General features: G+C 43.5%; 52 protein-coding genes (1 of these 52 running past the window's edge). 33 read left to right on the top strand and 19 right to left on the bottom strand.

The annotated features are described in order from the left end of the window. The 4 genes from F0228_RS00260 to F0228_RS00245 form a co-directional block, all read left to right on the top strand. Positions 1-266 carry the 3' portion of a hypothetical protein gene (locus tag F0228_RS00260; RefSeq protein WP_008217326.1) on the top strand. It extends 211 nt beyond the left edge of the window, so the window shows 266 of its 477 coding nt (coding positions 212-477); its start codon lies beyond the left edge, outside the window; its stop codon occupies positions 264-266. A 285-nt stretch (positions 267-551) separates the two neighbouring features. Next, positions 552-821: a PTS sugar transporter subunit IIB gene (locus tag F0228_RS00255; RefSeq protein ID WP_004740070.1), complete on the top strand. Its 270-nt coding sequence runs from the start codon at positions 552-554 to the stop codon at positions 819-821. Positions 822-831: 10 nt separating this feature from the next. Further along, positions 832-2,088: a PTS ascorbate transporter subunit IIC gene (locus F0228_RS00250; protein WP_004740069.1), complete on the top strand. Its 1,257-nt coding sequence runs from the start codon at positions 832-834 to the stop codon at positions 2,086-2,088. Beyond that, entirely contained in the window at positions 2,085-2,534 is a 450-nt protein-coding gene (locus tag F0228_RS00245) for a PTS sugar transporter subunit IIA (RefSeq protein WP_008217330.1), read from the top strand. Before F0228_RS00250 ends, F0228_RS00245 begins: the two co-directional genes overlap by 4 nt. A 125-nt stretch (positions 2,535-2,659) precedes the next feature. On the opposite strand, the gene F0228_RS00240 is transcribed toward F0228_RS00245, so the two are convergent. Together F0228_RS00240 and F0228_RS00235 are read right to left on the bottom strand one after the other, a co-directional pair. Then, on the bottom strand, positions 2,660-2,962 hold the full coding sequence (locus F0228_RS00240; RefSeq protein WP_253820264.1) for a hypothetical protein: 303 nt from the start codon (positions 2,960-2,962) through the stop codon (positions 2,660-2,662). Positions 2,963-3,075: 113 nt separating this feature from the next. Then, positions 3,076-4,350, bottom strand: coding sequence for an HD domain-containing phosphohydrolase (locus F0228_RS00235; RefSeq protein WP_061031280.1), 1,275 nt, complete (start codon positions 4,348-4,350; stop codon positions 3,076-3,078). A 223-nt stretch (positions 4,351-4,573) separates the two neighbouring features. Here F0228_RS00235 and F0228_RS00230 point away from each other — a divergent pair, with 223 nt between their 5' ends. Further along, positions 4,574-5,110 (top strand): GNAT family protein, encoded by a 537-nt coding sequence (locus tag F0228_RS00230; protein WP_061031281.1) that lies wholly within the window; start codon positions 4,574-4,576, stop codon positions 5,108-5,110. A 104-nt stretch (positions 5,111-5,214) separates the two neighbouring features. On the opposite strand, the gene F0228_RS00225 is transcribed toward F0228_RS00230, so the two are convergent. Beyond that, positions 5,215-6,564, bottom strand: a complete 1,350-nt coding sequence (locus F0228_RS00225) for a HAMP domain-containing sensor histidine kinase (RefSeq protein ID WP_061031282.1) — start codon at positions 6,562-6,564, stop codon at positions 5,215-5,217. Beyond that, positions 6,557-7,246, bottom strand: coding sequence for a response regulator transcription factor (locus tag F0228_RS00220; RefSeq protein ID WP_061031283.1), 690 nt, complete (start codon positions 7,244-7,246; stop codon positions 6,557-6,559). Before F0228_RS00220 ends, F0228_RS00225 begins: the two co-directional genes overlap by 8 nt. Positions 7,247-7,780: 534 nt before the next feature. Here F0228_RS00220 and F0228_RS00215 point away from each other — a divergent pair. The 4 genes from F0228_RS00215 to F0228_RS00200 all read left to right on the top strand — a co-directional run bounded on the left by F0228_RS00215 (position 7,781) and on the right by F0228_RS00200 (position 13,835). Further along, positions 7,781-8,338 (top strand): hypothetical protein, encoded by a 558-nt coding sequence (locus F0228_RS00215; RefSeq protein ID WP_061031284.1) that lies wholly within the window; start codon positions 7,781-7,783, stop codon positions 8,336-8,338. 111 nt (positions 8,339-8,449) lie between these two features. Then, complete coding sequence (locus tag F0228_RS00210) at positions 8,450-10,393, top strand: EAL domain-containing protein (RefSeq protein ID WP_171761660.1); 1,944 nt, start codon at positions 8,450-8,452, stop codon at positions 10,391-10,393. A 283-nt stretch (positions 10,394-10,676) separates the two neighbouring features. Continuing rightward, the gene (locus tag F0228_RS00205; protein ID WP_061031286.1) at positions 10,677-11,207 is read left to right on the top strand and encodes an autotransporter domain-containing protein; all 531 of its coding nucleotides are present in this window, start codon (positions 10,677-10,679) and stop codon (positions 11,205-11,207) included. 885 nt (positions 11,208-12,092) lie between these two features. Further along, on the top strand, positions 12,093-13,835 hold the full coding sequence (locus F0228_RS00200) for an EAL domain-containing protein (protein WP_171761659.1): 1,743 nt from the start codon (positions 12,093-12,095) through the stop codon (positions 13,833-13,835). 58 nt (positions 13,836-13,893) lie between these two features. Here the strand turns inward: F0228_RS00200 and F0228_RS00195 are convergent, their stop codons facing one another. Then, on the bottom strand, positions 13,894-16,428 hold the full coding sequence (locus F0228_RS00195; RefSeq protein WP_171761658.1) for an EAL domain-containing protein: 2,535 nt from the start codon (positions 16,426-16,428) through the stop codon (positions 13,894-13,896). A gap of 156 nt (positions 16,429-16,584) precedes the next feature. Between F0228_RS00195 and F0228_RS00190 the strand changes: the two genes are divergently transcribed. From F0228_RS00190 to F0228_RS00165, 6 genes are all read left to right on the top strand, one after another. Then, the gene (locus F0228_RS00190) at positions 16,585-16,956 is read left to right on the top strand and encodes a GntR family transcriptional regulator (protein WP_004740059.1); all 372 of its coding nucleotides are present in this window, start codon (positions 16,585-16,587) and stop codon (positions 16,954-16,956) included. Then, positions 16,953-17,807 (top strand): ABC transporter ATP-binding protein, encoded by an 855-nt coding sequence (locus F0228_RS00185; RefSeq protein WP_171761657.1) that lies wholly within the window; start codon positions 16,953-16,955, stop codon positions 17,805-17,807. Before F0228_RS00190 ends, F0228_RS00185 begins: the two co-directional genes overlap by 4 nt. After that, a complete protein-coding gene (locus tag F0228_RS00180) occupies positions 17,807-18,661 on the top strand; it encodes a hypothetical protein (protein ID WP_171761656.1) in 855 nt (284 codons plus the stop codon). The genes F0228_RS00185 and F0228_RS00180 overlap by 1 nt, the downstream gene beginning before the upstream one ends. Before the next feature lie 909 nt (positions 18,662-19,570). Next, positions 19,571-19,861: an antibiotic biosynthesis monooxygenase gene (locus F0228_RS00175; RefSeq protein ID WP_171761655.1), complete on the top strand. Its 291-nt coding sequence runs from the start codon at positions 19,571-19,573 to the stop codon at positions 19,859-19,861. After that, positions 19,858-20,412, top strand: coding sequence for a nucleotidyltransferase family protein (locus F0228_RS00170; RefSeq protein ID WP_171761654.1), 555 nt, complete (start codon positions 19,858-19,860; stop codon positions 20,410-20,412). Before F0228_RS00175 ends, F0228_RS00170 begins: the two co-directional genes overlap by 4 nt. A 159-nt stretch (positions 20,413-20,571) precedes the next feature. After that, positions 20,572-20,997: a bifunctional diaminohydroxyphosphoribosylaminopyrimidine deaminase/5-amino-6-(5-phosphoribosylamino)uracil reductase RibD gene (locus tag F0228_RS00165; protein WP_008217355.1), complete on the top strand. Its 426-nt coding sequence runs from the start codon at positions 20,572-20,574 to the stop codon at positions 20,995-20,997. Between the two features lie 63 nt (positions 20,998-21,060). On the opposite strand, the gene F0228_RS00160 is transcribed toward F0228_RS00165, so the two are convergent. Beyond that, positions 21,061-21,513, bottom strand: coding sequence for an NUDIX domain-containing protein (locus F0228_RS00160; RefSeq protein WP_008217356.1), 453 nt, complete (start codon positions 21,511-21,513; stop codon positions 21,061-21,063). A gap of 286 nt (positions 21,514-21,799) precedes the next feature. Here F0228_RS00160 and F0228_RS00155 point away from each other — a divergent pair, with 286 nt between their 5' ends. The 4 genes from F0228_RS00155 to F0228_RS00140 all read left to right on the top strand — a co-directional run bounded on the left by F0228_RS00155 (position 21,800) and on the right by F0228_RS00140 (position 26,657). After that, positions 21,800-23,512 carry an RluA family pseudouridine synthase gene (locus F0228_RS00155; protein WP_061031295.1) on the top strand — a complete coding sequence of 571 codons (1,713 nt, stop codon included), beginning with the start codon at positions 21,800-21,802 and terminating at the stop codon, positions 23,510-23,512. Positions 23,513-23,708: 196 nt separating this feature from the next. Then, complete coding sequence (locus F0228_RS00150) at positions 23,709-24,092, top strand: hypothetical protein (RefSeq protein WP_061031296.1); 384 nt, start codon at positions 23,709-23,711, stop codon at positions 24,090-24,092. A 263-nt stretch (positions 24,093-24,355) separates the two neighbouring features. Further along, the gene (locus tag F0228_RS00145; RefSeq protein ID WP_061031345.1) at positions 24,356-25,516 is read left to right on the top strand and encodes a multidrug effflux MFS transporter; all 1,161 of its coding nucleotides are present in this window, start codon (positions 24,356-24,358) and stop codon (positions 25,514-25,516) included. Positions 25,517-25,640: 124 nt separating this feature from the next. Next, positions 25,641-26,657, top strand: a complete 1,017-nt coding sequence (locus F0228_RS00140) for an alpha/beta fold hydrolase (RefSeq protein ID WP_171761653.1) — start codon at positions 25,641-25,643, stop codon at positions 26,655-26,657. 17 nt (positions 26,658-26,674) lie between these two features. On the opposite strand, the gene F0228_RS00135 is transcribed toward F0228_RS00140, so the two are convergent. Then, on the bottom strand, positions 26,675-27,724 hold the full coding sequence (locus F0228_RS00135; protein WP_171761652.1) for an AraC family transcriptional regulator: 1,050 nt from the start codon (positions 27,722-27,724) through the stop codon (positions 26,675-26,677). A gap of 108 nt (positions 27,725-27,832) precedes the next feature. Then, positions 27,833-28,789 carry a helix-turn-helix domain-containing protein gene (locus tag F0228_RS00130; RefSeq protein WP_171761651.1) on the bottom strand — a complete coding sequence of 319 codons (957 nt, stop codon included), beginning with the start codon at positions 28,787-28,789 and terminating at the stop codon, positions 27,833-27,835. Between the two features lie 89 nt (positions 28,790-28,878). On the opposite strand from F0228_RS00130, the gene F0228_RS00125 reads away from it, so the two are divergent. Then, positions 28,879-29,439, top strand: a complete 561-nt coding sequence (locus F0228_RS00125) for a cysteine hydrolase family protein (protein WP_105057960.1) — start codon at positions 28,879-28,881, stop codon at positions 29,437-29,439. A 122-nt stretch (positions 29,440-29,561) separates the two neighbouring features. Here F0228_RS00125 and F0228_RS00120 read toward each other — a convergent pair whose 3' ends face one another. The 4 genes from F0228_RS00120 to F0228_RS00105 form a co-directional block, all read right to left on the bottom strand. After that, positions 29,562-30,920 carry a Na+/H+ antiporter NhaC family protein gene (locus F0228_RS00120; protein WP_061031301.1) on the bottom strand — a complete coding sequence of 453 codons (1,359 nt, stop codon included), beginning with the start codon at positions 30,918-30,920 and terminating at the stop codon, positions 29,562-29,564. A gap of 221 nt (positions 30,921-31,141) precedes the next feature. Further along, positions 31,142-31,906 (bottom strand): hypothetical protein, encoded by a 765-nt coding sequence (locus F0228_RS00115; RefSeq protein WP_061031302.1) that lies wholly within the window; start codon positions 31,904-31,906, stop codon positions 31,142-31,144. Positions 31,907-32,112: 206 nt separating this feature from the next. Next, positions 32,113-32,418, bottom strand: coding sequence for a DUF3861 domain-containing protein (locus tag F0228_RS00110; RefSeq protein WP_065584990.1), 306 nt, complete (start codon positions 32,416-32,418; stop codon positions 32,113-32,115). Between the two features lie 34 nt (positions 32,419-32,452). After that, complete coding sequence (locus F0228_RS00105; protein WP_061031304.1) at positions 32,453-32,944, bottom strand: DUF2798 domain-containing protein; 492 nt, start codon at positions 32,942-32,944, stop codon at positions 32,453-32,455. A gap of 97 nt (positions 32,945-33,041) precedes the next feature. Here F0228_RS00105 and F0228_RS00100 point away from each other — a divergent pair, with 97 nt between their 5' ends. Beyond that, positions 33,042-33,476, top strand: coding sequence for a MarR family winged helix-turn-helix transcriptional regulator (locus F0228_RS00100; protein WP_061031305.1), 435 nt, complete (start codon positions 33,042-33,044; stop codon positions 33,474-33,476). Positions 33,477-33,607: 131 nt separating this feature from the next. Here the strand turns inward: F0228_RS00100 and F0228_RS00095 are convergent, their stop codons facing one another. After that, entirely contained in the window at positions 33,608-34,669 is a 1,062-nt protein-coding gene (locus F0228_RS00095) for an MBL fold metallo-hydrolase (protein ID WP_061031306.1), read from the bottom strand. A 279-nt stretch (positions 34,670-34,948) separates the two neighbouring features. Here F0228_RS00095 and F0228_RS00090 point away from each other — a divergent pair, with 279 nt between their 5' ends. Then, the gene (locus tag F0228_RS00090) at positions 34,949-36,847 is read left to right on the top strand and encodes a methyl-accepting chemotaxis protein (protein ID WP_239937826.1); all 1,899 of its coding nucleotides are present in this window, start codon (positions 34,949-34,951) and stop codon (positions 36,845-36,847) included. A gap of 41 nt (positions 36,848-36,888) precedes the next feature. Here the strand turns inward: F0228_RS00090 and F0228_RS00085 are convergent, their stop codons facing one another. After that, positions 36,889-38,673: an SgrR family transcriptional regulator gene (locus F0228_RS00085; protein ID WP_116870928.1), complete on the bottom strand. Its 1,785-nt coding sequence runs from the start codon at positions 38,671-38,673 to the stop codon at positions 36,889-36,891. 602 nt (positions 38,674-39,275) lie between these two features. On the opposite strand from F0228_RS00085, the gene rimK reads away from it, so the two are divergent. Further along, the gene (rimK, locus tag F0228_RS00080; RefSeq protein ID WP_004740040.1) at positions 39,276-40,181 is read left to right on the top strand and encodes a 30S ribosomal protein S6--L-glutamate ligase; all 906 of its coding nucleotides are present in this window, start codon (positions 39,276-39,278) and stop codon (positions 40,179-40,181) included. Positions 40,182-40,213: 32 nt separating this feature from the next. Further along, positions 40,214-40,642, top strand: coding sequence for a RimK/LysX family protein (locus F0228_RS00075; protein ID WP_008224746.1), 429 nt, complete (start codon positions 40,214-40,216; stop codon positions 40,640-40,642). A 123-nt stretch (positions 40,643-40,765) separates the two neighbouring features. Here F0228_RS00075 and F0228_RS00070 read toward each other — a convergent pair whose 3' ends face one another. After that, positions 40,766-41,554 carry an MBL fold metallo-hydrolase gene (locus F0228_RS00070; RefSeq protein ID WP_116870929.1) on the bottom strand — a complete coding sequence of 263 codons (789 nt, stop codon included), beginning with the start codon at positions 41,552-41,554 and terminating at the stop codon, positions 40,766-40,768. A 201-nt stretch (positions 41,555-41,755) separates the two neighbouring features. Here F0228_RS00070 and F0228_RS00065 point away from each other — a divergent pair, with 201 nt between their 5' ends. The 3 genes from F0228_RS00065 (at position 41,756) to F0228_RS00055 (ending at position 44,186) form a co-directional block, all read left to right on the top strand. Beyond that, on the top strand, positions 41,756-42,358 hold the full coding sequence (locus F0228_RS00065; protein WP_105057954.1) for a 2OG-Fe(II) oxygenase: 603 nt from the start codon (positions 41,756-41,758) through the stop codon (positions 42,356-42,358). 211 nt (positions 42,359-42,569) lie between these two features. After that, positions 42,570-43,289 (top strand): glycerophosphodiester phosphodiesterase family protein, encoded by a 720-nt coding sequence (locus tag F0228_RS00060; protein WP_171761650.1) that lies wholly within the window; start codon positions 42,570-42,572, stop codon positions 43,287-43,289. A gap of 159 nt (positions 43,290-43,448) precedes the next feature. Further along, entirely contained in the window at positions 43,449-44,186 is a 738-nt protein-coding gene (locus F0228_RS00055) for a sulfite exporter TauE/SafE family protein (protein WP_061031311.1), read from the top strand. A 40-nt stretch (positions 44,187-44,226) separates the two neighbouring features. On the opposite strand, the gene F0228_RS00050 is transcribed toward F0228_RS00055, so the two are convergent. Both F0228_RS00050 and F0228_RS00045 read right to left on the bottom strand, forming a co-directional pair. Then, a complete protein-coding gene (locus F0228_RS00050; protein ID WP_171761649.1) occupies positions 44,227-45,006 on the bottom strand; it encodes a L,D-transpeptidase family protein in 780 nt (259 codons plus the stop codon). Between the two features lie 2 nt (positions 45,007-45,008). Continuing rightward, positions 45,009-45,491: a GNAT family N-acetyltransferase gene (locus F0228_RS00045; RefSeq protein ID WP_061031313.1), complete on the bottom strand. Its 483-nt coding sequence runs from the start codon at positions 45,489-45,491 to the stop codon at positions 45,009-45,011. A 202-nt stretch (positions 45,492-45,693) separates the two neighbouring features. Between F0228_RS00045 and F0228_RS00040 the strand changes: the two genes are divergently transcribed. From F0228_RS00040 to grxB, 3 genes are all read left to right on the top strand, one after another. After that, positions 45,694-46,674, top strand: coding sequence for a Gfo/Idh/MocA family oxidoreductase (locus tag F0228_RS00040; protein ID WP_171761648.1), 981 nt, complete (start codon positions 45,694-45,696; stop codon positions 46,672-46,674). 164 nt (positions 46,675-46,838) lie between these two features. Continuing rightward, positions 46,839-46,997, top strand: coding sequence for a hypothetical protein (locus F0228_RS00035; protein ID WP_008221767.1), 159 nt, complete (start codon positions 46,839-46,841; stop codon positions 46,995-46,997). A 310-nt stretch (positions 46,998-47,307) separates the two neighbouring features. Then, positions 47,308-47,940, top strand: a complete 633-nt coding sequence (gene grxB, locus F0228_RS00030; protein ID WP_171761647.1) for a glutaredoxin 2 — start codon at positions 47,308-47,310, stop codon at positions 47,938-47,940. Between the two features lie 107 nt (positions 47,941-48,047). Here the strand turns inward: grxB and F0228_RS00025 are convergent, their stop codons facing one another. Next, positions 48,048-48,881, bottom strand: a complete 834-nt coding sequence (locus F0228_RS00025; RefSeq protein ID WP_008221770.1) for a pyruvate, water dikinase regulatory protein — start codon at positions 48,879-48,881, stop codon at positions 48,048-48,050. 178 nt (positions 48,882-49,059) lie between these two features. On the opposite strand from F0228_RS00025, the gene ppsA reads away from it, so the two are divergent. After that, entirely contained in the window at positions 49,060-51,432 is a 2,373-nt protein-coding gene (gene ppsA / locus F0228_RS00020) for a phosphoenolpyruvate synthase (RefSeq protein ID WP_116870934.1), read from the top strand. Between the two features lie 53 nt (positions 51,433-51,485). Here ppsA and F0228_RS00015 read toward each other — a convergent pair whose 3' ends face one another. Next, on the bottom strand, positions 51,486-52,601 hold the full coding sequence (locus F0228_RS00015; protein ID WP_171761646.1) for a hypothetical protein: 1,116 nt from the start codon (positions 52,599-52,601) through the stop codon (positions 51,486-51,488). 319 nt (positions 52,602-52,920) lie between these two features. Here F0228_RS00015 and F0228_RS00010 point away from each other — a divergent pair, with 319 nt between their 5' ends. Both F0228_RS00010 and F0228_RS00005 read left to right on the top strand, forming a co-directional pair. Next, positions 52,921-54,255, top strand: coding sequence for an MATE family efflux transporter (locus F0228_RS00010; protein WP_171761645.1), 1,335 nt, complete (start codon positions 52,921-52,923; stop codon positions 54,253-54,255). 712 nt (positions 54,256-54,967) lie between these two features. Continuing rightward, the gene (locus F0228_RS00005) at positions 54,968-56,956 is read left to right on the top strand and encodes a hypothetical protein (RefSeq protein ID WP_171761644.1); all 1,989 of its coding nucleotides are present in this window, start codon (positions 54,968-54,970) and stop codon (positions 56,954-56,956) included. Positions 56,957-57,671: the final 715 nt, after the last annotated feature.

The following is a 57,671-nucleotide window of genomic DNA, read 5'->3' as shown; positions in this document are numbered from 1 at the left end:
TTGAATCGGTTAAACACGGAATATTAACCATTACTCAAGTTGAGTCTGAAAATATTGTTGTGTTAACAAATGCTGACAATGAAGAAATTAGAATGCTATTGCCAGCAGTACAAAAAATGAAAGACAAAGTTGAAGATATTGATGAAGATAAACTTGAAGCATCAAAACCAACTTCTCTAAGCCAGTTAACTAAAAGAAGTAAAAAGACTAAAGACGTTAATAGCATGCTTAAGAAAATGCTTACCGATTACGGAAGATACGATTAATTCAACATTTAATCTTAGCTAAACCTTTCAAGATTCAAATTCTAATATCCAAATAAAGATCCTCCTCCCTATCTAAATAAAAGACGTTGCATATTCAAGTGAGAACTTAATTTGATCAAGATCCCACTCTGAATTTCTCGCGCAATTTAACGAGATCTGCGTCACAATCTCATTTTGACTTTGTGACGCAAGTCTTATTGAGATCTCAATATTTCCATTAATATGCTCCCACACAATAAGAGAACGAAGTTTCTCAAACCTTAAAATCCAATCGAGACAAATATTATGAAAAAGATTCTTGTAGTTTGCGGTAACGGCCTTGGTACTTCTCTAATGATGGAAATGGCAGTGAAAGATGTGGCTAAGAAAATTGGTTTTGAAGCTGAAGTTGATCACGAAGATCTATCTTCTGCAGCATCAAGCACTGCGGATATCTGGGTTGCTGCAACTGACGTTGCGAATCAACTAAAAGAAGCGGGTAAAGAAAACATCATCAGTCTACAAAATATTTTTGACAAAGCATCAATCGAAGAACAACTAAAAACTTTCATGTAAGGTCAAAATTATGCAAAACTTTTTCGAGTTTATGCTTGGCTTATTAAAAGAGCCAGCAATCATGGTGGGTTTAATTGCTTTCATTGGCTTAGTTGCACAGAAAGCAGATATTTCTACCATTCTTAAAGGCACAATTAAAACCGTAATGGGTTTCCTAATTTTAGGTTTTGGTGCTGGTGCTCTAGTTGGCGCACTAAATAATTTCTCAGTAGTATTTACTGAAGCATTCGGCGTAAGTGGTGTTATTCCAAATAACGAAGCAATTGTGGCATTAGCACAAGAAGCATTCGGTTATGAAATGGCTCTAATTATGTTCTTCGCATTCGTTGTAAATATTTTATTGGCTCGTTTAACACCTCTAAAATATATTTTCTTAACGGGTCACCACACAATGTTCATGTCTATGCTGGTTGCAGTTATCCTGTCTACAGCGAACATTCAAGGTACAGCTCTAGTTGCAATTGGTTCGATCATTGTGGGTTCACTGATGGTTATCATGCCTGCACTTGCTCAGAAATACACAGAGAAAGTAATGGGTACCGATCAACTAGCGATGGGTCACTTCTCAACATTCTCATACCTAGTGTCTGGTTTCATTGGCAGTAAGTTCGGTGACACCTCAAAAACAACTGAAGACATTAATGTTCCTAAGAGCCTAATGTTCCTACGTGACACGCCTGTCGCAGTAGCAACAACCATGGCAATCTTCTTCATGTTTGCTTCGATTGTGGCTGGCGGTGAGTTCGTAGAAACCGTTTCAAATGGTCAAAACTGGGTTGTGTTCACATTCATGCAGTCTCTTGTGTTTGCCGGCGGTGTTTACATCGTACTGCAAGGTGTGAAGATGTTAATTGCTGAAATCGTTCCTGCATTTAAAGGTATCTCAGACAAGCTAGTACCTGGCGCAAAACCTGCTCTAGACTGCCCAATGGTATTCCCTGTGGCACCAAACGCGGTACTAATCGGCTTCCTTTGTTCTTTCGCCGCTGGCCTACTAGCAATGGCAGTACAAGGTGCACTTGGTTGGACAATCATTGTAGCGGGCGTAGTTCCTCACTTCTTCGTAGGTGGTGCGGCAGGCGTTTACGGTAACGCAACTGGCGGCCTACGTGGTGCGATTCTAGGTTCATTCACTCAAGGCCTATGTATCTCTTTCTTGCCTATGCTACTGCTTCCTGTTCTTGGCGGACTTGGCCTTGAAGCAACAACATTTGCTGACTTCGACTTCGGTGTGGTTGGTCTGATTCTAGGGTGGATTGTTTCATGAGTTTATTCGATTTAGTCGGTAACCAAGGCGTTATCATCAACTCTGAAGAAAACCTAACGGTTGATGCTGCGATTGATGTGACATGTTCAACACTACTAGCGAGCAACAAGATTGAAGCAAGCTACGTTGAAGCCATCAAACAAAAGCACAAGGACATTGGCGCGTACTATGTTCTAGCTCCAAAGATTGCAATGCCTCATGCTCGTCCTGAAGACGGCGTAAACGAAGCATCACTGCAGGTGACTGTATTCAAAAAAGGTGTTGATTTAGAGTCGGAAGATAACGGCGACGTTTACCTTTCCATCACTCTAGCGGCAATGGATTCAGATAGTCATATCCATACCATCATGGCGCTATCAGAGCTGTTCCAAAATGATGATGACATTGATGCTATTATCGCTGCAGAAACAGAGCAAGAGATCATCGAGATCTTAAAGCGATACTAACCTCGCTATATTGCCCCTGAGCGACCAAGCCCCCAAATAAAAAGCGATAGCCTCGGCTATCGCTTTTCTGTCTCTCTTTAATCAATACCAATTGATCAGCAAACTCGATTTATTGTCCTTACGGTTTACTGAGCCCTTGGTTTGATCATCTTAAAATCATAAAGACCGTCGTTGGCGGCTCTCTCCTTGAACAACAACTCCCCGTTATAAAACGTAAAAGCGAGCAAATCACGCTCATATTCATAAATATAAGCCACAGAACCATCGTTATTGATAATGCGGTCGGGCTGCCCTAGTTTCTTCGTCACATCTTCAATATTCGCTTGTCGATCGACAAGTTGTTCTAAAACCGCTTCATCGTAACCATCTTCATCCATACAACCTGATAAAGCGGCAACCAAAGCTAGCAGTATGATTTTCGTTCTCAACAGCTTATTCCTTGAATGGTTTTTACAACCATATCAGTAGCCTTGCTACATCACTGTAAGTTATTGTAAACGCGCAACTAAAATGAGAGAGGATTAGAGCTGCTCTAAGATGATCACGTTTCGTAAACCGGGTAAGCCCACTTATCGGTTGATAGCTCAAAGCAATACTGAGCGTGCTTCTTCAAACACTCAAACACTTCGCGGTCGAGCTTATGATTCTCAACGTGCTCAGTCAAAATCGCCATCGTCTCTTCCAGTGTCATTCCCTTTCGATACGGGCGAGATTGGCTCAATGCTTGGAACACGTCTACAACGGCTACAATTCGACTGGGCTGATCCAATTCTTCTGCTGTTTTACCCATTGGATAACCAGAACCATCTAGCCTTTCATGATGATTCGACGCCCACTCACAAATCTGAGGTGAACTAAACAGCTCCTGAAGTGCGAACCGTGTATCTGTCGCATGACGCTTAATGCAGCAATACTCTTCATCGGTGAGAAAACCCGGTTTATGAAGAATATCACCAGGTGTTTGTAACTTGCCGATATCGTGTACCAAACCAGCTAAATAGAGCTTACGCTGCGTTGTATATGAGTAACCCAATTGCTTGGCGAGATACTCTGAAAGCTGCCCTACCTTCAACGAATGCTTAAAGGTAAACGAGCTCTTGGTATCCACCACATTGGCAATAAACTCAGCAAAAGCGACCGTTTCATCCAACGACATCTGTTGAGAGAAGAATGGCACGGGCTCAAAATTGTCCCTCATGTTTTCGATGTAAGGGATCTCCATCGAGAACCAGAAGTCGTCCAAATCGACAAGCTCACACATATGTTGCACAAGGTTAGTTTCGAACATCTCATCTGCTTGTTCAGTCAAGCGTTCGATAATGCTCGCTTTACCATCAGGAGTAAGGTTGCCATAGCGATCGGAAGACGTAATGCCATAGAGATAATCAACCCTATCGGCAAGCATGACAATGGCGGCTAGCTCTTTCTCTAATTCACTAATAGGTAACGCTTTAAGCTCCACCCAAGGGGTGTGATGATAAAGCACTGGTTTAGAGAATATCGAAAGTACGGGACACTCTTTTAAGATTTGGTAGCCTTTCTGACAATGATGGTGGGTGGAATCAGGAACAAAACCTGAGACCAAACTGAGCTGTTCATCAATTTGGGATACACCACAGTCGTGAATGAGCCCCAACGAGAACGCAAGCTGTGCTTGTTCCTCTTCCCAACCCACACTCAGGGCACAGCGGTAAGCGATATAACCGACTCGTTGCCCATGATTTTTGCTTTCAAAACCTACGTTATCAAGCGCCTTAGCTATACCAAATAGAGCCTTTCTAAGGTCTACGGTTACGTCTTGGCAATGTTGATTCATTACTTAAGCCTAGAATTTTTATTGTTCTTATATATTTAGGCTGCCAATACTAATGCATAGTTAATGTTTATATACACAACTAATGTAAGGTTTAATGAGTTTCGTGATAGATCTAACGTATCACGGAAAAATCGTGCTACAAATGGTTGCATATTAAAAAACATGCGACATCATGTTTTGCCGACTAAAATCCACTCAACTGAAAAGTCAAAAAAGGAAATGCATGTTTAAAACAGTTATCGATGACGAATTGTCTATTGCTTTGGTTGAAGAGCGTTTCGCCTCTCACTATGCGGAAATCTCACAAAGTCAAAATGAGTATTTAAGTCAGTGGCTTGTATGGCCGCCACATTGTAAAACCGAACAAGATTTTAGGCTCTTCGTGCAGCGCTCACTACACGATTACGCAGAAGGTAAAAGTATGACCTGTGCCATCGTGTACCAAGACAACATCGTTGGTAACTGTAGTTTCAATACCATTGATCATGATATGCAGAAGGTAACGATAGGTTATTGGCTGTCTGAACCATACCAAGGAAGGGGAATTGTCACGCGTGTGGTTAAAAAGCTGATTGATATTGCTTTCAATGAGTTAGATATGGAGAAAGTTGAAATATCTGCCGCCGTCGAGAACCAAAGCAGCCGCAAGGTTTGTGAGCGCTTACAATTTAATTTAGAAGGTATCATTACTCGTAGCGAGAACTTGAACGGTCGTATCGTTGATCACGCAATCTATGGTCTCCACCGTTCAAAACAGTAGCCGTTTCTGGTTAAGAAGCCACGGTTTAAACTATTGGGTGTCAGTTCAAACCATGGCTTTTGTTTTTCCTAAGCGAGTGTAGGCTCAATAAAGATAAATAACGGTTAAACCGCCTTAGCAATCACAATCGTGAACTTAGCCCCACCATGAATGCTACCATCGATCTTGATACTCCAACCTAACTTCTTCGCCGCAGAGTTTGCAATGGCAAGCCCCAATCCAAAACCACCGGTTGAAGCGCTTCTGCTCGAGTCTAAGCGAGAAAATGGAACAAAGACTTCATCACGACGCTCCTCAGGAATACCAGGCCCATTGTCCTCAACGACTACTAGCCAGCTTTCTGAGTTTTCATCTAAAGTCAGCCAAACATGGTCTTTAGTATAGTTGCCAGCATTCTTAAGGATGTTATCAAACACCAAGCGAGCCATTGAGCAATCACACTTAATCGTACAGTCTTGATTCACCTTTGATTCAAATGTCACATTGTCCAACTCAGAATAACGAATCCGGTCTAAACAATATTCAAGTAAACTCGCTCTTACTTTCACCAACTCGAAGAAGGAATTGTCCATAACATTTAACTTCGAGAGCATAATGATCTCTGATGTGAGCTCGTTGATATCGTCCACGTAGGTATCAATATCATCAAAAAGTGCTTGATGCTGCTCAGGCGCTCCTCGTCTCAGTATGTCAGTAGCTAACTGTATTCGGCTCAACGGAGTACGAACTTCATGGGGAATTGCTTGAGCAAATATATGGCTCTCTTTCACCTTGCTTTCTATCTCTTCAGCCATGCAATTAAAACTGCTAGCCAACTCGGAAACAGGATGAATATATTCAGCCTCAGAACGCGTACTCAGTTTACCTTTACCAAACTGTTTCTGCTTCTCAACTAACGACTCAATTCTCTCTTGAAAGCCTCTAACCGGTAAGTAAACACTAGCTCCAATCGCAATGATGACCGCGAGCAGAAGTCCAATTAAAAAGTGTCGCTCTGAATCCTCATACCATTCAATTTCAGGAGAAAAGAAGTCCCCTACTTCACAGAATGCAAAGCTAAACTTGGAATTCGGCAGTTGGTACACAGCCGAGTACAAGTTGTTTTCGCTAAGGTAAATAGGCACACCATTTAAGATGGTGTGTAACTCACATCGTTGACAAGGAGGTTCTCCCGACCAATTCTCTAACAGGCGTAAATTGAAAATAAAAAACTGTTGGTGACCTGTTCTATCGAGTTCCTTGTAGAGCGAATCTTCTTTGTCGCGATGCTGGATATACTGCTCAACAAAGTACAACCCATCATTGAGAAAGGTCTCAATCTCTGTTCTTCGCATATGTCCTTCACCAAGGTGTAGGAACAAAAATATTGTCGCCGACATCCCTGTAACAATACCAAGGTAGAGCCGAGCAAACATCGAAACAGAGCGAAGCTTCTTTTTAATAAATTTAAGCAACCAGCATATACCCCTTATTACGTACAGTGCGTATTAACTGTTTGTCTTTTGCATGGACGCGCAGCTTTCGGCGTAAACCAGATACACGCATATCAATCGAACGATCGTTAAACGCGTAATCTATTCCTCGGAATAGCTGGCAACATTGGTCTCGGGTAACGACTTGGCAAACATTCTTAACAAGAAGGTTCAAAATCTCAAACTCTGCGGATGTGAGCTTCAAGTTTTGTCCGTATAAAGTGGCACTTTGGGCAGCGTTATTGATGACGATCTCACACTGGTTTTCCGGCACCGTTTCCGCCGTTGTTATAACCGGCGTTGCACGTCTCAACAGAGCTTCGATTCGGGCCAGCAATGCATGACCTCGTATCGGCTTAGCCACATAATCATCAGCACCGAACTTAAATAAGCTTACTTCACTCATTTCATCAGCAGAGGCAGTCAGCACTAAGATCATTCCATTGTAAAACTCACGAGCCTCTCGGCAGATTTGTGCGCCACTCATACCTGGTAGCATAAGGTCCAACAGCACTAAATCAGGTTCAATACTTCGGATAGCTTCAAGTGCCAAGTTTCCCTCATGAACGACGCTCACTTCATACCCTTCCGCCTCTAGGTAGAGTGTGGTTAAACGAGCGATCTCTTGGTCATCTTCGACAATGAGTACTTTGGTTTTCGACATATCTATCACCAGTATTTATTAAAAGCGTGGGCAGTATATATACTGGTCATATATCATCAATATTGTTATTAGAGTCAAGCCTTTACCGTACGCAAAACATAATAATCATATTTGTACATCTACGTTTACAAAATTAGACAACAGGTCGTCTGTAAGCTCCGATTTATATAGGCTCCGCAAAATGACACCGATTGCATTTAATGTCGTATCCCATCGTAATCGCTTACACTTGCTTTATTTTCTTACCCACACTTACATTAAAATTGTTTACAAAAAACAATCAAATCAACCATCTTTTAACCAGTCACACTGCAGTTTATAAAACCAAGGAATAGACCCCGTTTAGATTTAAAAACCAAAAAGTTCGACTGACCACTAAAGGAAACCGATTACCTGTTTCACTCATCAGCACTTTCTTTTTTTGCTCCCCCATTCCTTCCTATAAAGTCATTACCACTTCAAGTAACATTCACAATATCAATAGATGGCTTTGTAATTTGTCATTTAATCACTCCTTAGAGGGACCCTCTTAAAATGAATAAACCGCTTTCGCTGTTACTGGCTACGTCTGCTTTATTTTCAGTACCTTTACTTGCTGATACGGATAAGCAAGAAACGATAAAAAAGATTCAATCTCAGGTAAGTTCTTGGATTGATATTCAGGTCGCTCCGCAAAGCAGCATTATTCAAAAAATGGTCTTTGACTGTGAATTTTATAGCGCAACGCCTTATATCAAGTCTCCAGATGGTAGTGAAAGCAGTTCAGGTTCATACCGTTTCTACTCACAAAAAGGTGTATTAGGTACCGTCACTGAACCGTTTACGACTCAGCCACTGCCTGAATTAACCATGTGCTTAAAAGAAGATTTCACCCTAGCGAATCAAGACCAAGCGCAACTTCTATTCGAAGCTATCGAAACGGTCTATCCAAATCATTCTATGTTTGATGAGAACTTCCCAAAGGAAATCATAAAGAAACCAAATGGATGGCATTTTATTGATGGTGAAATCTTCGATGATAAAAAAGGCTATATCATCGAGACAACTCCGGAAGGGAAAGTGACCAAGATCATCCGCTCGTTAAACCTATAAACACACCTTTCTCACTAATATGGAGAGGGTTTGATTTGTATTAATAAGTCACCGAAGTAGGCCTGCCTGCTCGGTGGCATCGAACTAAAACTTCCTCACGTAGAGTCCAGCATGATGACAAGTTATCAATCTTTCGAGTACCTAAAGTGCCCTATTTGGATATATGACATCGATAACAAAAGAATCACATGGGCAAACCAAAGTGCTCTTCCTTTGTGGGAGGCAGAATCTTTGTTTGAACTGACGTCACGCGACTTTAGTGTCGAGATGTCAAAGGCAATAGAGGCGACTCTCGAAGAGTATCAAAGGCAATTTCTACGTGGTGAAAACATCAAAACATGGTGGAACTTCACCCCCAAATACATAGCCAAACGCGCACTATGCCAGTTTTCCGGCATTCCTTTACCTGATGCTCGAACGGGCATGTTAGTTCAAGTTGTTGCCGAAGAAGGCAGCCTTAAGCACGATCTCGCTTACTCAGACGGAGCGAACCTTTCTCTATTATGTGACAGTTCAGGTAAGATAGTAAGCACTAACTCCGCGTTTAATCAAAACTATGGCTCACCGTTTGCCACCCTCTCCGATTTTCTTTCCAGCGAAGAAACCGCAGCTCATTGGCTATTTTCAGCACGAACGGGGCAAGAGATCCTAGAAGAAGTGAGCTGTACAATAGGTGACAAAACCCATCACTTTGACGTTCAAGGCAAGTGGCTGTTCGATAAGAGCGAGCTACTGTTAGACCTAACCTGTACCACCAAACAAAAAGAAAAGCTGATAAAAGCCAGGTACAACGCGGAGCACGATTACTTAACAGAACTTCATAACCGTAGAGGGATCAACAACTTACTGCAAACCAGCATTGCCTACCGCTCCCCTTTTGAGTTGATGTTTGTTGACCTTGATGGCTTTAAGCTGGTCAATGACACCTATGGGCATAGCGTAGGAGATCAGTTGCTAAAACAAGTCGGTGAGCGCCTAAAACAACTAGTTGATGAAACCTGCATGATTGGTCGCTTTGGTGGCGATGAGTTCATCGTGATCGCTCACGCCTGCCGAAATCAAAACATTCCTCTGCTTTGCACGCGCATTATTGATGCACTAAACCGAAGTTTTCATATCAGTGGAATCGGTACTCTGTCTGTGGGTTGCAGCGTAGGTACTGCAAACTTTCCAGATAACGCCATAGACCAAGAGTCCTTACTAAAACAAGCGGGGATGGCAATGCACATGGCAAAAGCTAACGGACGTAACCGCTTCCAAACTTTCACCCCGAGCTTAGCTCGTGCGCTTCATCGGAAAGTAGAAATTCGCCATCGCTTAGCTCGTGCCCTAGAGAATGAAGATCTCGCACTCCATTACCAACCGATCATGGATACCAGTGGCGATAAAGTGAAAGGCTTCGAGGCACTGCTTCGGTGGTCAGATAAAGATTTAGGGGACATTAGACCTGACGAGTTTATCGCTCTAGCAGAAGAAACAGGTCAGATTGTTCCACTTGGAAAGTGGGTGCTCAACTCCGCGCTTAAGCAGCTATCCATTTGGCACCGAGAATTTGATAACCAACTAACGATGAGTATCAACATCTCGAGTATTCAAATGCATGCAACCTTTGCAGACCAACTATCTGCAATGCTCAACTTCTACAATATCCGACCTCAGAGCATCGCCCTTGAGATCACTGAGTCATCCATGATTTTCAAACATGGCGAAGTTAGACAAGCATTGTGCGACATTGCCAAGTTGGGTGTGGAACTGCACCTGGATGACTTTGGTACTGGTTACTCTTCTCTATCTATGTTGCATGACCTACCTATTAGTACCGTTAAGCTTGATAAAAGTTTTGTGCACGGGTCACACAAAGGCAGCAAAGCCATTGTTCAAGCAACCCAAGCTATCTGTGACAAGTTAGGGCTAAAAGTGGTCGCGGAAGGTGTTGAGACAGAAACGCAGAAGGACTTCTTGGTCGACTGTGGTTACCAATATCTGCAGGGATTCTTGTTTAGTAAGCCTATCCCTTCAAATGAAGTCGAAAGCCAGTTCTTATTCCTTCGATAAGTCGGTGCTATTCACTTGAAATAGCGAGTAAACAATAGTGGTGAGTATAGACTCAAGCATCGTGTATTTGGCCTAACAACCTGCTTGAACATATCGATCTTTTAGCACCCGACGACAGTATGTTTCTAACTCATAAAATCTTGCCTTCGTCTCAATATTTCAGCTATCTATCCGCTCTTTATGTCAATTCTTGTTCAGCTCAAATGTGACCTTTTGTCGACTCATATTTGAGCTTCGATATTTTGTAGACTGATTTCGTCCATACAAAATGAGAAAGAGAATCATGAAAAAGAACCACTTAGTCTTACCAGCCATCGCTGTCGTTACAGCTTGCTTACCATTGTCTGCACTCGCAAGTGACCGCGACAACTCTATTGAGGCCGGTGTGACATTTATTGGGAATCAAGAGCTAGCAACCTTTGGCTATAGTAAAGCCCTATCGAATAATATTGTTGTCGGTGGTGGCTTTTCATTAGGCACGGAAGCGGTAGATTTGGACGAGCCAAACTCACAAGATGCATGGGGCTTATATTCCAACATTGGCTACCGATTTGAAATTGCCGAGTTTGATATCATCCCTAAGGTTGGTATCAACTACTTAAATGCCGATGTGGAATCGGGAAACGCTTCTTTCAACGACATCAATATCGATAATGTTTATGGTTCAGTGGGCGCCACAGTGAACTGGCGTATGATAGGTCTTACGGTGGATTACGGAAAGATCAATGATTCAGCAATGGTACCCGACGGTTCAGGTAGCACCAAACCATTCGAAGAAGATGTCGTACGTGTTACAGCAAGCTTCAACTTCTAACCTTTAGCTTTCCACTTATGTAAAAAGAAAAGCTGTCAAAAAATGGCTTAAAAGGAAGCCTAACAAGGAAGTCCGCAAAAGAAAGTCGACAAAAGCTCCTATTAGCCTGCCTAATTAGGGGCTTTCTGTTTGTAAAGCAATCAATAAGGGTGAAATTTGATTTAAACCTTTAATATAACAAGGTTTAATTTGAGTGCTAGATATTATACGAACCTGACTCATATCGATTCAAAATATCTCCTAACAAAATAGAGTGCAAACACCAACCAAAATCAGAACAATCATGGAATCAATATCACAATTTACACTTGCATCTAGACCTAAAATTAGCCACGTCCTGAAAAATCAAATTCAGATTTATTTTTAATCAATAAAAATTAGCAGCCATGATTTAAAGCCTATAAAAAAACCACTAATGATATTCCTATCAATACAGTTAATTTAAAAAATAAATAGATATAAACCAGAAATTAAATGATATTAATATCATCCTAAACCTAGTTATTAAACTTTATCCTGAAAATTTATGATAAATCTACCTCATAAGTAGACATCAAAAACACCACGCCCATCAATATTAGCACTACCTAAAATTGCAGCTGAAACCGCCGATATAGAAGCTGACAAATGGATAAATACCAAAACAAATGGATAAATCCCCCTTGTCTCTTGTAAAACCACGGCTTTCATTTATAAATTCAACTTTTGGGTGAACATCTCTACAACCTTTCATTACAGCCCGAATTCTGCGATTAGTATCAACATCTTGAGAGAAATGGTGACATTTTAGTTATGTTATTTAGAACGGACTCTTGGGTTGAATGACAATCCCAGCCACACATATCAATCACACAAATATAATAACTATCGCTTAGGAGTTGAGCTATGCACTGTTCTTTCAATATAAATAACAATAATGAAAGCTTGCAACTAATCTATAATGAAGAAAAAATATATATAAAGAGAGACAGTAATAAGATATCAGAGGAAACTCTTAATAGTAAAGAGAGTTTTGTCTTCAAGTATTTAATTGAAAATGCTTCAATTTCAAATCCTCAATCTGCCCGAGATGTTGAGGAGTCATTTAAATTACATTTTGATGAAGAGTTTAGTTTATATGCATTAAAAAACATTATCGCTTCTATAAGAAAGAAGTACCGAAACCTATGTAAGAAGGCAAAGGTTGATAATAATAGCGAACTCATTTCCAATCTCTATAAAGTCGGGTACTTCATTGATCTCGACAAAAGCTCAGAAAACCGCATCGCCCCCAAGCACAACATCAACCAGTTCAAACCTAGCCAGATAATGATGCTAAAGTTGATGCTCAACACTTATTACAAGGAGTTGATCAGGTCTCTGATAACCGTACTCACTGTGACTTCACTCTCTCTATTCGTTGTCTACTTTTTCCAAATCCTTTATACAACGAAAATTGCTAATGAATACAGCGAGAACACCAAGCACATAGCAGAAGAGGTAACGGATTACGGCTGTGATAGCGCGGGCGCGGTACACTCGTTAAGGCACTCGCTTAACCTCGATTCGGTGGTTATGACTACACCTTATGGTTCATGCTACATCTCTAAGAGTCGTTCTCAGTATGTTGAGCTCGATCAGATTGATGATTTTTACGATAGTGCTGATTTTGTTTATTCTCGTTTCAGTAACCCTGAAAATAATACCAAGCTAACGGTTCGTATTTCCAAAGGTTCTATTGAAGCGCGTTACAGAAACTCATTACTGCCTCTGCTGGTTGATTCCGTCTCTATTCAAAAGAATGGCTACTACATTCTCAACCTTGGCAATAACAGCCAGTCAATTTACACCTCACCACTACCAAGCGGTGCTACCATCACCTTCTATAGTGACGATATCATTGCACTATGGGGCGTGCTGTCACTATTGCTCGCAATCCTACTCTATCGCTCTTATATTCTAGGGTTCTTTATCTATCTCTTTCGCTGGAAGCACATCTCGTTTGAAGAAGAACCAATCATCAATACAGAAGACAACACCGTTTTATACTACGAGTTGTTGTCTCGGGTACGTAATGTCGGTGTTCTTAGCTTTATTAATACGATGAGACGCACCAACCTACTGACTTTTCATACCATTTTGCTTATTGAAACGGTAAGAAACGCCAAGTTGCACAACAGCCACGAGATCTATGGTGTCAACGTATGCCCGAGTGCGTTAGTAGGGAATAATTTTTCCAAACTCAAAGAGCATTTGGACGCAATGGAAGCGAATGAGTTTGTCGTCGAGATAACGGAGTACTCAAACATTGGTTATGGCTGTGAAGTCATCGATAATATCAAAGCGATCAAGAAGCTCGGGATCACCATCGCCTTGGATGATTTTGGCACAGGTAACAACAACATCGAAATCATTAGCGTGATCTCCCCCACCTACCTGAAACTAGATCGCTGTTTCGTTAAAGACATTGAATCAGGGGAACATCAACAAGGTGTACTACTGAACATCTCTGAAATTGGCCGCTTATCAAACATCACGATGATTTATGAGGGTGTTGAAACGCGCAGACAACAGTACATATTGTGTCAATTGGGCTACAACTTGCATCAAGGTTACCTTTATAGCCGCCCTCAAAGTACAACGAGCTAACCTCTTGTAAACGCTTAACCGTATCAAGGTACCTGTGGACTCAAAGTCATCGATTGAATTAAGCGTTGTTGCACTTGAGGCTTTCAGAGTTCACAGGAAAATAGGCGTCTAGTAATCCTTTAGCAGTCAGTGGCTTATCAAAGTAATAACCTTGTAGTAAGTCACAATGGTATTGCTGCAACTTTTCCATCTGCTCAGGGGTCTCTACGCCTTCTGCCACGACTTTCATCTGGCAAGAGGCGCCAATATCAATAATGGCTTTTACCAAAGTCTCACTGTGCTGACTGGAATTCAGTTTGCCGATGAAAGATCGGTCGATCTTTATCTCTGTGATTGGAAGAGTATTAAGGTAGTTGAGTGATGAAAAACCGGTACCAAAGTCGTCAAGCGAGATACCAAACCCATAATCTCGGAGCCTTCTCAGTATCGGCTCGACGATATGCAGGTCTTTAATTAGGATATTTTCCGTCAGTTCAAGAGTCACTCGCTGAGGAGCAATGCCGACTTGTTCCACTAGACAAATCACCTTCTCGTCAAAACCAAGTTCGAATACCTGCTTGGGGGACACATTCACCGATACACACACAGCCCCAGGTCTGTTTGGCATCAAGTTAAGGGTGTCTTCACATGCTTTCCTCAACACAAATTCACCAATCTCGTGAATTTTTCCGACTCGCTCTGCCGCAGGAATAAAGTCTAACGGAGACACAAAACCAAGTAAGCTATTGTTCCAACGACACAGCGCTTCAACCCCTTTGAGCTGTTTGGAGTGAGAGTCCACTTGAGGTTGATAGAACACGCTGAACTCGCCGCGTTCTAAGGCGGTTTCTAACTGCTTTTCAACCGCATAGTCATACTTCACCTTTCGATTGATCACATCATCGTAAAACACCGCATCACCTTTGTTCGACTCCTTTGCCTTGTAGAGAACAATGTCCGCTTTGGTCAGTAACTCTTCGACTTCCGTACCATCATAAGGGTACATAGACACGCCTGCCGAACACCGTGTAGAAACGCTTGTCCCCTTGAGATTAAAGGATGGCTTGAAGACATCTTGTATTTGTTGAACCTTCCGCTCAGCTTCAATAAGATCTTGAATGCTTGGTAAACAGAAAACGAACTCATCCCCTCCAAAACGAGAAACAACATCGTTCTCTCCTAAAATCTCTTCAAAGCGCTTACCTATCTGCTTGAGCAGTTCGTCTCCACTCGCATGACCAAATTGATCATTGATACGCTTAAAGTTATCTAAATCAACAAAGACTAACGCCACCAGCTTACCCTCAAGTTTTGAGTGAGCAATGGCACGGCTAACTTGAAGCTCTAGTTCAGAACGATTGGGGAGTGCCGTCAACGAGTCGTGTTTTGCCATATGCTGTAATCGAAGGCGGCTGCTTTGGATTCGGCTAAAATCGTCTGCGATTCTCTGCTCCATTTGAGAGAAGCGAGTGGATATTCTTCGACTAATAAGGGCGCTGATGAAAATACAGCTCATCGTCACCAACACACTCAATATAAGAACAAGACCAAATTCGTTACGCGATTCAGCTAACAACTCATTTTTTCGTTTCTCTATCGAGGCGTTGACATTATTCAAGTACACGCCTGTACCGACGATCCAATTCCAATCACCGACCTTTTTGACATAGCTACTTTTAGGGCCAATAACGCCATTTTTATCAGCGGTAACATAATCAACGAATCCACCCGCTTCAGACTGAGTGAGCACATCATGTTGAAAGATATCTCCCAGATCCTCATAAACATTGAGCTCCTGACCAATAAGGATTCGATTTGCGTGGAGTAAGCTGTCACCATTTTGTTCAAAAACAAACAGGTAGCCATTGTCGCCCACCGTGACTCTCGACAATATCTCTAGAATCCTTTGATAGCTGGCTCGTTTCACATCATCCAAAGACACCCCCGTACCAAAGTACCAGTCAAAGGGCTCGAATCGGCGAATATAGGTCAACTTCTCATAATGAGTACTTTCGATATATGGCTTATCTAAGTCTCGCCCCTCTAGCTCTGGGCGCGGAACGAAATATCGAGAAAAAGCCCCATTACTCTGCTTAAGAAGTTCAATTTGCTCCTTAATTACCGCTACACCTCGCCTGTCAGTAGTTTCTAGCTGGTTGGTGTTTTCAATTTCCGGAAGCCGTGGATGAACGAGTGACGTACCCTGCATGTCATAGGCGTAGATATAGTCTTGTTTTTCAGCATAACTCAGCTTTCTGATCTCATTTAAAATCAGTTGTTTAAGTTTGTCTTCTGGCAGGTGTTGGTTCGAAGAGTAGATATTTTGAGCCGCAGTGTATGCCCTATCTAACCGTCGAGTAATGCGCTTTTTAACTTCATCTTCAACAAGGCGTTGAGTGTGTGTAATTTGCTGAGAAACCTGAAGCACCTGCGCCTCAATAGAGCCTTTTTGGGCGGCAATATAGTCGGTTCGAATTAACTCAACCAACGCCTTAACCTTTTGATTCACACTCTTGAACATCGCCATATTCAAGATGATCGCAGAAAAGATGATGATGGTTATTGGCAAATACTTGGTAAACCAGACCAATTTTTTGTCATTAATGTGCAACATACGAACTCAACACCACAGTACGGAGTTCCATATAGTAACGTTATTTTTACTGAACATCCAACCATAAAAATATTCTATTAATTTTTATAAAAGTCTTGCCAATACGAATAAAAAGGTTAGTGTTATACACATGTATATCACCATACAGTTTTAATTATGACCGAATGGAAAGACGACCAACCGATCTTTAGGCAGCTTGCCACTAAGATCAGCGACCAGATTCTGCAAGGTATTTGGCTAGAGCAACAGGCCCTGCCCTCTGTGCGCGCTGTTGCTGCTGATCTTAAAATCAACCACCTTACCGTCATGAAAAGCTACCAGTTACTGGTTGATGAAGGCTTGGTTGAAAAGAAACGAGGCCAAGGCATGTATGTAGCCGAAGGCGCACTGCAAAAGTTGAAAGAGTCTGCACACCAAACGTTTATTAACACACAGATCCCAGCCATCGCTGAGACGCTAGGCATCATTGATATGAGTGTCGAAGAACTCGTGAAACAGCTAGAACAACATATAAAGGACAAGTCATGAGTACTTTACTTTCCGCGAAAAACGTCACTAAAGCTTATTCAAATCAAGTGGGTGTAGAGAACATCAGCTTCGAACTAAAGCCAGGACAAGTACTAGGTTTACTTGGTCACAATGGCGCTGGTAAATCGACTCTCATCAAATCACTGCTTGGTGGGCATAACTATCAGGGTGAAATCGAAGTCAACGGCTACCACCCAATCCACCAGCACGCAGAGCTCATGCAGCACTTATCTTATATCTCTGATGTCAATGTGCTGCCTGAATGGATGACCATCAAACAGCTGCTTCGTTACACTGAAGGTGTCCACCCGAGTTTCAACCGACAAAAAGCCGAGCAAACTCTGAGTCGCACGAACATTAAACTCTCTTCCACTATCAAGCAGCTCTCTAAGGGGATGAAAGTACAAGTTCATCTGGCGATCATCATTGCCACCGACACTCAAGTGTTGATTTTGGATGAACCAACACTCGGACTAGATTTGATTTACCGTGATACCTTCTACCGTCACTTGTTGGAGTGGTTCCACGATGGTGAGCGCGCGATGATCATTGCTAGCCATGAAGTTTCTGAGATCGAACATCTACTGACAGATGTACTTATTCTCAAACAAGGCCACTGCGTGCTGCAGAAAAGCATGGAAGCGATAGAGAGTGATTATTTCATCATCGAAGTAGCAAACAGCCACTCAAGCGACATCCAAAAATTGAAACCACTGACCTCACAACCGGGCTTAGGCACAACGAAATGGTTATTGGAAGGTCAGTACAGACCACAGGTTGAATCACTAGGGAACATCTACAACGTTGGTCTGGCTGACCTATTCCTTGCAACACAAACGGAGAAGGCATAATGCACCCAAGTTTTTACATGCTAGAAAAAGAACTTATCGAGCACAAAATCAATACTCGATTGCCTCTATTCGTCGCACTGTGTGGTTTCTTACTCTTCGTTAGCCTGTTCTTTAATGGCGCGGCACAGCATGAGTTTTTCTTCCAGATGGAAGTTAACGGTGATGTAAGCGATATTCATAGAGAGTTTGCAAACGACCTAAACTCCGTCATCTACTTTGGCGCAGGCTTAATTTCACTCCTACTTTCAACGCTTTATATCCCTAAAACTCTACGTAAAGAGCGCCAAGAAGGCAGTTCGATGTTTTGGAGAAGCATGCCTGTGTCAAATGCCCTGACTCACGGCGTGAAGCTAGGGTTCGGTTTAGTGGTGATCCCAGCTATCTGTGCCCTATTGGTTCTATTTGCCGACGTTCTATTCTGGGTTCTCAACGTGTCTAGCGAGCAGCAATTGGCGCTGTTAGTCGAGCAACAATCACTGTTTTACGTACTGAGCAATTGGGTGGTGTTCTTTGGCCGTATGTTGTTAGTGGCTCTAGTGTTATTGCCTTTAGCCACCGTCACCCTAGCGATTTCCCAATTGGTTAACTCACCGCTGTTGGTGATCTTTGTTTCAAGTTTTGCAATCAAATGGCTGGCTATCGCGCTATTCGGCTTCTATGGCATCAATGATTTCTTTTCTATTATCGCTTCACTGCCGATGAAAGTACTTACGGCAAGCAACCCATTCAGTGCGCTTTCTGAGGTCTCTATCTTATCCTTAAGTATTTACGTATTGCTTGGCATTGGTGGCTACCTACTGAGCCTAAAACTCAATAGAACAGACGATGTGAGTTGGAAGACACTGTTGTCATAGAGTTATCGCTGCTAATAAGCAACACGATAGAACAAGAAAGGTAGTAAAGCTTCTGAGAAATCGGGAGCTTTTTTATTGCCAATTAGTTTCAGGTAGTAGTTTGATCTGAAATAGTTTGAGGAAGTAGAGAGTGAGCCGAGGAGAAGATGAACTAAGAGAGTATTAATGAGCTGACATTAAATTGCATCGTAACGAATGCCTGCCAGCTCTTTGAGGGATGATTTCTTTAGTCGCCGACCAGATGAAGGTCCTTGAGAACACTATTGAAATCGGTTTGTTGCGTTTTTAGCGCCAGTAAATGGCTTTGTTTGAAAAGCTATCAGCTTTTCAAGTTTGTCGCTTTATCGTTTGAGATATAAAGCTTATTTCTTTGAAGCTTCTTTCGATGTGTCTTTCCAGTATTGGATACGAACGCGATGAAGCTGTGCTCTTCTCATTTTTTTCATAAGGTATATTTCCTTCTCATTTAGCTGCTCTTCATGAGCTATTTTTATTGCCAACCATTCGAATCTAACGGTGTTTGAAGGCTAGTTCAATGATATAAATCACAAAATATAAAGAGTTCTGAGTACCATTTACATCAAAGTATGACCTAGATATCAACTGTGGCTCAATTTCATCGTATGAGCCGTTTTACGAATTTAAGGTTAAATATCTCAGATGACAAACTCATTTCAGTATCAATACAGTTCTATGATACCTATTTAATAGACCGGATTACCTCAAGTTTAGTTCCCAAAATTTGTTGGCAACTCACAATAAGTTACACGGTAACTTAAATCCAATGGAATCTCACTGTTTTTTATTCACACCGGTCTATACGATACAAACTCAAAATGGGATTATGTTTGTCACGGATGGCGCTTTTAGTAAAAAAGCGAGTAATAGTAAATTTAAATGGACGTAATAATGAGCAAGGTCATTCTACAAGGACATATTCTCGTGCCAGACAACGAACTAGAGTTGGTAACACAAGCGCTAGTCGTTCATAAGGAACTCACACTGGCAGAACCTGGTTGTATTGTATTTCGTGTCAGCCAAAGCACACTTCAGCCTAACCGTTTCGAAGTTTATGAAGAGTTCACCAGTCGTGAGGCATTTCAAGCCCACCAAAGTAGAGTTAGATCCTCCAACTGGGGCAAGATAACCAAGAACGTGACACGTCACTATCAAGTGACCGATGTGACCACACCATCATGACCCAAGCATTAGCCAGCCAAATCGCAGCCTTGATCTCACAAGATCCTCTGCGGATGAAGGTTTTAGAGTGCGTGTCTCAACTCGAGCTGCCGCAATGCTATGTGGCAGCCGGCTTTGTGCGGAATCTCGTCTGGGATCACCTGCATGGCTTTGACGTCCCAACACCGCTCAACGACATTGATGTGATCTATTTTGAACGCAGTGGTAGTGACTACGAATTAAACCTTCAATACGAAGCCCAACTTCTAGAGTGGCTACCTGAACTCAATTGGCAGGTTCGTAATCAAGCCAACATGCACACTCGAAATAACGATACTCCTTATCAAAGCACATTAAATGCCATGGGCTACTGGCCCGAGAAAGAAACAGCCATCGCCGTAAAACAAAACCTCAGCGGGCATATCGAATGTATATCGGCTTTTGGCTTAGAAAGCCTATTTGATTTGAAGATCACGCCTAACCCCAATCGTAGTCGTGATACGTTTGACCAAAGAGTCCAATCTAAAAACTGGTTAACTCATTGGCCAAAGTTAACGATTGAAAACAGCTAACGACTAACCAAAGTTAGCTCTGGCACCAATTAACTGACAGTCGAATTCAAAGCTAAAACGATTGACTAAAAGTCCAATCAGATCGAACATGCTCGCCTTTCTCAAATCAAACGCGCCTTTCACGGACAGTGCGCCCTATCATCTGACTGAGTAACGACCATGAACCAACAATACATGTTGCAAGCACTTCAAGCTTCGCACCAAGCCCTGCCTGATTGCCAACCAAACCCTCCGGTGGGTTGCATTTTGGTGAAAAACGATAAGGTTGTGTCTGTTGGGTACACACAGAAAGTCGGTGGCAACCACGCTGAAGTGGAAGCGCTGAATCACTATGATGGCGACATGGAAGGCGTAACAGCCTATGTGACATTAGAGCCTTGTTCTTTTGTCGGTAGGACACCGGCTTGTGCTAACACATTGGTGAAAGCAGGCGTAAAACACGTTGTCGTTGCTATGTTAGACCCAGACCCACGCAATAACGGGCGCGGTGTAGCAATACTGGAATCCCATGGCGTCAAAGTCGATGTGGGGTTATGCCAAGCACAAGTGAGTGCCTTTTTAACCCCGTACCTTGGTAAGTCATAACAGCTATCAGCTAATTTATTGCCTACCTAGACAACGACCGACTTATCACTAAACAAGCGGAACCTAATCCACTTTAACTCGATAGAGTGGATTTGCAGGCTTATCAACAAAGTATGACCAGATATGTTCGTAAACCGCATGTTGGTTAGGGAATGGTGCCAACGCTTTCGCTTCCTCTAAACTGCACCAACGATACTCAGTGTGCTCATGGTTCAACTCTACCGCTTGGTTAGGTGGGCACAACACGGCAAATATTGGAATGAGTTGAATCACATTGACGTTAGCCTCGTAAAACTGCTCTAGAAATTGAGCGTTATACAGCGCTTTTGCCTCAATCTTGGTTTCTTCTTCAAACTCACGCACGATTGCCTGCCAGCCAGTTTCACCCGCTTCGATCGAGCCTGCAACATGGCACCAATACCCACCTTTCACACGCTTCATTAATAGCATTTTTGTTTGCCCGTCGATCTCAGAAAGAGCGACACCAGCCACAATCGAAGTATTGAGTGGAATCATAACGTTACCTTATCTTGAACACCAAACGTGCAAGCCTAGCACCCTTCGTTTATCAAAAACGTCTCTTGGAATGAAAAACGAGAGACCAATCATTAATTTGTATTGTTTGCCTGAACACTTGAGCATTGCGCAGGTAATCATGTCACTTCTTACAAGCGAAGGCGCTATTTCTTATTTGAGAGGCTTTTCGATAAAGAGTAGAATCGCCGCCTTATACTGTATTTATGCTCTCAAAGCATCGGCCATAGGCCCACAGTCATTTATCAACATAAAGTAAGACAACTATATGCACTCATCAAACTCCGCACACGACTCAGAAAACAGCCACACACCTGAGCATTGCTTCACTCGCTTTCAACAGCCGATCGAGTCATATTCGTTGCCAGAGCGTTTCACCTTTCCGTTTTATTACGAACCACACCCACTATGTGAAATCGCATCTCAACAGCTTCAACAGCATCTAGAAACACAAACCGACTGGCAACACGACTTCGGGCTAGATTCTGATGAAGGTCGCGGCAAAATGTTTGGTGTATTACTGGTGAAAAGCCCTGAAGGTGAACTTGGTTACTTCTCTGCTTTCTCTGGGAAAATCGCCGACCAAAATCTACTGCCCCACTTTGTGCCACCAGTATTTGACATGCTAAGCAGCGACAGTTTTTTCCATCAAGATACAGCCGACATGATGGCTGTGAATGCAAAATTCAAAGCACTGCAAGCTAACGCAGAATATCTAGAGTTGTGTGAACAATTAACACAGCAAAAAGCGCAGGCAGAACAAGAGATTGAAGCTCAACGCTTGTTGATCATTGAAGGCCGCAAAACACGTAAAGCGCAACGTGAACAAGGCAAAGCAAACCTTGATGAGCAGGCTTTCGAGCAGCTAAATAACGAGCTAAACAAAGCCAGTGTAGCCGACAAGAATCAGCAGAAGTACCTTAAACTCAACTGGGAACAGACCCTAAATGAGCTTCAAGGCAAAGTTGATGTCTTTAAAACTCAATTGGCTGAACTCAAAGAGCAAAGAGCACACATTTCTCATCAGCTCCAACACAAGTTGTTTTCACAGTACGCTTTCCAAAATGCGGAAGGAAACGTTGAAGACCTTAACCAAATCTTTGAAAACACGCCAAACAAGATACCGCCAGCAGGCTCTGGCGAATGTGCTGCCCCTAAATTGCTTCAATACGCGTACTTGAACGGTTACACACCATTGGCACTGGCTGAGTTTTGGTGGGGGCGCTCACCGAAATCAGAGATCCGCAAACACAAGAAATACTACGCCTCTTGCCAAAGCAAATGTGTACCGATCCTTGGTCATATGATGAAAGGTCTTGAAGTGGATCCAAATCCACTATTAGAGAACCCAGCGGAAGGCAAAGAGCTCGATATTCTGTTCCAAGATGAGCACATTGTTGTGGTTCATAAGCCGGCAGGGTTTCTTTCCGTACCAGGTAAAACCATCAAAGATTCCGCCTACACTCGCGTTCAGGAAATGCATCCCGATGTGGAAGGGCCGTTCGTGATCCACCGTTTGGACATGGCGACCTCTGGCATTCTGATATTCGCCCTCACTCGACGTGCAAACAAAAGCTTGCAGAAGCAGTTCATTACTCGTGAAGTCGAGAAGCGATATGTCGCAATGATTGAAGGCGTTCTAGCAGAAGATGAAGGCTATGTTCGACTGCCACTGCGTGGTGATTTGTATGACCGCCCTCGTCAGATTGTCTGCTACGAACATGGTAAACCTGCAGAAACCAAATGGGAAGTGATTGAGCGAAACGAGCAAACCACTAAGGTTTACCTGCACCCTAAAACAGGGCGTACACACCAGTTACGTGTTCACTGTTCACATGAAGAAGGGCTTCATATGCCTATCGTCGGTGATGGCTTGTATGGCAACAAAGCTGACCGTCTTCACCTACACGCAGAAAGGCTCGCACTGCACCACCCAATCACCAAAGAGTGGATGGAATTCCAGTTCGATGCAGAGTTCTAAAGGCTATCATCAATAACGAGCCTTAATGATAAGGAGTCACACCATTTGTGGCTCCTCCGTTCACTTCCCTCTATTTTCACCCGCTTGTTTCTCCTACCTCTTTCGGGTATATCGCCACGCTTATTGCACTACATCAAGGTTCATTTTGTTGTGAGGCGTAGGATGCCCCTCTTCAACTTTCCTTGAGGCCTTTGATATGTCATCAGCTGCTTTGAATTTACACCCTAATACTCAGACATCTTCTTTGATTGCTGCTCAAACACCAAAAGAGTTAAAAACAATTACGACCAGAAAACCGGATCTGAATTCGGCCATGTTAAATCTGATCGAAGAAGTGAAAAACGAACTCCCTCTATACGAATCAGAAACGTTTATCTGTGGGCCAAAAGGAAACTGCTCGGGTTGCTCTAAGAAACTGCTAGAGATGGTCGACACAGAATTGATGTACTGGGAACACAGTATCTCAATGGGACAAGGGCCAAACTTCGAAGAACTGCGTCGCTTCGGTAAGCTATGCAGCAGTGTAAGACGTGGCTTAGAAAGAAACGGGCTCGTAGAAAAGCGTCCGAGAAAAAGATAACAAGTTCAGAAGGTAAATATTACCGACAACACTTATCACTAACTGGTTGAAGTTATTAACTATAAGAGTGATAATGTTTTGTAATACAATTTAGCAGTCAGACAATATCTCAGAGGCTTTCGCTACCTTCTTTAGCGAGTCCATTCTTCATGTTTGATGTGTCTACGCCTTCTGAAACACAACATTACATCCATTAGAAATCTTTTCTTGGATAACGGGGAGAGACCTTGAAGAAACCACAACCAGTACTGGGTAAGACCGGTATGCTATTTTTCCTCGTGATTATCAGCGCGTTTCCTCCGCTAACCATCGATCTTTATTTGCCGGCACTTCCGCAAATGGTCGAGGTGTTCAATACCGATCAATCGATGGTCAACCTAACCCTAAGCAGCTACTTCGTTACCTATGCAGTCGGCCTGTTATTCTGGGGACCACTCAGTGAAAAATTTGGCCGTAAGCCGATTCTATTGATTGGCTTGGCGAGTTATATGGTGGCGAGCATATTGTGTGCAATGACTCACAGCATCGAACAGCTAATAAGTGCTCGTATCTTCCAAGCGTTTGCGGGCAGTGCCATCACGGTTATTGCCACCGCCATTGTGAAAGACCTTTATGAAGGTCGTGAACGTGAAAAGATCATGGCGACTATCATGTCACTAGTGATTATCGCACCCATGGTCGCGCCTGTATTTGGTGCCTTCCTGTTAAAGATCGCATCTTGGAGAATGATGTTCGTCACTCTCGCGATTTTTGGCGCATTCGCCTCAGTATTAGCGTTCTGCTATCGAGAAACACTTGAAACCAAGTACCAAGGTTCTATGTTCCGTTCATGGGGAAGAATGGGCGTAGTCATGAAAAACCGCTCGTTCGTCAAGCTACTGGTTATTTTCTCTATCACACCAATGGCGCTGATGGGCTTTCTAGCTGCAGGATCGTACATTTACATCAATGACTTCGGACTCACCGAACAACAATTCAGTTACGCGTTCGCATTCAACGCATTGTGCGCCTCATTCGGGCCAACCATTTATATGAAGTTGTCCTATCGCATGCCAGTTCAAAAAGTCATCACCGGATGTTTTGCTTTATTGGCGCTTGCGGGCATCTTCACCCTAACTATTGGTGACCTGTCCCCTTGGTTCTTCATGTTCATCGCTGCACCAGCGACACTGATGGCGATCATCATGCGAGTACCCGGCACTAACTTGATGCTGAACCAGCAAGACCACGACACAGGCTCTGCAGTTGCACTGATTCAGTTCTTTAGCATGATCTGTGGCTCACTTGGCATGGTCTTGGTTTCAATCCGCCCAGACTCGTTAATTGAAAACCTCGGCTTTATCCAATTATCCGTCGGCACCCTAGGTGGCTTGATGTGGCTAATGGTTAGAAACAAAGAGTATGTGACGACGAAGCTGAATTAAGGTTGTTCCAATATCTAATCTTGTACTTAAACACGATTTAGGGCGTCCTCGATCGTGTTCGAGGTCTCGTGATACCTAGCCTTAGCGCATATTAACTCCAATCACCTCAATTGGAGTTAATACCATGAATTGGACACATTTACTGTTCATACCCCTACTTCTTCTTTGCAATTCTGCCGTCGCGTTCGATGTCGGATTCACTCAAGTCACCTTAACTGACGACCCTAATCGCCCGCTAAATACTGCCATTTGGTATCCCACATCAGATAAATCAGACACAACCTTGATTGGCGATAACCCCGCTTTCATCGGTACGCAAGTCATCAGGGATGGGGAGGTTCAATCAGGTACCTTTCCTGTGGTGCTTTTATCGCATGGCTATCGAGGAAATTGGCGAAACCAAAACTGGTTGGCGACCAAACTTGCGAGTCGTGGCTACATCGTGGCCGCCGCCGATCATCCGGGTACCACCTCTTTCGACCAGTCTCCAGAACAAGCAGCAAAGTGGTGGGAAAGACCCCGAGATATATCGCGTATGCTGGACTATTTGTTATCCGAAACCTCGTGGAAGCAGTCTGCTAACGTCGACAATATTACCGCGATCGGGCATTCATTGGGTGGTTGGACTGTGATGCAATTGGCGGGAGCGAAAATGGATAGGCAAACCTTTGAGGCGAATTGTCTCATATCCCCCAACCCAAGAACTTGTGGGCTTGCCGAAGAGTTAGGGCTATCCAAAGTCCAAGCTAAAGAATCAAACAATAAAGATCTTTCAGACCCAAGAATTCAACGTGTAGTCAGCCTTGATTTAGGGCTTGCTCGTAGCTTTTCAGTCGGCAGCTTAAATGGCATCACAGTACCAACTTTAATACTGGCTGCTGGGATCGATATAGGAGATCTTCCTCAGGCATTGGAGTCTGGCTATATTGCCGAGCACATGCCACTGAACTCTAGACGCTACAAGGTCTATGAAAACGCCACCCATTTCAGCTTCGTTCAAGGCTGTAAACCCGGAGCTATACCTTTGCTTAATGAAGAGGTACCAGGCGATGGCATTATTTGTAAAGATGGCATTGGCACATCACGCGACCAGTTACATAAACTCTTCTTCAATAACATCGTTCGCTTTCTGAATCGATAAACGAAAAGCAAACACACTCAATCTAACACTTGTGGTGACCTTCGAAACTCACTTGGAGTTTGCCCAGTAATCCTTGAAAACTCCCTATTGAAATTAGACTTAGTCTGAAAGCCTGAACTAAGGAAGATGTCAGTTATCGCTTCATCCGTTTGCTTCAGGAGCGCCTTAGCGTACTCAACTCGATAGGCGTTAATCACCTTCGAAATGTTCTGTTGGTGAGTTTGATTAACTGCAGAAGATATCTTGCGAGCAGGAATACCTAGCTTTCGTGCCAAGCGATTGAGAGACAGGTCAGGATCTTTAAACAGTTGATGCTCACTCATCAATGCATCGAACTTAGCCATGATCTGAGCAGTTTCTTCAGCTTGGTCTTTATCTAAGCTGCTCGCCTCTTCTGGCGAGCGTTGTGACATGGGAGAGAAAACCTGCGCTTGCTGATTTTTTTCTTCGGTAGGCGTGCTAATACTGACCACCATCACAGCGGACACAATGGCTGGAATAAGAACCAGATAGCTAATCGATAAAATCAGGTTGGTGTGCTGCGCGTTCAACAGCAAGATATCGTAAGAGAGCACACTGTCTACCAAAGCGGAGAATAGTAGCATTACACCTGCAACCCGTTCAGCAACCAACACTTTCGAGATATCGGTTAGCCGCACTTGTTCCGGTACGGTGCTCGACGACTTCAACAGCAAACCACCATAGCCGAGATAGAGCAAAATCAGCAATACATCAAGGGTTCCCGCCCAGAGGTGCGTGTAGAAAAGTGAGCCAACTAAAACAGCAATCGGGCCTAGCCAATGCAAATGTGCACTAGGTTGGCTTCGATGAGCTCCCGAAAAACAGAGCCAAGCCGCCACAGGAACACAGGCACCGAGAATGGGTTGTAAGAAGCGAAACAACGCAATATCAAACGTCCACCGCAGGCCTACCACCGTAACCATTAACGCGCAGAGAATGATAAACCAAAATGGCTTTTGACTGGTTTGTGAGTAACGGCATCGAAGCAGCACACCTGTCATCAATAACAACAGCGCAGCGACAAATGGTAAAGGAATGGCAAGCATCAACAGTCCGTTTAAGTTCGAGAAAAGATCACTTCCTCTTCAAAGCACTTCATTAGCGAAGTAAGTGAGCGAACCAGTGATACATATTGAATATCAATCTATGGTAAATCATTCCTCTGACAAAAATCTAGAGCGAAACCTTGATGGTGTTAAACCAATGATTTTCATAAAGACTTTTCGGAAGCTATTGACGTCTTCATACCCAACTAAGTAGCTGATTTGTTCTACTGGCTTATGGGAACTTTCCAGTAGCTCACACGCGCTTTGAACACGCACATGTTGAATATAGTTAATCGGAGTCAAGGTCGTCGCTTTGGTAAATTGTCGAATAAAGGTTCGTCGCGTCATGAAGGCTTCCTCCGACAATTGATCGAGTGTCAAAGGAAGGTGGTGATTCTTTTGAATAAAGCGCTGCACAGACACAATCTTGTCATTCCCATGAGCGTAGTTAGGCACAAAACTTTGGTAGTAGCGCTGCTCTCTCAGCCCCGTATCCAACACCAGATATTTACCCAAATTACGCGTATTGGTTGGCGTCGTGTATTTAGTCAGGATAAACAGAGCCAAATCCATCCACGACATCAAACCACCAGCAGTAATGATGTCATCGTCATCGATCAGAATTTTATCGATATCCACTTCGATTCCAGTATGGAGCTCCGAAAACAGTTGTTGAGCTTGCCAGTGCGTGGTGACGGTTCGCCCTTCTAGCAATCCGGTTTGAGCAAGAATGAACACGCCTGCGCACGCTGAACACAATATTGAACCCTTTTGATGAGAGTCAATCAGGTAATCCGTTAGCCTATCATCACGCTCTAGGTAGTAGCTGCCATCTAGGTTGGGCGGCAATAAAATGATATCGGCTTTAGACTCTTCATTTGAGTTACCCGATGAAACCGATAAGTCGCCATAAGGCTTGATCTCAACCTGGAACTGAACCGTTTCACTTTCAGAATCAAGGCTGTTCGCCATCTGAAGGAACTCTTTTACTCCGAACACAGCGCTCTGCAGAGAGCCTGGGTAATCGATGATTTCGACCTTTACTGATTTTGTCACTATTGCCATAGAGTCTGTCATTTTTGACGTGCGTTAAAAAACAGAGAGTAGTCATAATATCCCTACACCACAAGACATTAACAACAAAGGTATGAATTATGAGCAATACAGCACTACTACTTATTGATTTCCAAAACGACTACTTTCCTTCATACGAAGGCGCGAAATGGGCACTCTCTGAAACAGAAAAAGCGGCAGAAAAAGGCGCGCAATTACTCGAGACATTCCGCAATAAGAAACGACCAATTGTTCATGTACGCCATGAATTTCCAACCAATGAAGCACCGTTCTTCTTGCCACATTCCGATGGTGCTCAAATCCATAGCAGCGTAGCACCTCTGCAAGGTGAGCCAGTGATTGTGAAACAGCAGATCAATAGCTTTAGAGATACAGAACTGGACAAAGTATTGAAGGAACAAGGCGTTGAAAGGCTAATCATTGTCGGCGCGATGAGCCACATGTGTATTGACGCAGTGACTCGCGCAGCAACTGACTTGGGTTATGAATGTCACGTCGCCCATGATGCTTGCACCACACTGGATATGGAGTTCAATGGCGTTAAAGTACCGGCAGCACATGTTCACGCCGCATTCATGGCAGCACTTAGCTTTGGTTATAGCAACGTTGCCACAGCAAACGAGCTAGAGAAGCTGCTTTAATCAAGATCCGCCTATGTGGTAAGCACTCAGATTCGTGATTGCCACCTAAACTGACGGTCTACATATTAAAAGCACAAAAAAGGCGCCGATTAAGGCGCCTTCTGACTAGAAACAATTTCTTATTAAGCTGCGGCAGTTTGACGCGCAGGATGCTTAATAAACACAGCAACGATAGCAACAATAGCCAATGCGAAACAGTAGTACGAGTTAGAAACAATCTCTAGCGGAGATAGGTTAAATACCGAACCTAATAACAATACCTGAGCACCGTATGGCAACACACCTTGAATCACACAAGAAAAGATATCCAATAAACTTGCTGAGCGACGTGGAGATACATCGTTCTCTTCTGCTAATTGACGAGCCACGCTACCAGACACAATAATCGCTACGGTGTTGTTTGCCGTGCACATGTTGACCATAGACACCAAACCAGCAATACCCAACTCACTTGCGCGGCCGTTCGCTTGCTTAGAGTGTGAAGAGCCGAATGCACGAATCATGCTACTGACTAGGTTAGTCAAGAAAGCTAGACCACCTTGGCGACGCATCAGCTCACTCAAACCACCGATCAACATCGACAGTAAGAAAATTTCCTGCATGTTACCAAAGCCAGCATAGATATCTTGCGCGTAATCCGTTAAGCCGTAGTTCTCCACTGAACCTAAGCTAACGCCACCTGCCAGTAAGATACCGATGGTTAGCACAACAAACACGTTCATGCCTGATACCGCAAGAATCAAGATAGTGATGTACGGCAGTACTTTAAGCCACTCGATTGGACCCGTTTCAGGCACTTGAGTCGCAGTGCTGTTAAAAGCAAAGATAACAATCGCGATTAGTGCAGCAGGAAGTGCGATACGGATGTTCTCTTTAAACTTGTCTCTCATCTCACAGCCTTGCGAGCGCGTCGCGGCAATCGTGGTGTCAGAGATGATAGAAAGGTTGTCACCAAACATCGCACCACTTAGCACCACGCCGGCTGTCAGTGGAATGCTCATGCCAGCAGAATCTGCAATGCCCAGTGCAACAGGGGCTACCGCCGCGATGGTGCCCATCGAAGTACCCATTGCTGTTGCGATGAAAGCAGAAATTAGGAAGATACCCGGTAGGATCATGCTCGTCGGGATCGCCGACAAGCCAAGGTTTACCGTCGCATCTACACCACCAGAAGCCTTAGCAACGGCTGCAAAAGCACCTGCCAATAGGTAGATCATACACATTGCGATAATGTCTTTGTGACCTACTCCACTTAAGAACTGTTCGATAGCACGGTTCAATTTATCTTTGCTCAACAGCAGCGCCAACATCACAGCAGGTAGAGCCGCAATCGGAGCTGGAAGCTGATAGAAAGCAAAATCGACGCCTTGCAGCGACAGGTAGGTACCTACGCCGATAAAAAGCGCAAGGAACACGATCAGAGGGATAAGCGCCACTGCCGAAGGGGCAATTACCGCATTAGAATTTTTCGAATTGGACATGGAACGACAACACAATAGAACAGGAAGGAGAGCAGACTAATGTCACACTTAGGACTTGTCAACGTCTAGACGTCTAAACGCCCAATTTAATGCAAAGTAATAAGCACACCATTGAACATCACATAATAGAAAAGGCTATTTACTCACCAGTAAATAGCCTTTCGAGAATAGATAGCGTTTACACAGAAACTCGCTTTTTCTTATTTAGTGCGCTTGCTAGTTTAGCTTTTTTGTTTGAACGTCACTTGGTATTCACCAATGCCTTCGTAGTGGAAAGTCGTCGGCTTATCGAAGCCGATCTCCACGATACCGCAGTAAGAGCCCGTGATAATGGCTTCACCCGCTTGGAAATCAACGCCACGACGAGTCATGTAGTTAATCAGCCAGTAGATAGGGCTTGGTGGTAATGTATTTGGGTGCTTACCTGCGAACGCTTGAACTTGTTCGCCTTGAGTCACTTCGATATTGATCTCAGCAGAAGTGAATGCTTTTTCACGATCAATCTCTGGACCAATGAACAAACCTTGGTTTACTAGGCCGTCAGCAAGCTTTTCGTAGAACTCAGCGCCGCTGTCATCAGCAAAACGAGACTGCATTAGCTCAAGTGCCATGTGGCAAGAACCGATCGCGTCGTTGATTTGCTCTTCGCTGTAGCCTTCTTGGTTTGCAGGCAGGCTCTTAGCAAGCGTGAATGCAATTTCAGGCTCAACACGCACTACGTCGTTGTCAGCAAACAGTTCGCAAACTTCACCTTGTTGAACGCTACCCGAAAAGATAGGTGCAACAACAAACTTGTCTTCAGCCAGAGGAAGTAAACACTTCCAACCACCGACTTTATCGCTCTTGAGATCGATCATTGATGATTGAATCTTTAGCGCATCTTCCAAGTTGTTCGGACGGTACTGTTCGTTCAATCTTGGTGCTTTGGTTCCCGCAACGCGGCGACTTAGCAGTTCTTCAGCCGCTTGTCTAAATACATTTGTCATATAATACCACCTTTATTTTTATGACCCGTATAATATCGGATTTATTGAAGCTTGAATAGACAATTCAACAACGATGCACCACCGAAAATTCAGTCCTCAATTTTCACATATTCTAGACGCAAACAACTGAAATTATTTTGATTTAAAGAACATAAAAGCCAGTAAGTTGCTTACTGGCTTTTCGATGTATTGCTGATGATTAGGCTTTACTGCCCTTTCAACGTCTTCTTCAGATTCTGCATGAAGTTTCTGAAGTGAGGCATGAAATCAACAAACAGAGGGTGTTTTCTATCTTGCATCATCAATGGACCTAGCAAGCGAATACTCACTCCTAGTCGCGCTGCTGATTGCTCGTCTAAGCCGCTGTCTTGTTTGATCTTCTCAACAATCGCGAACATATTTTCTCTGTCTTCAATTTCAAACTGCATGGTTTGCAGTTCACGATCTTCTTTGATATTCACTTCTTCGATAGTGATACGGTAGTTATTGTGTTTGCCTGTGAATGCTTTCATGTGGATCTCCTAAAATGCTTAAAAAGTGTTTTGGTTAGCTCTTCATGAATCGTTCGAGCTTAGGTTTAACCGTCATCGACATCACGACCATGATCGCAAGGCCAATGGGAAGTGCGGCAATAAATCCATTAAACCATCCACTGGTAAACGCCGATGTATCCGAAAATCCAATGTTATTTGCCGCTGTTACAAATGCCATGATGGACTCCATGATAAACGCCATAATCAATCCCACGATTAGGTTGCGAGCTTTCTCGCCGTAATTGGGCAATACCTTAGCGACCAACTTAGTCACCAAAGTCATCATCACCATGCCAATTGGCATCATAATCACGACAACTAGCGCTAACGAAGAGAGCCAGTTGCCAATGAATGCCTCACCGAACCCGACATTCATATAGGTCATCACGGCCGTTAAGCTGCCGCCAATGGTTAGCATTAAGCTCATCATGACCAAAATTTTATATAAAACGGGTGTACCTTTTTGCTCAGGAAGAGTTGGCGTTAGTGTTGCTTGAATCGTCATATCTATTTCCTGTCTTGAATTTACGAATAATTAAGTTGATAATGTCAACTATAAATACAGTGGTTGATATTGTCAACTACATTTCTGAGGATCGTTTATGTCTGATAACACATCGCTAGAATCCATCTTTCGCTTGGTGCACTCTTTGAAACGTCAAATGAGCGAGCAGATTGAGAGCTTAGATTCTGAGATCGCACCCATGAATATTCGTGTCATGAAGATCATTACTAAGAAGTCTCCATGTACGGCTATCGATATCGCTCACTTCTTAAACCGCGATAAAGCGCAGGTTACGAGATTAGTTAATGCGTTGATCAATCAAGAGCTTGTGAAGAAATCTCCAAACCCAGAAGACAAGCGTAGCCAGCTATTGGTTCTGACCGATAAGGGTGAAGAGATCATGGGTAAGGTCTCGAATATTGATCGAGAGATGCTGCAGAGAATGACCAAAGGCATGGCCGAAGATGAACTAGAACAGTTCCGAAAAGTCGCCAACAAAATGGCTAAGAATCTGGAAGATTGCGCTAAGTAGAAGAAGCCCTTTCAAACAAGTCATTCGTTTCAAAAAGCAAAAACGCCACCGGATCGTACGATTGGTGGCGTTTTGTGTATCAGCTGGTTCTATAGATTCGCGCTATGAAGACATCGATTAAAATGGTCGTTCTAGTTTGATGCCAATTTCCACCAGGCTTGCACAGATACTGGTTCTGAAATTACTAAACGTTCCCCCATCACAGGGCTTACCATCTGTACGTCTCGCTCTTTACTTATCGCCAAAGCTTGTTCCATCGGGTCTTGCCAGTCGTGCATGGAAAGATCAAACGTACTGTTGTGGATTGGCATCATCACTTTACCTTGAAGGTCGATGTGCGCTTGAACGCTTTGCTCTGGAAACATATGAATATCGGCCCAAAGTGAGTTGTACGCACCCGTTTCTACCATGGTCAAATCAAACGGCCCGAAACGTTCACCAATCTCTTTGAAGCCATTGAAGTAACCAGAGTCACCACTAAAGAATACTTTCTTATCTGAAGCGTTAATCACCCAACTACCCCATAGGGTTTGGTCACGGTCAAGCAAGCCACGACCAGAGAAATGTTGGGTTGGAGTCAAAGTAAACTCGATGTCGGCAGCTATTGCTGATTCCCACCAGTTCAACTCAATGATCTTTGCTTTATCCACGCCCCACTTTTCCAACAGTGCGCCCACTCTTAATGGCACTAAGAATGTCCCTACTTTGTCGGCTAATACTTTAACCGCACCTTTATCTAAATGGTCGTAATGATCATGGCTGATCACTACCACATCAATATCAGGTAATTCTTGTAGTGAAATTGGTGTTGGGTGGAAACGCTTTGGTCCCATCCATTGCACGGGTGATGCACGATCACTGAATACAGGATCGGTCATCACTAACTTGCCATCCAGTTTCATCATCACGCTTGAGTGACCTAAGCGGTACGCAACGTCTTCTTGCTCTTGAATAAGCTGTTCTGCTGTCATCGGTATTAGAGGCAGTGCTGCGCGTGGTACTGGCTCATTTCTTTCCACGGTCACGTAAGCTTTCAATATTGAAAAAATATCAGACATACCCGATTTGTATTCCAGTTCACTGTTAACAAACTTCTTCGGAAGCTTATCTAGATTGTCATTTGATTGTGAACCTGTGCTTACGATAGCGACCACGGCAAGTACTCCTAAAATCGGTAATAGATATTTTTTCATTAGTCTCTCTTCAACCGTTGGGAAAGCCCAACCCAAAAACTACACTGGCTAGTTTACATACCAAAAAACAAAAGTAAACCAGTGAGTGTAATATTTTTATTCGTTGAATTTGGGTCTGAAACGCTCCGTATGCCGAGCAAAGACCAATGTGGACATCTTAAAACTGTACAAATATCGCACAGCACTCATTTCCAGACTTCATTTATTGACCAGAAAGTCAGGTTTTAATTAACATTACATTTACAAATGGAATTGAATGTTTTTAGAAGGGAATCTAAATTGCACTTTACGATACGAACTAAAGCAATATTGGCGACGATCATCGCTGCGCTGGCCATTATTAGCGTGATGGGGATATATTCATTTCAATCAAGCCGAACCATCCTGATTGACAGAACCTTTGAAAGAGAGCTTCCCGCGTCACTTGGCGAGGTGAGTAATGAAATCAATCTCAAGCTGGAAACGCCTATTCTTGCATCAAAGATGATGACGCTTTCACCTTTAATGCAACAATCCAGACTTTCGCAAGAAGAGCTTCAAACCTATCTTCAATCTGTTAAAAATGAGTTCAACGCGATCAGTGCCTATTACGTTTCCAACGAAGCAAGCACTTACTACACCCATAACGGCGTGCTAAAAACGATCTCTACCAATGAACAAAGCGACCAATGGTTCTATCGATTCATCGAGTCAAATCAGCCATTTGAGCTCTCTTTAGATATTGATGCAGCCACCGGAATCCCGGCACTGTTTGTTAACTATGCAGTCACTCGCAATGGCGAACGTATTGGCGTGACTGGCATTGGCTTAACGTTGGAAAGTATTACTCAATTGATCAGCAACTATAGCGTCGGAGAAAGCGGTATTGTTTTTCTTGTCGATCGACAAGGGATCATCAAGGTTCACCCAGATAAGAACCTGATTGGACGTTCACTAGACTCTGTAGGCATTAAAGCTAGTCAGTTAATCGGCAGTAAGCAAACTGTCGTTCATGAAGCTATCGTCGAAGGTCAGCCGCTGATCCTGGGATCTAAAGCGATGCCGGGTATTGGTTGGACTCTGATTACTCAGATTCCCAAACAAGACGTACTAGGTGAATTAAATGGTTTTAGCCAAACCATCATCTTTATGGCACTACTCATTGCTGCCATCTATACGCCGATCGCTGCATGGGCGACCAACAAGCTCTTACTGCCGTTTGTAGAAGTGGCTGAGCGATTACAACAGATAGGGAAAGGCGGTGGTGACCTCACCTTTCGCTTAGATGATTCGCGACATGATGAAATAGGACAAATCGCGAAAGGCTACAATCAGTTCGTGCAATATCTAAGTGATTTACTCAAAGATGTCTCAAACACGGGTATCCAAATATCTGAATCTATCCAAGGTGTCGATCACATGGCGCAGTCGATGGAGCAAGACATCAAGCAACAAACCAGCCAGATAGAACAAGTTGCAACAGCCATTCACGAGATGGGAGCCAGTTCTGACGAAATCGCACAAAATGCCAATGGTGCCGCCGATAGCGCACAACATGCAGCGAGTGCGATTAGCATTGGTCAAAAGTCCGTTTCTGTCACTTCAGAAAGCATCGAGCATATGAACAAGCAGCTCGATGACACAACGGAGATTATCAATCAACTTGCTCAAGATGCGAACTCCATTGATACCGTGTTAGATGTCATCAACAGTGTCTCTGAGCAAACGAACTTATTAGCTCTTAATGCCGCGATAGAGGCCGCTCGAGCCGGCGAACAAGGTAGAGGTTTTGCAGTGGTAGCAGACGAAGTAAGGACTCTCGCCTCACGAAGCCAAGCATCGACCGAAGAGATTCGAGGTATTATTGAAAAGCTTCAGCAACGCTCTCAACAAGCCGTGACAGCCATCGAGACCAGCACTACCCTTGGCAGTAATTGTCAGGTTGAAGCCTCCAACTCAGAGCAACAACTCTCGAGTATTTCTCATAGTGTCGACGAGATGAATGCCATGAACATGCAGATCGCCTCAGCAACGGGTCAGCAATCGAACGTCATCAACGAGATCTCACCGCATATCTCTGGCATTTCTGAAATAGCCAGAGAGAGCGATAGCATGATAGAGAAAACAGCTCAGGAGTGTCAGCACCTACGCGCTAAAGCAATGCATTTAACGAGTTTGGTTTCTCAATTCAAATGCTAACTTAGATGGAACACGAAATATGCTGACCACTCCCACTCAAGTTAGTCAGCGGACCATACATTCTTGAAATCTGGCCATCCCCAGTTGGTGATGGCTACATTTTTAAGAATCCCTTGGAAACGCACAGTTTGTAAGTGATGGAACATCGGGACTAGCCAATAATCAGAAATCAATGTCGATGCAATAGGCTCCAGCTCAGCCAAGTAATCCGGTAATTCAACCGTTGCTTTGTGCTGATCTAAGCGCAGCTTGAGCCAATCACTGTTCATCTCTCCGAGCGCGGAATGCAATACAGGGTCATTCATCAACCACGAGAACAGCGAAGATGGCGCATTATCATCGAGATTCAGGTTACACAGCACCAAATCTTCTTTTAAATCGCCCCGCTGAGAAAGCTGCGCCAACTCGCGAAAGCTGTAGGTATTCACTTCAACTTCCACTCCATGTCGTTTCAGGATGTCCGACACGGAAATGGCACACCGATAAAGGGCATAATAGTTATATACCGCAATACTCAATTTCTTAGGTAACTCACTCTCTCTGGAAGGCGTTCGATACAGCTTCTGCCAACTTGGCAATATGTTCTGAGCCAAAGAGACACTGAATAATCCTTGGTTTTGCTCCAGTTGCGCCAAAATAGCCTGAGGGTTTGCAAGGGCTGATAGGTACTTACGTTGCTCGTCGCTTAACGGATTCACTGCTGAGTTTTGATTGAACAGAACAAACAAACAACCATCTTCGATTCGGCTACGAAGCCCGTCTGTTTCAGCCGAGACCAGCTTTGTGTCGCTTTTCCCTAATTGGTGAAAACAGGAGGAGTCTTCATAAGGTGACACCTGCATCTGGCTATCATCGAATCGTGCACTGCCTGTCATCGACTCTTCAAACTGCCAAATAGTCACTTCATCGGTTAAAGAGCGACAACCGTAAAAGTGTTCGAATGCCGAGAGCTTGATGCGCTCACTATTGGTTTCAACTACTTTGAAGGGGCCAGTACCAATCACAGCATGAGACATTGAGCTCAATGGTAATGGTTCACGCATCACTTGCTCGGCGGGTTGAATCGAATACTTAACACCAGCAAGCAACCCCGCAAAACCTGTGTCCGCTTGGGTTAATTTAAAACTGATTCTTAATGGCTGCTCACTGTAGATGGAAGCGACATGATCTAACTCAGCTTGATAGAAAGGCAGAGCTTGTAAAGCAGTAAACAAAGCAACCAGCTGCTTGGCATCTACTGGCTGACCATCATGAAAAGTCAGACCGGGGCGCAGATAGAAAGTCCAAACCAGTTGCTCGGTGTCATACTCCCAATGGTGAGCTAATTCAGGCTTTAACTCACCTTTACCATTACACGTCACTAGGCAGCTAAAAACCTGTCTGATCAAAAATCGTTCGCTACTGCGGTGTATATGGTGCGGAAACAAATCCTCAAACTTACGCTTATAGGTTAATTGAACGTGCAGCAGCCCTTCACGCATGGTCGCGCCGGAAGTTTCTTGCAGTAAAGAACCAAACACAGCGCGGTCATTATCCAATATGGAAAGTGCTTTTTCGTACTTGCCCTGCTCTATCAGTTTACTCGCAACATGCTGCGCCAACTCTGAATTGCTAAAACGCAGTGTTAAGTTAGAGCGTTGATTCCTGCCAACTTTTGGCTCCCACACCACCCATTCAGCTTGATGCATCTTACCAAGTAAGGTTCGAGCGTGACGCAAGCTTGTAAACAGCATATCCGCTACTTCGGCTAGGGTGACTGAATGAGAAATGTTTGGCTCGAACGACTCTAGCCGCGTGTAGTAACGCATCATGTTTAGATCAGACAAATAATGAACCTTTTAAAGATAGTTATTCCTAATTAAGCCCATTATAAAACATATTCATCAAAAAGTAGTGTAATGCGACCAAAACAGGAACAACCAATAAAAATAACATCTGTTTTTTAGTTCCTCTTAATTATCCATAATGAACGGGTCAGCAACAAACCATAGGTTGTAAATAAAGCCTAACCAGAGAGAGTAATGACCATGAGAAAATACTATCTTAACAAGCTAAAAAGCACCTGTAGTAAGCTCGAAAGAGAAGCACTACGAACACTTTTAGATCTATGTAACTGGCGTTATTAGTACACTTTTTAGCACCGAGTAAACGCGAGTTGGGTACAACCTAATATGCTCCTACCCCCAATATGAGTTAGGTCTCAACTCGCTTTTCCATTCCAATTCCCCTCTCAAGCCTGCTGTACCAATAGCTCACACGATCGATAAATTTCCATTGTCGACTCGACAAATTTAATTCGTTTTCTTAGTTGAACGAAAAGCCTTAAGGTTCGCCCCGAAGCAAGCAAGGAGCCTCAGAAAAAACTGAAAGCTCAGCTAACAACTAATTTATTTGCAGTTACCAATCAGGTATTAACTAAGGAAACGCCATGCGTATCGCAATTCTTTCTCGCAACGAAAATCTATACTCTACCGCTCGTCTAAAGCAGGCTGGAGAAGCACGTGGTCATCAGGTCGATGTTATCGACACGTTGCACTGTGATATAGATATCGCGAGTAACAATCCGAAGATTCGCTACATGGGTGAAGAGCTACCTCAATACGATGCTGTTATTCCACGTATTGGCGCTTCCATTACCTTTTACGGAACTGCGGTTGTTCGCCAATTCGAAATGATGGGCACTTTTTGTATCAATGAGTCAGTAGCAATCAGTCGTTCTCGCGACAAACTGCGCTCACTGCAACTGTTGTCTCGTAAAGGTATTGGCTTACCAAAAACAGGTTTCGCTAGCCGCCCAGACAAAATTCAAGACCTGATCAAAAACGTAGGTGGCGCGCCACTTGTGATCAAGCTACTTGAAGGTACTCAAGGTATCGGTGTAGTTCTAGCTGAAACAAACAAAGCAGCAGAAAGCGTTATCGAAGCGTTCATGGGCCTAAAAGCGAACATCTTGGTTCAAGAGTTCATTGAAGAAGCAAATGGCGCAGACATCCGTTGTTTTGTTGTTGGCAACAAAGTAATTGCTGCAATGAAACGTCAAGCTGGTGAGGGTGAATTCCGCTCTAACCTGCACCGTGGCGGTACTGCTCAACTGGTTAAACTAACCAAAGAAGAGCGCGCAACAGCAATCAATGCAGCAAAAATCATGGGACTAAACCTATGTGGTGTAGATATTCTACAATCTAAGAACGGCCCAGTGGTAATGGAAGTAAACTCTTCTCCAGGCCTAGAAGGCATCGAAAAAGCAACGGGTAAAGATGTAGCAGACATGATTTTCGAGTTCATCGAAAAAAATGCAAAGCCAAACGCTAACCGTACTCGTGGCAAGGGCTGATTGAATACCGTTAACTCATGATTGGAAAGAAAATGAACAATAAAATGATCATAGGGAATACCGAAGCACTTTGCTTACCAGAGTTAGGGATAACTGGACTACATACACGTGTTGATACAGGGGCTAAAACCTCTTCTCTACACGTAGACAATCTACTATGTGTAAAAACAGACGGTGAGAACTTCGTTGAGTTTGATCTTCACCCAGACGTTTATCACCTAGAAGAGACAGTGCGCTGCAAGGCGAAACTGAAAACAAGTAAGAAAATCAAATCATCTAACGGCGAAGTTGAACACCGTTGTGTGATTGAGACCATGCTGAGAATCGGTGGCCAACAATGGCCTATAGATATCACGCTAAGCAACCGTCAAGACATGACTTACATGATGTTGCTTGGTCGTCAAGGCATGAGTGACAAAGTGATTGTTGACCCAGCGGGTGAATTCCTGCTGACTCACTAATCCGAGTCATAGTAACCGCTCCACAGGTTATAACTAAAGCTCGTCACAACGATATAAGGCCAGTCTCATGACTGGCCTTATTGCTTTCAATTCTTTAATTTCGAGTTGCCACTTTTGGCTGATCTATTTCTTAGATTTACCATGAGATTGAAAACCAAAACGCCAAATCGATAACAACAGTTTCTTGGCTTTGATTTTTGTTACCCGCCAATGTGTCACCGGTCTTCTTGGGGCGCTCATCAATAAGTGTTCAAAAGCTGTCTGACTAAAATCGACTTGTCCTCCATGCGCCACCAGCAAGGTATCAAGTTGCATGTCATAGATGCGAGATACTGACTCTCGATACTTGTTAGGGTGAAAGATAGGGAAAGGCGGAATCAGCTTCTTTTTCACTTCCACCATGAGGTCTGCCACATAGGCAACGCTGTGAGATGGGCAATAAACCGAAAGATCTCTGTCGGTGTGGCCCGGGGTTTCTAGAACCAACCAATCATCAAAACCCGGAATGCTCTCACCATCCGACAGTTTGTAGTCCGGCTTTAACTTTCTTGAATACCACAAGTTCGCTTTCGGCTTTCCTAAGCGGTTTGCCATCCATCTTGCTAATGCGAGATCGGTCAAATGCATCAAGATACCATCGATACCGTGATACCAATCCTTATCTCGGTTTGCTGCCACCAAGTTACAGTTCGTGAGCTTTCTTAGCTTGTGCGCTGCCCCTGCATGGTCAGGATGCATGTGTGTCACCACAACCGTGTGGAGATCAGAAAAATCACGCATAAGTTCGGTTTCAATGAAAGTCTTCAAATGCGGGATGTCGGCTCGACATGCGCCATCAAGCAACAGTAATTTGTCCGGATACTCCACCAAATACATGTCTTGGATATAGCCTTTAATGGTATGCAGTTGCAAACCCACTCCTTGTGATAACTCAACTGGTCAGACCTATACCATAGCAAACTCATATTTATTTGTAACAAATTTGTTAACTACAAAATCACATCAAAGTACCATGCTCTTCCGCTTTTTATCGTGACGACAAAATACGTGATTTGTTGACCTGAGTTATTAGGACTATATATGCGCCTCTAATTTATTGTCTGAGTGCTATACATGAACCAACTAATCGATGCTCTTTCTACCCAAGGCTACTTTGTTTGGGATGACTTCTTAACGCATGAAGAAGTGGTGGCATTGAGGGATTGCATTCCAGAGAACTGGAAAAAGGCTAGGATTGGCCGTAACGATGAAGTAACGCGAGAGTCGACCATTCGTAGCGACAAAATTCAGTGGGTACACCGCGACATGGGTGAGCCTGCTTCTCTGTTCCTAGATAAAATGGAGCAGATTCGTTTAGAAGCAAACAAAGCGTTCTTTTTGGGTCTGTTCGAGTACGAAGCGCACTTTGCTAAATACGAAAAAGGCGACTTCTACCAAAAGCACTTAGACTGCTTCAAAGGCAATGAGAACCGCCGTCTGACTACCGTGTTCTACATGAATGACGAGTGGACAGAGGAAGACGCTGGTGAGCTTGTGGTTTACGATCTACAAGATAATCACATCGCAACCATTCCGCCAAAGTCTGGCCGTTTGTTTGTGTTCTTATCAGAGCAGTTCCCACACGAAGTTCTGCCAACCAACACAGAACGATTCAGTATCGCAGGTTGGTTCCGTATCAACGGCGTGAAAGACAACCAACTCGATATCGCTCACTAAAGCGAGGTTCGGGTCAAAGCCTCATCTCATCCAAAGCCTCTCCACTTGAGAGGCTTTTCCTCTTAGTACTGCTAGGAAAGTACTAAGAGGAAAATATCACTTTTATGAGCCGAATCCTGTGTAGAGACTCTTGCCCAGCAATTACTCTGGCGTATTCGGGAAAACTGATATTTAATAAATATTTACGATGCGCATTCAAGAAGGATTAATTATGTCATCTATCATCGTAGGTCACCGTGGTGTAGCGGGTACTCACCCAGAAAACACCAAAGCAAGTATTGAACAAGCCGCTAAACTTGGCTTGAAATGGATTGAAGTCGATATTCAGCAAACTCAGGATGATGAGCTTGTCGTTTGCCACGACCACACTCTCGAGCGCTGTAGTGATGGCAAGGGCCGTGTTGATGAACACACTTTGGCAGAGCTGCGTCAGCTTGATTTTGGTAGCTGGAAGTCAGAACATTTCGAAGGAGAAAGAATACTCACACTTAGCGAGTTACTTGAACTTGTTGAAAAACATAACCTCAGCGTTAACCTAGAGATAAAAGTCGATAGCCGACACCAAGCCCCTCATGTGGTTGATCTTCTACACAGTGAGCTGATCCGCTCAAACATAGACACGGACAGAGTGCTGCTTTCAAGTTTCAGCCATGAAGTTGTTGCAGAAATGGCTCACCACTTACCAAGATACCGCGTTGGCGTGATCACAGAGCAGCTCTCTCAAGACGATCTTCTGCTTATAGATCAGGTGAAAGCGTTCAGTTGCCACATGAATTACGAAAACGTCAATCAGGATGATCTTGATACGCTTGCCGAAGCAAAGATTCAAACATGGTGCTACACCGTCAATGATCCGTCTAAGTTCAAATTCCTATCCACCGTCGATGCGATATTCACTGATTTTCCAGATAGATTTAGCGCGAAAAATTGACCAAGCAAATACCAAAGTAGTAAACGTTTAAGACGGGAAAATTTACCTCGATAAACCTTAAAATTAAGTAGCAAACACAAGTGAGTAGGAGTACATTCCGCTGCTCACTTGGTTTCATTAGCTCGCACTATTTAGGCAGCTTTATTGGTTACTTAATTTATGGATCTCATTTTTAGTCCAACTTTCCCAATTTTGGGTGCAATCTTCATTTTTGCCGCTATCGTTCGTGGCTTCTCAGGCTTCGGTTTCACCCTAGTCGCATTGCCTCTAAGTGCGTTATTCGTGCCGGTTATTGAGCTTGTTCCTGTGTTCATGCTTATCGACCTGCTTGGCAACGTTCAATTACTGCCTAAGGTCAAAAAACATGTCAATTGGCGCTGGGTAGCAAAAGTATTTATCCCTTGCCTTGTGTTCACACCTGTTGGCCTGGTTTTACTCAAATCAGTTAGCCAAGACACCATTATCTTGATCATCAGCGCCTTTATCTTTGCGTCTGCACTTATGATCTACCGAGGCTTTCAATATAAAAGTGAACCGAGATTTGCTCCCTATATCCTAGGAAGCCTTGCTGGAATAATGAATGGTGCGGCTTCTATGTCTGGTCCACCAATTGGCACCCACGCGTTGGCGAGCCCTGTGGCCCCGCACGTCGCCAGAGCAGGTTTGATTGCGTTCTTTGTATTGGCAGATTCGAGTGCCTTTGTTTCTGCATCCATTGCGGGGCTCGTCGACCGTGATGTGGTTTGGCTTACACTGGCACTGTTACCAAGCAGTATGTTTGGTGGCTATGTGGGTTCGAAACTGTTCGAAAGATTTGGTGGCGAGAAATTTAAGCCTGTCACTATCGGGCTACTTATCGTGATTGCATTCTTTAGTGCAGGTCGAGTTCTGTTGTAACGAACGGTCTAATTTCTGCAAGGAAAATGGGTACCAGAGCCTACCATTCGATGTGGATAGGGGTGCCCATTTTGACTAGTTGAATAAACTCATCCATATCTTGGTTGGTTAATGCGATACAGCCATCTGTCCAATCGAAACTTTGGATAAAACCTGGCGCACGACGTTCACCGTTTTTAATACCATGAATTTTGATGTTACCACCTGGGTCAACATCATTCTCTTCAGCCCATTGTCTATCAGAAGAGCGCGGATAGTTGATGTGTACCGAACGGTAAAACTCAGAGCGCTCCATGATATAGTCGAGCGTGTATTCCCCTTCTGGCGTTCGGTTATCCCCTTCAAAGCGTTTATGACCTTTCGGTTCCTTACCCAAAGCGATACGAAACTCTTGTACCACTTCATCCCCTTTGAGTAGGTACATTCTGCGTTTCGATTTATCGACTTTCACTAAGGTCACAACTTGCAACAGAGGGTCGATTTCAGAAAAAGAGTCTGGCGCCATGTAGGGTTCTAATAATGAAGCTTGAGCAGAAGCTTTAGGTAAGCGTTGCGATGAACCTTGTGCCAGTTGAGCAATGTGAGTGGATTGCCCCTCACCCAGCACCTCATCTACATCAATCACATGCTTTGATTTTGAAGTGCCAGTAGAGTTAGGAGAGGAAGTTGAGATGCGTTGTGAATGAGCTGGTGCTGACTCAAAGACAATGGTTTCAATAGCGGTAGCGTCAGACACTATCTTCTCAACAACGACCTTTTCGGCGAGTACAATCGGACTCATCAAGAATAAGCATAGTGATAGTGGTAAAAACGGACGCACCCTTATATCTCCTCAAAACGCATCGACATGATTCGGGACTGAGTCTCCATTCCTAGCGACTCATAAAAGCTCTGAGCTTGTTGATTAAACTCCATCACCTCTAATCTTAATTCGATCGCTCCTTGAGCTTGCGCCCATTGATTGAATGACTTCATTAGCGCTCGACCAACGCCTTTACTCTGAATTTGGTCACTCACCACAATAGTGTTCACTCTCGCCACCTTATGAGACTGAATAAAGCTCACACCTTTGTTCTGCGTGACCTTACCCGCGAGAAAACCAATCACTGCATCCTGTTCAACAGCGACAAAGAAGGCCCCAGTCGGGTCAATCATTAAGCCCAGCCAGTACTCCTCGCTGTCTGCTTTGCTTTGTGACGGCGGCGCAAACACCATAGGCGCACCGAGATGATGTTGATGATTTATCTGATCAGAGAGCGCTAAAATCGCGTTGATGTCAGTTACCTTAGCATTCCGAATTTGCATATCATCACCTTGTTTGAATTCAATAACACCTTAGCAAAAATGGCTTAAATGTGCACCGTTCCACTGGTCGACTCAGACGCTCTGTGAAGGCAGGTGATAAATATTAGGCACTAAGTTTGGGGAAATTGTTCCGCAAATCTCAGGCACATTACCAGCCTTTGAGTGCTACTATCTTCGCAGACCCTAAGTATCGGATACCACTATGATTAAGTTCGCTGTAATTGGAACCAATTGGATTACACAAAAGTTCGTTCAAGCTGCACATGAATCACAATCGATGCAGTTGACTGCTGTCTATTCACGAAACCTAGACAGCGCCGCGCAGTTCGCACAAGAATTCGGTGTTGAAACCACATATGACTCACTTGACGCATTAGCCAACGACAATACGGTTGAAGCGGTATACATCGCCTCACCCAATTCACTGCACTGTGAGCAGTCGATTCTGATGATGGAGCATGGTAAGCACGTCATCTGTGAGAAGCCTGTTGCATCGAATATCACGGAAGCCACACGCATGTTTGAAGTCGCTGAAAAAACCGGTGTGGTACTGTTTGAGGCGTATAAATCTCAATTCCTACCAAACTTTAAACAAGTCCAACTTAGGCTAGAAAAAATCGGCAAGGTACATAAAGCGCACATCAACTACTGCCAGTATTCATCGCGTTACCAAAAATACCTGAATGGTGAAAACCCAAACACTTTTAATCCGGCTTTCTCAAATGGCTCATTGGTCGATATCGGCTTCTATTGCGTTGCAGCAACGGTAGCGCTATTTGGTGAACCTGATAACGCCCAGGCATCTGCAAAACTGCTGGAATCAGGCGTTGATGCGCATGGCTGTGCCATCTTCCAATACCCTGAATTTGACGTGACCCTTGCACACTCTAAGGTCAGCGACTCATATGCGCCAAGCGAGATCCAGGGTGAGCAAGGTGCGATCATCATTGATCACATCGCTGAATGTACCGATGTTAAGATCCGCTACCGTGATGGAAGCATTGAAAATCTCACTCAAGTACAAAGCGAAAACTCAATGAGTTACGAAGCGCAAGCCTTTGCTGATTGTATTGCTGGCGATCACACCACACAAACCGATGCTAAACAGCGCGCATTAACCGTTGCCAAGTTAATTACAAAGATGCGTCAACAGGTTGGTGTCGTTTATCCTGCAGATAAATAATACAGACCATTAAGCTAACACTCTGATTTTAATCACATATCAGTTTATGCATAACTAAATTTAATCCTTACGACAAATAACCGGATTAGTTGATCAGAGGGCTATCTGATTAAATCCGCGTTCGATATCTATCGTATTTATTTAATTTATTGAAGGTGTGTAAAGTGTTTTCAGTTGACGATCGCGTTGTAGCAACAAAAGGTGTTGAACTTGGTGAAATGGTAGTAACTGGTCTAAGTGCTGGTGGTTACTACGTTCACGTTACAACAGTAGAAGGCGCAATGCCGCTTACTTACCCAATGCAAGATCTTAAAAAAGCATAGTCTAACCGCTCTGCTCTTTTAGTAGTCACTCTGCTAAAGGTAACAAAATTGAGGCCTTGGCTGCTTTACTCTTCTGCATTAGAGTTAACAGCCAGGGCCTTTTTTATATCTGCTACTTACCGCCAGCCTTCCTACAGGTTTAGTCATTGCAGCAAAGTCAGTTCCAACAGACAATAGAATGAATTAAAGCGTAACAACAAAGGCTTATTGCCTGCTGATACGCACTCTCTATTGATGTTTAGTGTTTACAGAATTTTCTGGTACATTAGCATCACCTTATACTCACAATGACCATGAACTGAGGGAAGCTATGAAGCTTTATATTTACGACCACTGCCCTTTCTGTGCACGAGTCGCCTACATCGCTCAATCTCTAGGCTTAAACATCAAACTTATTTCTGTGGATTATGATGATGCCCAAACCCTTATCGATTTAATCGGTAAAAAGATGGTACCCGTATTACAAAAAGACGATGGCTCTATCATGGCTGAGAGCCTAGATATCATCGCTTACTTCATGGATTTGAAATCTAGTGACGAGCAGCGTGAGCCATCAGAGCAAGTGACCCTGTTCCAAACTCGCGCATTCCCGCTAAGCCAGTGCATCGGTTTGCCACGTTGGTGGAAACTAGACCTTGCTGAGTACCAATCACCAGCAAGCAAAGAAGCATGGCGCGCAGCCAAAGAAACCGAAGAACTCAACTTCGACAAGCTGATTGAGCAAACACCGCAGTTTGTTGAACAGATTAACCCGCTTCTGAAAGATGCAGAGCTGCTACTGAACTTAGAGAATGGTGAGTCTTCGCTGCCTCTTATCGACCAAGCAGTGTACTTCTCTATGCTGCGTGGCTTCTGCGTTGAGCCAAGCATCACATGGCCACCAGCTCTAGAACGTTGGTTAGAAAAGCAGAGTGAAACGCTAAAACTGTCTCTTCTTCGCTAGAACGATTACAACAAGCACAAACAAAAAATCGAAGCCATCAGGTATATCCCCTGCTAGCTTCGATTTTTTTTATCTTTCACTATTTCGATGACATCAAGCTCTTGTTATTACAACAGGCGCCTTCTCAAGCCGGTTCGCTCTAGGATACGGGTAGAAATCTCTTCAACCGATAACGATGAGGTATTGATATACGGCACTGCCTCTCTACGGAACATCGCCTCTACGGTTTGTAGCTCATACAGACACTGTGAGTCGCTCGCGTATTCACTGCCCGCTAAACGATTCTCACGGATTTCAGTCAATCTTTCTGCATCAATGGTTAAACCAAACAGCTTATGTCGGTATATCTCAAACTCTGGCAGCAGCTTTAATCGCGCCAAGTCATCATGAATGAATGGATAGTTCGCTACGCGTAGACCAAACTGCATCGCCATATACAAGCTTGTTGGCGTCTTGCCACTTCGAGATACCCCCAGCAAGATGATGTCGGCTTCTTCCAGCCCTTTGAGCGTGATGCCATCATCGTGTGCGAGTGTGTATTCGATTGCGGCAATACGGTCGAAATACTTCACCGAGTCCTTGTTCACACTGCGTGAGCGTTGCAACTTAGGAGTCGGCGCCATATGGATGTCATCTTGTACCTTCTGAACAATACTTTCCAACACGTCATAGCAATGGGCAGGCGCTTCAAGCAACTTCGCTTTGATTTCAGGAATCACAATCGAAAAGAACACCAAAGGTTGCTGGCCACTCTCACGGTACGAAGTTTCAATCTCTTTCAATAAATCAGAAAGTTTGTCCTCACTTTCAACAAAAGGAAAGGTTTTCTCATTGGCTTTGAAGGGAAATTGACCTAGAACAACATGCCCTAAAGTCTCACATGTTATGGCCGTTCCATCAGAAACATAGAATACATCACGACTTTGAATATCAATTTGCATTTTTTATTTAATGTTTAAAATTATTTTGAGTAGGATGGTAACCATAATATATATAACAAAACCCTGCTGACTATTACGTCCCCCACAGCTTTAAAAAATAATTTACATTTTTTTAAACTGATACGTAATCGTTTGCCTTTAAATCCCTACAATGCTTGCTATGTTTCTGGAGAAATAAATGCAAAATAATACCCTATGGTTCAATGGCCTATCCATGGAAGATGTCGACAAAGTCGGCGGTAAGAACGCCTCACTGGGCGAAATGGTTTCTAACCTATCCAATGCTGGTGTTTCTGTACCTAATGGTTTTGCTACCACCTCTCATGCGTTTAACGACTTTCTTGACTACAAAGGTCTTGATGAGCGCATTCACCAATTACTTGACGAACTTGATGTTGAAGACGTTGACGCACTGCGTAAGACAGGTGCAACGATTCGACAGTGGGTTCTAGAAGCCCCTTTCCCAGAATCACTAGAGCAAGACATCCGTGATAACTACCGCGAGCTAATCGAAGACAACGAAGAATTGTCTGTTGCTGTGCGTTCATCTGCAACTGCAGAAGACCTTCCAGATGCTTCATTCGCAGGCCAGCAAGAGACCTTCCTTAACGTGAAAGGCATCGACGCTGTACTGGAAGCAACCAAGCACGTTTACGCTTCTCTATTTAACGACCGCGCTATCTCTTACCGTGTACACCAAGGCTTTGACCACCGCGGCATTTCATTGTCTGCGGGTATCCAACGCATGGTTCGTTCAGACAAAGCCTCTTCAGGTGTGATGTTCACCCTTGATACAGAGTCAGGCTTCGACCAAGTGGTATTCATTACCTCTTCTTGGGGTCTAGGTGAAATGGTTGTTCAAGGTGCTGTGAACCCAGATGAGTTCTACGTGCACAAGCCAATGTTAGAAGCAGGCCACCAGCCTATCGTGAAGAAGACCTTTGGTTCTAAGTTGATCAAGATGATCTACTCAACCAACCAAGAAATTGGCAAACAAGTTGATATCATCGACACCGATACGCAAGAGCGTAACGAGTTCTCACTAAATGACGAAGAGATCAAAGAACTAGCAAAACAAGCGATGATCATCGAGAAGCATTACCAACGCCCGATGGACATTGAGTGGGCGAAAGATGGCATCGATGGCAAGCTTTACATCGTTCAAGCTCGTCCAGAGACGGTATGTTCTCAAAGCGACCAAAACGTTATCGAGCGTTACGAACTGAACAACAAGGCCGATGTGCTAGTTGAAGGCCGTGCGATCGGTCAACGTATCGGCTCTGGCCCAGTTCGTTTGGTTGACTCACTAGACCAAATGTCACTGGTTCAAGAAGGCGATGTACTAGTAACAGACATGACAGACCCAGATTGGGAACCTGTTATGAAGAAAGCCTCTGCGATTGTTACAAACCGTGGCGGTCGTACTTGTCACGCAGCAATCATCGCTCGTGAGCTAGGTATTCCAGCAATCGTTGGCTGCGGCAGCGCAACAAGCAACCTTGAAGACGGTGCGACCGTGACAGTGTCATGTTCTGAAGGCGAAACTGGCTACGTGTACCAAGGTGAGCTAGAGTTCGAAATTAAACGTTCTGAGGTTGATGAGCTGCCATTGCTACCGACTAAAGTGATGATGAACGTGGGTAACCCAGATCGTGCTTTCGATTTCGCGCAGATTCCAAACGAAGGTGTTGGCCTTGCTCGTCTCGAGTTCATCATCAACAAGATGATCGGTATTCACCCGAAAGCACTGCTTAACTTCGATGCGCAATCTGATGAGCTTAAAGCTGAAATCACACAGCGTATTCGTGGTTACAAAGATCCTATCGATTTCTACGTAGGCAAACTAACAGAGGGCATCGCGACCATCGCTTCTGCATTCTGGCCTAAGCGTGTAATCGTACGTATGTCTGACTTTAAGTCGAACGAGTACAGCAACCTAGTCGGCGGCAAAGAGTTCGAACCACATGAAGAGAACCCAATGCTGGGCTTCCGTGGTGCATCTCGTTACATCTCGCCAGTATTCGAAGACTGTTTCGAGCTAGAGACTCAAGCGATCAAACGTGTTCGCAACGAAATGGGTCTTAAGAACGTTGAAATCATGATTCCATTCGTTCGTACACCAAGCGAAGCGGCATCGGTTATCGACATTCTGGCTAAATTCGACCTTCGCCGTGGCGACCAAGGCCTGAAAGTGATCATGATGTGTGAGCTACCATCGAATGCAATTTTGGCTGAAGAGTTCTTGAAGTACTTCGATGGCTTCTCTATCGGCTCAAACGATATGACTCAGCTGACGCTTGGTCTAGACCGTGACTCTGGTGACGTTGCACACCTATTCGATGAGCGTAACCCAGCTGTGAAAGCGATGCTGAAAATGGCTATCGACGCGGCAACCAAAGCCGGTAAGTACGTGGGCATTTGTGGCCAGGGCCCATCTGACCATGATGACCTAGCGGAGTGGTTAATGGAGCAAGGCATCAGCTCTGTATCCCTAAACCCAGATACAGTTATCGATACATGGTTGAAGCTAGGCAACGTTGCTAGCAAGTAACCTTCTCTAATCAAGATACGAATAAAGCCAGTCAGTACGACTGGCTTTTTTAACTATTCTAATAAGGCTCTGGCATTGTCACCTTGTTCATAAATATACAGGCTGACACGAGACAATATGGTTATCTCTTCCATGCTCACTTGGAGTGAGTTTTGCCCTCTTCCAAGGTTCGCCCTCAAGCGATCCACAAGCTCCTGCACGGCGATCAAATCATCTCTCGCTTTAGGTACTCGCGTCTTCATGAAGTTAAACCATTTTTCACTCATATTACGGTTTACTTTGGCGAGCACTTCGCTATTAGTAATAGTAAATGCCTTAGCTAGATTACCGCCATCGCGCAGAATATCGTAAATGATATGACCATTTTTCTTCGCTACCATCATGTTCCGAGTATTAAGCTGTAGCTCACCAATATGTCCATTGGCCATTTTTAAGAAGAACTTAATGTCTTTGTAGCCGGCATCGGTTGCTCCGCAGTTGAATTTAGCATTGTCGCCTTGGCTGGTACCGTAACGATCTTTCATCGCAGACTGGTGATGTTTTAGCTCAATGAACTCTTTGGTCAAAATGATCATCGCCTTAGCAACGATCATATCATCCATATTCTCGAATACGATGGTCATACGAGCGGCATCTTTAAGATCACCGATGTCGTAATGACGTTTACGATTAGTGATCTTGTCTAACGCCCCATGGAAATCTTTTACACCAAGATAAGCTCCCGGCGGCTGTTTGAGTGTACCGTTACATACTGAAGCCACTTTAACAGCAAACTCTCTGAGCGCTTCTTGCGCTTCAACGGTTTCCATAAACATCATGAAAAGCTGCTTTTTCTTAAGCGTGGCATTGGCAACCTGATTTCGAGAACCAAAATCTAGGTTGCCGTTTGCTAGCTTCTGACTCGATGATTCATCCAAGTAATTATGAATCTTCTCTTTCTGCGTCATGATGTCGAGAATCACCTGATCTTGCTTTTTATTCGCTTCATTCAGGTAATCGAAGTTTTCGACCTTCTGTTTTAGAGCTTGTAGCTTCTGTTGGTAATCTTTGACGTTAACCAATCGAAAGCCCTGAGACATGATGCCTTGCTGGTTTATCTTGGCGAGCACCTTAGCCTTATTCTTTCTAACTTGCTCTTGGCTAATCTGAATTTCTTCTGTGGTCGGCATATCTTAGTTCCCTCTCCAATATGCAGTTCATTCTGTACTGTCGGATGCACTATCCGTTTTCCTATAAGAATACTAGTTTATGGATTTGATAATTACATTAGCCATGAAGGATAAGCCTATAAAATAAATAAGGTTTGAGAGGTAGTTCCATAAAGTCACAGAACAAAATGCGCCAATTCTATCAACCGCAGGGTTAAGGAATATAACGAGATCCGGTAACAATGATTGGTATCGTGCAGGCCTTACGTTATCCTTTACACAATTCTTCACAGCTCGACGTTACCGCTGTGAGTCTATCTTCAAGACCAAAAAGAGTAATATGAATTCTACTACCGCAACTCCCTCGCCTTCGCTTGGCCGACAACTCTATACCATGACGTGGCCAATGCTGTTTGGGGTGCTTTCTCTAATGAGCTTCCAACTTGTAGACAGTGCCTTCATTGGTCAGCTAGGTGTACTACCGCTCGCTGTTCAAGGTTTCACGCTACCTATTCAGATGATCATCATCGGAATTCAAGTCGGGTTGGGCATCGCGACCACAGCAGTCATTGCACGTGCCATTGGTGCTAACGAAATGCGCTACGCTAAGCAGCTAGGTGGGCTTGTGATCGCAATGGGAAGTGTGAGTGTCGCACTTTTTTCAGTCATCATTTATCTGCTTCGTGGCCCAATTTTAGAACTACTCGATGCGCCAGCAAGCGTATTGCCGATCATTGACTCTTACTGGATCTATTGGCTAATCAGCTCTTGGACAGGTGCGTTACTCTACTTTTACTACAGTGTGTGTCGTGCCAACGGTAATACTATGCTGCCCGGCTCGATGATGATCGCGACCAGCATCATTAACTTGATATTGGACCCAATCTTCATCTTTACGCTCGACATGGGCATCAACGGTGCAGCGATTGCGACAATTTTAGCGTTCGGTGCGGGCATCTTTATCGTGGCGCCCAAAGTAACCAAGAAACATTGGATGACGTTCGACTGGCACGATCTTGATATCGGCAAGAGTGTTCGCTCGATTGGCAACATCATGGGTCCTGCGATGGTGAGCCAATTGCTGCCACCTGTATCCTCTATGTTGGCGACTAAACTGCTGGCAGGCTACGGTACGGCTGCCGTTGCGGCTTGGGCGCTGGGTTCTCGTTTTGAATTTTTCTCGATTGTAGCGGTGCTTGCCTTAACCATGTCGATGCCACCAATGGTTGGTCGCATGTTGGGAGAAAAGAACCTGACTGATATTCGCAGTTTAATCAAGATTGCCGCAACCTTTGTACTTGGCTTTCAAGTCGTAATTGCGCTCGTTACGTGGGTATTCTCAAGTGGATTAGCAGGATTGATGACGAGCGACAGTGAAGTAACCACAATCCTAAACTATCACCTCATGATTGTCCCAATCAGCCTTGGTCCTCTGGGTATTTGCATGCTGATGGTGTCGGTTTCGAACGCCCTAGGTAAGTCTTACACCGCATTAACGATTTCAGCATTGCGTCTGTTCGCTTTCTTCTTGCCCTGTTTATGGATTGGCTCTCAGCTTGTTGGAATTGAAGGCCTATTCTGGGGTGCTATGATAGGTAACGTGTTCGCCGGAACCTGCGCATGGTTCATGTACCAACGCGCTTTAGGCCAAGTTGAAGCTAAACTTGCCAGCTAACTCGCGAGTGAACTTTTAGTTATTAAAAACAAAAAAAGCAGCTACTTAGGCTGCTTTTTCTTACCTTTTTATGACCTATGGCTCGCTCAGATACGACCTTTTACAATTAGCGCCCCTTACATAACAACTTGCTTCTACATAATGGGTTTGCTCTTTCTTGGATTCAAGTTATTGACGACTAAATTTATAAATCTCCAATAGTCAAGACGTTAACTCAGTTATAGTAAAACCCCTCCCCAAAATATGAATAAAACCTATTACTATGTGAAGTTATCCCCATAAATAATCGCAGCGACATCCCTTCTAAAAGATTTAAAGTAGCCTGCTTTAAGAGTGGATCCTTGATCAAAAAGAGCGCACAGCTTCTACGACACCAGAACAATTAGATCAAGGTTGAGTGTCGGAAGTAGAAATACGTATCCAAGACAATCTAGAGAAAAAAGAGCACGGTATGCAATCTGATCTTTGAACACCACTCAGCAAAACATAGAACTGGTGTTAAGAAACACAAATCATTCCAAGTGAGAGCTATCAGTAATAGTTATGTTTCAATGCCATGTTAACAATACTCTACACTTCCATTAACAACATTTCACATTGACAAGAAACATGTCCTCTTTTTGCTATTTATTGTCTCTATCTTGTTACTTGTAAAAAGTTGTGAATTGTACAATTTACACTTCTAATTTATCAATGAGGTGTTATTTATCATATGTTTTCACAGCAAATAAAAAATAGTATTAAGAAGTCGATTTCATTAATTTTTATTTTATTCATTATAATCCCATCATTAACTGCATGTGGTGGCGGGGGCGGTGATAGCAAGGATGATTCACATACAAAGAGATTAGAGAAGATCACCATCGAAGAAGTCTCTAAAAATAATATCCTAGACTCTAACGAGGCTTTATTAGATACAACGTTAAAATTTAAAGCAATCGGGTATTATGATGATAATAGTACTAGTGATATCACATCATCAGTAGAGTGGGTCAGTAGTGAACCTGAGTTCGCCAGCTTTGATAAACCGGCACAATTAAAGACACTTCAAAGCGGACAAACAACTATTATAGCAAAAACAACCAATATTAGTGCGACTTGGTCACTATCTATATTAGAGCCTGTCGCGATTACAATTTCACCTCGGGTCAAAACAATAGATTTTGATAATAACCAAATGGTTTATGTGCCAAATGGAACCTCGATAACACTTGATTGTATCGTGGAGTGGAGTGACCGTTCAAAACGTGATGGTACAAGTTATGTTTCATGGACTCTAGATAACAGAAGTTTTTCGCAAAGCTCATCTGAAAAAAATCGCTTCAAAGCTATAGGTGATATTGCAGATATCACGGTTCTATCAGCTAATTTTGATGGTTTTACAAGTAATAGTGTTTCGTTAGAAATAAGCGATGCGATGCTAAAAGAGATTATTATTAGCCCAACCACTAACTCTGAGAAGACAACTCAATTAAGCAGCGCTTTGTACGGAACAAGCCTAGAGTTTACTGCAGTGGGTGTCTATCAAGGTCCAAGAGATGAACAGGTAAAACATATTGATATCACAAAAGATGTAAGATGGGTCTCAAGTGCACCAGATGTATTCAATAATGCTGAGGGTAACAATCTTTTTACTGCTGATAGTGGAGTAGGAAAAAGCAAAGCTACTATATCTGCAAGAATGTTTGATATCGAAAGTAATCCACAAGAAATGACAATTTCTGATTCTACATTGGAATATATTGAAATTACTGGTACAAATAATTTGGTTAACAATGTTGAATTTTCACTTTCCGCAATCGGCCATTATACAAGTAAAGAAAAAGTTGACAATAAAATAACAGCTGATATTACGTCCTTTGTGGACTGGTCAAGTTCAGATGAGGAAGTTATAAAACAGACGGGGCATAATAGTTTCGTGCCAATAAAAGAGTCTAACAACATATCCATCACTGCAGAAATAAATGGTAAAGATAATAATATATCGAAAGAATTTAACGTTGTTGCGGGAAAACTTAAAAGCATTACAATTTCAGAAATACATAACTACCCTAGCTACCCAGATATAAATACCGTCCCATATAATAAAATTCGAACTTATAGGGCTATAGGAGAGTACACTATCAATGATTCGCATGATACTGTTTCATTAGATATCACAGATAATGTCAAATGGCAGTTAGATCAAGAAGAGGAAGCTTTTTACTTATTTGGCAGTACTGTACTTGCTATTTCGCATAACCAAAGCTCAGCGGCTATATTTGCCATCGGTGACAACAAAACAAAAGTAACCAGTAACCTTATCAATCTCACTAACATCGATTTTAATAAAACATTTACCTTAGGAAAGCATAAATACAGCTTATCTGAGTTAATGTTAAATCCAGATGGGTCCCACAATCATTATGAAAATGATTTTTGGTGGGGTGTCGGTACATGGCAGGATTCTGTTACTCGTTGTACAGATTCGGGGAAAAGGCTAGCTACAGAAGAAGAATTACAAACTATTCAATCGACTATAGGTGATGTTGGTAACGCTTTTGGCTGGCCAGTCGGTAATGGTGGACTTGAATATTGGACCACGGATCATGGAAAAGAAGAGAACAGTCATATTAGTAAAAACATGAATATCTTTGGTGGAAGCTATGACGAAGGAGACTGGGTAACTAACGCTAGTATTTGTGTATCAGATATTGAATAAAACATCCCTTAGCCTGCAAGTAATTAAAAGCCAGTTGGTATCTACCAACTGGCTTTATTTGTTATTAGCAAGATATTTCTTTCACGTCTATCAGCCACGTGAGGGTGGTGAGTAAGTGAAGAAAACGGTAACTGTAACTCCTATATTAGAAAGCAGACGCCCCTACTAGCAGAGCGTAGATACTCTGAATCACGTCATCTCACGGCCGTGTCTTCTCCCCCCTTCCATCGAACGCTTAGGTTGCTTGGTAGGACTTACGCGCACGTACAAATACGTTTAAAACGTGTTAGGCAGCTTTGTGGAAAGCATATAAAAAGCTCGATTCTAAACACGCCTTAACGTCTCATATGTATCAAGGTAACTATCCGCGATCATATGGCACTCTATATACCACGCGCCTCTACAGTACAGAAAACCAGCCATAGAATCTTTAAACGCTATGATGCCGGTACAACTTATTTCATCGCCTCCTGCGCATCATGTAGATGTAATCAACATACGTCGTCAATGGGCCCACAACGCGACTAACAAGCTAATAAAGCAGCTAGACTGAACCATCTACACTGCAGACCGTACGCCAATAGAGCGTTGAATAATATAAATTTAGACACAAAAAAGCCCGCTGATTTCTCAGCGGGCTTTCTAATGGTGGTGGAGGGATAGGGATTTGAACCCTAGAACCGCTATTAACGGTTGCCGGTTTTCAAGACCGGTG

Origin of the sequence: Vibrio sp. 99K-1 (genome assembly GCF_013114585.1) — a bacterium.
Lineage (GTDB): Bacteria > Pseudomonadota > Gammaproteobacteria > Enterobacterales > Vibrionaceae > Vibrio > Vibrio chagasii_B.
The sequence above is the reverse complement of the archived record's forward strand: the minus strand, read 5'-3'. Positions and strand labels throughout refer to the sequence as shown.

Coding starts and splice junctions, on each gene's coding strand:
- F0228_RS00235 (WP_061031280.1), bottom strand. CDS start 4,350: ATGAATCAACATTGCCAAGACGTAACCGTAGACCTTAGAAAGGCTCTA.
- F0228_RS00010 (WP_171761645.1), top strand. CDS start 52,921: ATGAATTCTACTACCGCAACTCCCTCGCCTTCGCTTGGCCGACAACTC.
- F0228_RS00165 (WP_008217355.1), top strand. CDS start 20,572: ATGAACCAACAATACATGTTGCAAGCACTTCAAGCTTCGCACCAAGCC.
- F0228_RS00115 (WP_061031302.1), bottom strand. CDS start 31,906: ATGACAAATGTATTTAGACAAGCGGCTGAAGAACTGCTAAGTCGCCGC.
- F0228_RS00100 (WP_061031305.1), top strand. CDS start 33,042: ATGTCTGATAACACATCGCTAGAATCCATCTTTCGCTTGGTGCACTCT.
- F0228_RS00190 (WP_004740059.1), top strand. CDS start 16,585: ATGACCGAATGGAAAGACGACCAACCGATCTTTAGGCAGCTTGCCACT.
- F0228_RS00175 (WP_171761655.1), top strand. CDS start 19,571: ATGAGCAAGGTCATTCTACAAGGACATATTCTCGTGCCAGACAACGAA.
- F0228_RS00210 (WP_171761660.1), top strand. CDS start 8,450: ATGATGACAAGTTATCAATCTTTCGAGTACCTAAAGTGCCCTATTTGG.
- grxB (WP_171761647.1), top strand. CDS start 47,308: ATGAAGCTTTATATTTACGACCACTGCCCTTTCTGTGCACGAGTCGCC.
- rimK (WP_004740040.1), top strand. CDS start 39,276: ATGCGTATCGCAATTCTTTCTCGCAACGAAAATCTATACTCTACCGCT.
- F0228_RS00195 (WP_171761658.1), bottom strand. CDS start 16,428: ATGTTGCACATTAATGACAAAAAATTGGTCTGGTTTACCAAGTATTTG.
- F0228_RS00200 (WP_171761659.1), top strand. CDS start 12,093: ATGCACTGTTCTTTCAATATAAATAACAATAATGAAAGCTTGCAACTA.
- F0228_RS00040 (WP_171761648.1), top strand. CDS start 45,694: ATGATTAAGTTCGCTGTAATTGGAACCAATTGGATTACACAAAAGTTC.
- F0228_RS00230 (WP_061031281.1), top strand. CDS start 4,574: ATGTTTAAAACAGTTATCGATGACGAATTGTCTATTGCTTTGGTTGAA.
- F0228_RS00140 (WP_171761653.1), top strand. CDS start 25,641: ATGAATTGGACACATTTACTGTTCATACCCCTACTTCTTCTTTGCAAT.
- F0228_RS00220 (WP_061031283.1), bottom strand. CDS start 7,246: ATGTCGAAAACCAAAGTACTCATTGTCGAAGATGACCAAGAGATCGCT.
- F0228_RS00005 (WP_171761644.1), top strand. CDS start 54,968: ATGTTTTCACAGCAAATAAAAAATAGTATTAAGAAGTCGATTTCATTA.
- F0228_RS00060 (WP_171761650.1), top strand. CDS start 42,570: ATGTCATCTATCATCGTAGGTCACCGTGGTGTAGCGGGTACTCACCCA.
- F0228_RS00215 (WP_061031284.1), top strand. CDS start 7,781: ATGAATAAACCGCTTTCGCTGTTACTGGCTACGTCTGCTTTATTTTCA.
- F0228_RS00250 (WP_004740069.1), top strand. CDS start 832: ATGCAAAACTTTTTCGAGTTTATGCTTGGCTTATTAAAAGAGCCAGCA.
- F0228_RS00015 (WP_171761646.1), bottom strand. CDS start 52,601: ATGCCGACCACAGAAGAAATTCAGATTAGCCAAGAGCAAGTTAGAAAG.
- F0228_RS00170 (WP_171761654.1), top strand. CDS start 19,858: ATGACCCAAGCATTAGCCAGCCAAATCGCAGCCTTGATCTCACAAGAT.
- F0228_RS00180 (WP_171761656.1), top strand. CDS start 17,807: ATGCACCCAAGTTTTTACATGCTAGAAAAAGAACTTATCGAGCACAAA.
- F0228_RS00055 (WP_061031311.1), top strand. CDS start 43,449: ATGGATCTCATTTTTAGTCCAACTTTCCCAATTTTGGGTGCAATCTTC.
- F0228_RS00095 (WP_061031306.1), bottom strand. CDS start 34,669: ATGAAAAAATATCTATTACCGATTTTAGGAGTACTTGCCGTGGTCGCT.
- F0228_RS00110 (WP_065584990.1), bottom strand. CDS start 32,418: ATGAAAGCATTCACAGGCAAACACAATAACTACCGTATCACTATCGAA.
- F0228_RS00205 (WP_061031286.1), top strand. CDS start 10,677: ATGAAAAAGAACCACTTAGTCTTACCAGCCATCGCTGTCGTTACAGCT.
- F0228_RS00045 (WP_061031313.1), bottom strand. CDS start 45,491: ATGCAAATTCGGAATGCTAAGGTAACTGACATCAACGCGATTTTAGCG.
- F0228_RS00185 (WP_171761657.1), top strand. CDS start 16,953: ATGAGTACTTTACTTTCCGCGAAAAACGTCACTAAAGCTTATTCAAAT.
- F0228_RS00245 (WP_008217330.1), top strand. CDS start 2,085: ATGAGTTTATTCGATTTAGTCGGTAACCAAGGCGTTATCATCAACTCT.
- F0228_RS00075 (WP_008224746.1), top strand. CDS start 40,214: ATGAACAATAAAATGATCATAGGGAATACCGAAGCACTTTGCTTACCA.
- F0228_RS00150 (WP_061031296.1), top strand. CDS start 23,709: ATGTCATCAGCTGCTTTGAATTTACACCCTAATACTCAGACATCTTCT.
- F0228_RS00065 (WP_105057954.1), top strand. CDS start 41,756: ATGAACCAACTAATCGATGCTCTTTCTACCCAAGGCTACTTTGTTTGG.
- F0228_RS00160 (WP_008217356.1), bottom strand. CDS start 21,513: ATGATTCCACTCAATACTTCGATTGTGGCTGGTGTCGCTCTTTCTGAG.
- F0228_RS00145 (WP_061031345.1), top strand. CDS start 24,356: ATGCTATTTTTCCTCGTGATTATCAGCGCGTTTCCTCCGCTAACCATC.
- ppsA (WP_116870934.1), top strand. CDS start 49,060: ATGCAAAATAATACCCTATGGTTCAATGGCCTATCCATGGAAGATGTC.
- F0228_RS00255 (WP_004740070.1), top strand. CDS start 552: ATGAAAAAGATTCTTGTAGTTTGCGGTAACGGCCTTGGTACTTCTCTA.
- F0228_RS00130 (WP_171761651.1), bottom strand. CDS start 28,789: ATGGCAATAGTGACAAAATCAGTAAAGGTCGAAATCATCGATTACCCA.
- F0228_RS00120 (WP_061031301.1), bottom strand. CDS start 30,920: ATGTCCAATTCGAAAAATTCTAATGCGGTAATTGCCCCTTCGGCAGTG.
- F0228_RS00155 (WP_061031295.1), top strand. CDS start 21,800: ATGCACTCATCAAACTCCGCACACGACTCAGAAAACAGCCACACACCT.
- F0228_RS00125 (WP_105057960.1), top strand. CDS start 28,879: ATGAGCAATACAGCACTACTACTTATTGATTTCCAAAACGACTACTTT.
- F0228_RS00135 (WP_171761652.1), bottom strand. CDS start 27,724: ATGCTTGCCATTCCTTTACCATTTGTCGCTGCGCTGTTGTTATTGATG.
- F0228_RS00105 (WP_061031304.1), bottom strand. CDS start 32,944: ATGACGATTCAAGCAACACTAACGCCAACTCTTCCTGAGCAAAAAGGT.
- F0228_RS00025 (WP_008221770.1), bottom strand. CDS start 48,881: ATGCAAATTGATATTCAAAGTCGTGATGTATTCTATGTTTCTGATGGA.